Annotated in this window: 44 protein-coding genes and 1 pseudogene (1 of these 45 running past the window's edge); 26 read left to right on the top strand and 19 right to left on the bottom strand. The window is 71.1% G+C overall.

All coding sequences use genetic code 11. The annotated features are described in order from the left end of the window. The 11 genes from argB to GPY60_RS17015 all read left to right on the top strand — a co-directional run. Positions 1–445, top strand: the 3' portion of a protein-coding gene (argB, locus tag GPY60_RS17065; RefSeq protein ID WP_156688870.1) for an acetylglutamate kinase. It extends 443 nt beyond the left edge of the window; 445 of the gene's 888 nt are visible here — the last part of the coding sequence; the start codon falls outside the window, past its left edge; it ends in the stop codon at positions 443–445. After that, positions 442–1626: an acetylornithine transaminase gene (locus GPY60_RS17060; RefSeq protein WP_156688869.1), complete on the top strand. Its 1185-nt coding sequence runs from the start codon at positions 442–444 to the stop codon at positions 1624–1626. The genes argB and GPY60_RS17060 overlap by 4 nt, the downstream gene beginning before the upstream one ends. Then, positions 1623–2549, top strand: a complete 927-nt coding sequence (gene argF / locus GPY60_RS17055; RefSeq protein ID WP_156688868.1) for an ornithine carbamoyltransferase — start codon at positions 1623–1625, stop codon at positions 2547–2549. Before GPY60_RS17060 ends, argF begins: the two co-directional genes overlap by 4 nt. Next, on the top strand, positions 2546–3040 hold the full coding sequence (locus GPY60_RS17050) for an arginine repressor (RefSeq protein WP_156688878.1): 495 nt from the start codon (positions 2546–2548) through the stop codon (positions 3038–3040). The genes argF and GPY60_RS17050 overlap by 4 nt, the downstream gene beginning before the upstream one ends. A 16-nt stretch (positions 3041–3056) precedes the next feature. Then, positions 3057–4256 carry an argininosuccinate synthase gene (locus tag GPY60_RS17045; protein ID WP_156688867.1) on the top strand — a complete coding sequence of 400 codons (1200 nt, stop codon included), beginning with the start codon at positions 3057–3059 and terminating at the stop codon, positions 4254–4256. 82 nt (positions 4257–4338) lie between these two features. Beyond that, positions 4339–5748 carry an argininosuccinate lyase gene (gene argH, locus GPY60_RS17040; RefSeq protein WP_156688866.1) on the top strand — a complete coding sequence of 470 codons (1410 nt, stop codon included), beginning with the start codon at positions 4339–4341 and terminating at the stop codon, positions 5746–5748. A 100-nt stretch (positions 5749–5848) separates the two neighbouring features. Continuing rightward, a complete protein-coding gene (locus GPY60_RS17035) occupies positions 5849–6910 on the top strand; it encodes a type III polyketide synthase (RefSeq protein ID WP_156688865.1) in 1062 nt (353 codons plus the stop codon). A gap of 31 nt (positions 6911–6941) precedes the next feature. Then, positions 6942–13319: a type I polyketide synthase gene (locus tag GPY60_RS17030; protein ID WP_156688864.1), complete on the top strand. Its 6378-nt coding sequence runs from the start codon at positions 6942–6944 to the stop codon at positions 13317–13319. A gap of 1 nt (position 13320) precedes the next feature. Further along, entirely contained in the window at positions 13321–19626 is a 6306-nt protein-coding gene (locus tag GPY60_RS17025; protein ID WP_156688863.1) for a type I polyketide synthase, read from the top strand. After that, a complete protein-coding gene (locus GPY60_RS17020; protein ID WP_156688862.1) occupies positions 19623–22583 on the top strand; it encodes a type I polyketide synthase in 2961 nt (986 codons plus the stop codon). The genes GPY60_RS17025 and GPY60_RS17020 overlap by 4 nt, the downstream gene beginning before the upstream one ends. Before the next feature lie 142 nt (positions 22584–22725). Beyond that, the gene (locus GPY60_RS17015) at positions 22726–23787 is read left to right on the top strand and encodes a type III polyketide synthase (protein ID WP_156688861.1); all 1062 of its coding nucleotides are present in this window, start codon (positions 22726–22728) and stop codon (positions 23785–23787) included. Here the strand turns inward: GPY60_RS17015 and GPY60_RS17010 are convergent. From GPY60_RS17010 to GPY60_RS16965, 10 genes are all read right to left on the bottom strand, one after another. After that, positions 23770–25053, bottom strand: a complete 1284-nt coding sequence (locus GPY60_RS17010; RefSeq protein WP_156688877.1) for a cytochrome P450 — start codon at positions 25051–25053, stop codon at positions 23770–23772. The genes GPY60_RS17015 and GPY60_RS17010 overlap by 18 nt on opposite strands. Before the next feature lie 8 nt (positions 25054–25061). Further along, on the bottom strand, positions 25062–25817 hold the full coding sequence (locus GPY60_RS17005) for an SGNH/GDSL hydrolase family protein (RefSeq protein ID WP_156688860.1): 756 nt from the start codon (positions 25815–25817) through the stop codon (positions 25062–25064). A 5-nt stretch (positions 25818–25822) separates the two neighbouring features. After that, positions 25823–27595, bottom strand: coding sequence for an ABC-F family ATP-binding cassette domain-containing protein (locus GPY60_RS17000; protein ID WP_156688859.1), 1773 nt, complete (start codon positions 27593–27595; stop codon positions 25823–25825). A gap of 19 nt (positions 27596–27614) precedes the next feature. Further along, positions 27615–28331 (bottom strand): PAS and ANTAR domain-containing protein, encoded by a 717-nt coding sequence (locus GPY60_RS16995; protein WP_197283706.1) that lies wholly within the window; start codon positions 28329–28331, stop codon positions 27615–27617. Positions 28332–28478: 147 nt separating this feature from the next. Then, positions 28479–29597 (bottom strand): enolase C-terminal domain-like protein, encoded by a 1119-nt coding sequence (locus tag GPY60_RS16990; RefSeq protein WP_156688858.1) that lies wholly within the window; start codon positions 29595–29597, stop codon positions 28479–28481. A gap of 11 nt (positions 29598–29608) precedes the next feature. Further along, on the bottom strand, positions 29609–30622 hold the full coding sequence (locus GPY60_RS16985) for an SDR family oxidoreductase (RefSeq protein ID WP_156688857.1): 1014 nt from the start codon (positions 30620–30622) through the stop codon (positions 29609–29611). Positions 30623–30624: 2 nt separating this feature from the next. Continuing rightward, positions 30625–32433, bottom strand: a complete 1809-nt coding sequence (locus tag GPY60_RS16980) for a glycoside hydrolase family 15 protein (RefSeq protein ID WP_231639696.1) — start codon at positions 32431–32433, stop codon at positions 30625–30627. Continuing rightward, complete coding sequence (locus GPY60_RS16975) at positions 32426–34138, bottom strand: GMC family oxidoreductase (protein ID WP_156688856.1); 1713 nt, start codon at positions 34136–34138, stop codon at positions 32426–32428. The genes GPY60_RS16980 and GPY60_RS16975 overlap by 8 nt, the downstream gene beginning before the upstream one ends. Next, positions 34138–34881 carry a gluconate 2-dehydrogenase subunit 3 family protein gene (locus GPY60_RS16970; RefSeq protein ID WP_156688855.1) on the bottom strand — a complete coding sequence of 248 codons (744 nt, stop codon included), beginning with the start codon at positions 34879–34881 and terminating at the stop codon, positions 34138–34140. Before GPY60_RS16970 ends, GPY60_RS16975 begins: the two co-directional genes overlap by 1 nt. 17 nt (positions 34882–34898) lie before the next feature. After that, positions 34899–35369: a hypothetical protein gene (locus GPY60_RS16965; protein WP_156688854.1), complete on the bottom strand. Its 471-nt coding sequence runs from the start codon at positions 35367–35369 to the stop codon at positions 34899–34901. 407 nt (positions 35370–35776) lie between these two features. Here GPY60_RS16965 and GPY60_RS16960 point away from each other — a divergent pair, with 407 nt between their 5' ends. Further along, entirely contained in the window at positions 35777–37234 is a 1458-nt protein-coding gene (locus GPY60_RS16960; protein WP_156688853.1) for an HNH endonuclease signature motif containing protein, read from the top strand. 57 nt (positions 37235–37291) lie between these two features. Here the strand turns inward: GPY60_RS16960 and GPY60_RS27750 are convergent. Continuing rightward, positions 37292–37440: pseudogene (locus tag GPY60_RS27750) on the bottom strand (adenylate/guanylate cyclase domain-containing protein); the annotation flags it as partial. A gap of 107 nt (positions 37441–37547) precedes the next feature. Between GPY60_RS27750 and GPY60_RS16955 the strand changes: the two are divergent. The 3 genes from GPY60_RS16955 (at position 37548) to GPY60_RS16945 (ending at position 41284) form a co-directional block, all read left to right on the top strand. Beyond that, entirely contained in the window at positions 37548–37937 is a 390-nt protein-coding gene (locus GPY60_RS16955; RefSeq protein ID WP_156688852.1) for a hypothetical protein, read from the top strand. A gap of 166 nt (positions 37938–38103) precedes the next feature. Beyond that, on the top strand, positions 38104–41079 hold the full coding sequence (locus GPY60_RS16950) for an acyl-CoA synthetase (protein WP_156688851.1): 2976 nt from the start codon (positions 38104–38106) through the stop codon (positions 41077–41079). Continuing rightward, complete coding sequence (locus tag GPY60_RS16945) at positions 41072–41284, top strand: Trm112 family protein (protein ID WP_156688850.1); 213 nt, start codon at positions 41072–41074, stop codon at positions 41282–41284. The genes GPY60_RS16950 and GPY60_RS16945 overlap by 8 nt, the downstream gene beginning before the upstream one ends. On the opposite strand, the gene GPY60_RS16940 is transcribed toward GPY60_RS16945, so the two are convergent. The 4 genes from GPY60_RS16940 to GPY60_RS16925 all read right to left on the bottom strand — a co-directional run bounded on the left by GPY60_RS16940 (position 41250) and on the right by GPY60_RS16925 (position 44742). Continuing rightward, a complete protein-coding gene (locus GPY60_RS16940) occupies positions 41250–41873 on the bottom strand; it encodes a TetR/AcrR family transcriptional regulator (protein WP_156688849.1) in 624 nt (207 codons plus the stop codon). The two genes, GPY60_RS16945 and GPY60_RS16940, sit on opposite strands and share 35 nt — an antisense overlap. Positions 41874–41875: 2 nt before the next feature. Then, entirely contained in the window at positions 41876–42703 is an 828-nt protein-coding gene (locus GPY60_RS16935) for an ABC transporter permease (protein WP_197283705.1), read from the bottom strand. Further along, positions 42637–43401 (bottom strand): ABC transporter ATP-binding protein, encoded by a 765-nt coding sequence (locus GPY60_RS16930; protein WP_156688848.1) that lies wholly within the window; start codon positions 43399–43401, stop codon positions 42637–42639. Before GPY60_RS16930 ends, GPY60_RS16935 begins: the two co-directional genes overlap by 67 nt. 66 nt (positions 43402–43467) lie before the next feature. Further along, entirely contained in the window at positions 43468–44742 is a 1275-nt protein-coding gene (locus tag GPY60_RS16925; RefSeq protein ID WP_156688847.1) for an ammonium transporter, read from the bottom strand. A gap of 42 nt (positions 44743–44784) precedes the next feature. On the opposite strand from GPY60_RS16925, the gene GPY60_RS16920 reads away from it, so the two are divergent. After that, positions 44785–45396 carry a DNA-3-methyladenine glycosylase gene (locus GPY60_RS16920; RefSeq protein ID WP_156688846.1) on the top strand — a complete coding sequence of 204 codons (612 nt, stop codon included), beginning with the start codon at positions 44785–44787 and terminating at the stop codon, positions 45394–45396. Here the strand turns inward: GPY60_RS16920 and GPY60_RS16915 are convergent. Next, complete coding sequence (locus tag GPY60_RS16915) at positions 45393–46271, bottom strand: bile acid:sodium symporter family protein (protein WP_156688845.1); 879 nt, start codon at positions 46269–46271, stop codon at positions 45393–45395. The two genes, GPY60_RS16920 and GPY60_RS16915, sit on opposite strands and share 4 nt — an antisense overlap. Before the next feature lie 128 nt (positions 46272–46399). Between GPY60_RS16915 and tyrS the strand changes: the two genes are divergently transcribed. Together tyrS and GPY60_RS16905 are read left to right on the top strand one after the other, a co-directional pair. After that, positions 46400–47680 carry a tyrosine--tRNA ligase gene (gene tyrS, locus GPY60_RS16910; protein WP_156688844.1) on the top strand — a complete coding sequence of 427 codons (1281 nt, stop codon included), beginning with the start codon at positions 46400–46402 and terminating at the stop codon, positions 47678–47680. Positions 47681–47751: 71 nt separating this feature from the next. Beyond that, positions 47752–48102, top strand: a complete 351-nt coding sequence (locus GPY60_RS16905) for a DUF732 domain-containing protein (protein WP_156688843.1) — start codon at positions 47752–47754, stop codon at positions 48100–48102. Between the two features lie 15 nt (positions 48103–48117). Here GPY60_RS16905 and GPY60_RS16900 read toward each other — a convergent pair whose 3' ends face one another. Genes GPY60_RS16900 through GPY60_RS16890 form a run of 3 tightly spaced genes read right to left on the bottom strand, consistent with a single transcriptional unit; the run spans position 48118 to position 50167 of the window. Beyond that, on the bottom strand, positions 48118–48519 hold the full coding sequence (locus GPY60_RS16900; RefSeq protein ID WP_156688842.1) for a PaaI family thioesterase: 402 nt from the start codon (positions 48517–48519) through the stop codon (positions 48118–48120). Positions 48520–48548: 29 nt separating this feature from the next. Further along, entirely contained in the window at positions 48549–49220 is a 672-nt protein-coding gene (locus GPY60_RS16895) for a maleylpyruvate isomerase family mycothiol-dependent enzyme (protein WP_156688841.1), read from the bottom strand. Beyond that, a complete protein-coding gene (locus tag GPY60_RS16890) occupies positions 49217–50167 on the bottom strand; it encodes an LLM class flavin-dependent oxidoreductase (protein ID WP_156688840.1) in 951 nt (316 codons plus the stop codon). The genes GPY60_RS16895 and GPY60_RS16890 overlap by 4 nt, the downstream gene beginning before the upstream one ends. Positions 50168–50251: 84 nt before the next feature. Between GPY60_RS16890 and GPY60_RS16885 the strand changes: the two genes are divergently transcribed. From GPY60_RS16885 to recN, 8 genes are all read left to right on the top strand, one after another. Continuing rightward, complete coding sequence (locus GPY60_RS16885) at positions 50252–51040, top strand: helix-turn-helix domain-containing protein (RefSeq protein ID WP_156688839.1); 789 nt, start codon at positions 50252–50254, stop codon at positions 51038–51040. 171 nt (positions 51041–51211) lie between these two features. Beyond that, a complete protein-coding gene (locus GPY60_RS16880) occupies positions 51212–51937 on the top strand; it encodes an SDR family NAD(P)-dependent oxidoreductase (protein WP_156688838.1) in 726 nt (241 codons plus the stop codon). 87 nt (positions 51938–52024) lie between these two features. Then, complete coding sequence (locus tag GPY60_RS16875) at positions 52025–52831, top strand: tetratricopeptide repeat protein (RefSeq protein WP_156688837.1); 807 nt, start codon at positions 52025–52027, stop codon at positions 52829–52831. Between the two features lies 1 nt (position 52832). Then, positions 52833–53837, top strand: a complete 1005-nt coding sequence (locus GPY60_RS16870; RefSeq protein WP_156688836.1) for an HAD-IIA family hydrolase — start codon at positions 52833–52835, stop codon at positions 53835–53837. A gap of 12 nt (positions 53838–53849) precedes the next feature. After that, positions 53850–54035, top strand: a complete 186-nt coding sequence (locus GPY60_RS16865; RefSeq protein ID WP_156688835.1) for a hypothetical protein — start codon at positions 53850–53852, stop codon at positions 54033–54035. Between the two features lie 8 nt (positions 54036–54043). Next, positions 54044–54853, top strand: a complete 810-nt coding sequence (locus GPY60_RS16860) for a TlyA family RNA methyltransferase (protein ID WP_156688834.1) — start codon at positions 54044–54046, stop codon at positions 54851–54853. Further along, positions 54850–55767: an NAD kinase gene (locus tag GPY60_RS16855; RefSeq protein WP_156688833.1), complete on the top strand. Its 918-nt coding sequence runs from the start codon at positions 54850–54852 to the stop codon at positions 55765–55767. The genes GPY60_RS16860 and GPY60_RS16855 overlap by 4 nt, the downstream gene beginning before the upstream one ends. A gap of 25 nt (positions 55768–55792) precedes the next feature. Further along, positions 55793–57532, top strand: coding sequence for a DNA repair protein RecN (gene recN, locus GPY60_RS16850; RefSeq protein WP_156688832.1), 1740 nt, complete (start codon positions 55793–55795; stop codon positions 57530–57532). Positions 57533–57671 lie beyond the last annotated feature (139 nt).

Raw genomic sequence — 57671 nt, 5'->3', positions numbered from 1 at the left:
CGCGACCGACATCGGGCTGGTGGGGGACGTCGAGCATGTGAACACCGCTGCCGTCCTCGACCTCATTGCGGCGCGGCGCATTCCGGTCGTCTCGACGCTCGCGCCTGACCCCGAGGGTGTGGTGCACAACATCAACGCCGACACCGCCGCCGCGGCGCTGGCCGAGGCCCTGCACGCCGAGAAACTTCTGATGCTCACCGACGTCGAAGGCCTGTACACGAATTGGCCGAGCCGTGACTCGCTGGTCAGCGAGATCGACACCGCCACACTGTCGCAACTGCTGCCGACGCTGGAGGCGGGCATGATCCCGAAGGTGGAGGCCTGCCTGCGGGCGGTAACCGGTGGGGTGCCCAGCGCGCACGTCATCGACGGACGGGTCAAACACTGTGTGCTGGTGGAGCTTTTCACCAACGCCGGCACCGGCACGAAGGTGGTGAGCGGGTGAACAACACGGACTCACTCAAACGGCGGTGGGAAGCCGTGATGATGAACAACTACGGCACCCCGCCGGTGGCGCTGGCCAGCGGCGACGGCGCCGTCGTCACCGACGTGGACGGCAACACCTATCTGGACCTGCTCGGGGGCATCGCGGTCAACGTGCTCGGGCACCGCCATCCCGCGGTGATCGAGGCCGTCACGCACCAGATGGCGACGCTGGGCCACACCTCGAATCTGTATGCGACGGAACCGGGCATCGCGCTGGCCGAAGAACTCGTCGCCCTGCTGGCGGCGGACGCGCCGGCGCGGGTGTTCTTCTGCAACTCCGGCGCCGAGGCCAACGAGGTGGCGTTCAAGTTGTCGAGGCTCACCGGCCGCACGAAACTTGTTGCCGCACAGGGCGCTTTCCACGGCCGCACGATGGGATCGCTGGCGCTCACCGGCCAGCCGAGCAAGCAGGCGCCGTTCGAGCCGCTGCCCGGCGACGTGACGCACGTGCCGTACGGCGACGTCGAGGCGCTGGCCGCCGCGGTTGGGGATGACACCGCCGCGGTGTTCCTCGAGCCGATCATGGGCGAGGGCGGTGTGGTGGTCCCGCCCGAGGGATACCTCGCCGCCGCGCGCGACATCACCGCCCGGCACGGCGCCCTGCTGGTGCTGGACGAGGTTCAGACCGGAATGGGCCGCACCGGAGCCTTTTTCGCTCATCAGCATCACGGCGTCACCCCCGACGTCGTCACCATGGCCAAGGGGCTGGGCGGCGGATTGCCCATCGGGGCCTGCCTGGCAATCGGGCCGGCCGCCGACCTGATGACCCCCGGCCTGCACGGCAGCACGTTCGGTGGCAATCCCATCTGCGCGGCCGCGGCGCTCGCGGTGCTGCGGGTGATCGCGGCCGAGGATCTGGTCCGGCACGCCGAAGTGTTGGGCAAATCGCTGCGCCACGGGATCGAGGCGCTCGACCATCCCCTGATCGACCACGTGCGCGGTCGCGGGTTGCTGTGGGGGGTGGTCCTGCGCGCGCCCCGGGCCAAGGAGGCCGAGGCCGCCGCCCGCGACGCAGGGTTCCTCATCAACGCCGCGGCGCCCGACGTCATCCGGTTGGCGCCGCCGCTGATCGTCACCGAGGCACAGATCGAGGGGTTCATCGACGCGCTGCCGGCGGTGCTGGACGGGGCCGCCGCATGACGCGCCATCTCCTGCGCGACGACGACCTGTCGCCCGACGAACAGGCCGAAATCCTGCAGCTGGCGGCCGTATTGAAAAAGGACCCCTTCAGCTGCCGGCCCCTCGATGGACCCCGCGGTGTCGCGGTCATCTTCGACAAGAACTCCACCCGCACCAGGTTCTCGTTCGAACTGGGCATCGCACAACTCGGCGGGCACGCCGTCGTCGTCGACGGCCGCACCACCCAACTGGGCCGCGACGAGACGCTGGAGGACACCGCGCGGGTGTTGTCCCGCTACGTCGACGCCATCGTCTGGCGCACCTTCGGTCAGGACCGGCTCGAGGCGATGGCGTCGGCGGCGACGGTGCCGGTGGTCAATGCCCTGTCCGACGACTTCCACCCCTGCCAGGTGCTCGCCGACCTACAGACCATCGCCGAACGCAAAGGGGCACTGACGGGATTGCGGCTCGCCTATCTCGGCGACGGCGCCAACAACATGGCCCATTCCTTGATGCTCGGCGGGGTCACCGCAGGCATGCACGTGACGGTCGCGGCCCCGGACGGGTTCGCGCCCGACCCTGCACTGGTCGCCGCGGCCCGGCGGCGCGCGGAGACCACCGGCGCCTCGATCACCGTCACGGCCGGCGCCACCACGGCCGCCACAGGCGCCGACGTCCTGGTCACCGACACGTGGACGTCCATGGGCCAGGAGGACGACGGGCTCGACCGGGTCGGGCCGTTCCGCCCCTTCCAGGTCAACGCCGAGCTGCTGGCGGTTGCCGCTCCCGATGCCGTTGTGCTGCATTGCCTTCCGGCCCACCGCGGATACGAGATCACCGACGAGGTGATGGACGGACCGGCGAGCGCGGTGTGGGACGAGGCCGAGAACCGGCTGCACGCCCAAAAGGCGCTGCTGGTGTGGCTTTTGGAGCGATCCCGATGACCCGCTCGAAGGCCGCGGCCGAGATCACCCGCGCCGGGCGTCAGGACCGCATCGTGGCCATCCTGTCGTCGGCGTCGATCAGCAGCCAGAGCGAACTGGCCGCGCGGCTGGCCGACGAGGGCATCGAGGTCACCCAGGCCACGCTGTCGCGGGACCTCGAGGAACTGGGCGCGGTGAAGCTGCGCGGCGCCGACGGCGGCGTCGGCGTCTACGTCGTCCCCGAGGACGGCAGCCCCGTGCGCGGGGTGTCCGGCGGCACGGCGCGGCTGTCCCGCCTGCTGGGTGAGCTCCTGGTGTCCGCCGACGCGAGCGCCAACCTGGCGGTGTTGCGCACCCCGCCGGGCGGCGCCAACTACTTGGCCAGCGCGATCGACCGCGCGGCGCTACCGTACGTCGTCGGCACGATCGCCGGCGACGACACGGTGTTCGTGGCCGCGCGTGACCCGATGACCGGCGCCGAGCTGGCCCACACCCTCGAAAGCCTCAGCTAGTTAAGGAGATTGGTTCATGTCAGAACGCGTCATCCTGGCGTATTCCGGCGGTCTGGACACCTCGGTGGCGATCAGCTGGATCGGCAAGGAGACCGGCCGGGAGGTTGTGGCCGTGGCGATCGACCTCGGTCAGGGCGGGGAGGACATGGAGGTCGTCCGCCAGCGCGCCCTCGACTGCGGGGCCGTGGAGGCCGTGGTGGTCGACGCGCGCGACGAGTTCGCGGCCGATTATTGCCTGCCGACCATCCAGAACAACGCGCTCTACATGGACCGCTATCCGCTGGTGTCGGCGATCAGCCGGCCGCTGATCGCCAAGCACCTGGTCGCGGCCGCGCGCGAGCACGGCGGCACCATCGTCGCGCACGGCTGCACCGGCAAGGGCAACGACCAGGTTCGCTTCGAGGTCGGATTCGCTTCGTTGGCACCGGATTTGGAGGTGCTGGCGCCGGTTCGTGACTACGCCTGGACGCGGGAGAAGGCCATCGCGTTCGCCGAGGAGAACGGCATCCCGATCAACGTGACCAAGCGCTCGCCGTTCTCGATCGACCAGAACGTGTGGGGCCGTGCGGTGGAAACCGGCTTCCTGGAACACCTCTGGAACGCGCCCACCAAGGACGTCTACTCCTACACCGAAGACCCGACGATCAACTGGAGCACCCCCGACGAGGTGATCGTCGGGTTCGAGCGCGGCGTGCCGGTGTCCATCGACGGCACGGCGGTGTCCGTCCTGGCGGCCATCGAGGAGCTCAACCGCCGCGCGGGCGCGCAGGGCGTCGGGCGCCTCGACGTCGTCGAGGACCGGTTGGTGGGCATCAAGAGCCGCGAGATCTACGAGGCGCCGGGCGCCATGGTGCTCATCACCGCGCACACCGAACTCGAACACGTCACCCTCGAGCGCGAGCTGGGCCGGTTCAAGCGCCACACCGATCAGCGCTGGGCCGAGCTGGTGTACGACGGGCTGTGGTTCTCGCCGCTGAAGGTGGCGCTGGAAAGCTTCGTCGCCACCACCCAGGAGCACGTGTCGGGGGAGATCCGCATGGTGCTGCACGGCGGCCACATCGCGGTGAACGGCCGGCGCAGCGCCGAGTCGCTCTACGACTTCAACCTCGCCACCTACGACGAGGGCGACAGCTTCGACCAGTCGGCCGCCAAGGGCTTCGTCTACGTGCACGGGTTGTCGTCGAAGATCGCCTCCCGCCGGGACCAGGCCACATGACCGCGAGCGTGCGTGTTTGCACGACGACACGCCGCAATTCGCGTACATCTGCGCACGCTCACGCCGCCGTGAGCGAGCGCCGATGAGCACCCGCGAGGGCTCGTTGTGGGGCGGGCGGTTCGCCGACGGCCCGTCCGACGCGCTGGCGGCGCTGAGCAAGTCCACCCACTTCGACTGGGTGCTGGCCCCCTACGACATCGTCGCCTCGCGCGCCCACGCCATCATCCTGTTCAAGGCGGGCCTGCTCGACGAGGAGCAGCGCGACGGCCTGCTGGCCGGGCTCGACAGCCTCGCCGCCGACGTCGCCGACGGCAGCTTCACCCCCCTGGTCACCGACGAGGACGTGCACGCCGCGCTGGAGCGCGGGCTCATCGACCGGGTCGGTCCCGACCTCGGCGGCCGGCTGCGGGCCGGGCGCTCCCGCAACGACCAGATCGCCACCCTGTTCCGCATGTGGCTGCGCGACGCGGTCAGGCGCGTCGCGCATGGGGCGCTCGACGTCGTCGACGCCCTCGCCGGCCAGGCCGCCGCGCACCCGACGGCGATCATGCCCGGCAAGACGCACCTGCAGTCCGCCCAGCCGATCCTGCTGGCGCACCACCTGCTCGCCCACGCCCATCCGCTGCTGCGCGACGTCGACCGCATCGTCGACTTCGACCGCCGGGCGGCCGTCTCGCCGTACGGGTCGGGTGCGCTGGCCGGCTCCTCGCTGGGGCTGGACCCGGACGCGATCGCGACGGACCTCGGCTTTGCCGCCGCCGCGGAGAACTCCGTCGACGCCACCGCGGCCCGCGATTTCGCCGCCGAGGCCGCGTTTGTGTTCGCCATGATCGCCGTCGACCTGTCCCGGCTGGCCGAGGACATCATCCTGTGGAGTTCGACGGAATTCGGCTACGTCACGCTGCACGACTCCTGGTCGACCGGCAGCTCGATCATGCCGCAGAAGAAGAACCCCGACATCGCCGAACTGGCCCGCGGCAAAGCCGGCCGCCTGATCGGCAACCTCGCCGGCCTGCTGGCGACCCTGAAGGCCCAGCCGCTGGCCTACAACCGCGACCTGCAGGAAGACAAGGAACCGGTGTTCGACTCGGTTGCCCAGCTCGAGCTGGTGCTACCCGCGATGGCCGGGCTGGTGGCCAGCCTGGCGTTCGACGTCGATCGCATGGCGGCCCTGGCCCCGGCCGGTTACACGCTGGCCACCGACATCGCCGAGTGGCTGGTGCGGCAGGGCGTGCCGTTCCGGACCGCGCATGAGGCCGCCGGAGCCGCCGTCCAGGCCGCGGAGCGGCGCGGCGTGGGGCTCGACGAGCTGACCGACGACGAATTGGCCGCCATCAGCCCGGAGCTCACACCGGCGGTACGGGAGGTGCTGACCATCGAGGGGTCGGTGGCGTCCCGGGACGCCCGGGGCGGCACGGCGCCGATGCGCGTCGCCGAGCAACTCGAAGCGGTGCACGCGGCGCGCGAGCTCCTCAGCAAACGGCTTAAGTGACCTTGGTCTCCATCCCCACCCCTCCCGGGCAGACTAAACTTCCACCAAGCATCCAGGTGAACCCCTCCATCTGGATCTTCGTGACCAAAAGGTGGACCCGATGAGCGTCATCGCGGGAGTATTCGGCGCGTTGCCGCCATACCGCTACTCTCAGCGCGAACTGACCGACTTCTTCCTCAGCATCCCCGGCTTCGACGGATACGAAGACATCGTTCGCCAGCTGCATGCCAGCGCCAAGGTCAACAGCCGTCACCTCGTGCTCCCGCTGGAGCGGTATCCCACCCTCACCGACTTCGGGGTGGCAAATCGGGCGTTCATCGAAAACGCCGTTGACCTGGGCTGCGAAGCCCTGTCCGGAGCGCTCGAGGAGGCCGGGCTGCGGCCTCAGGACCTCGATGTGCTGATCACCACCACGGTCACCGGCCTGGCGGTTCCGTCGCTGGACGCCCGGATCGCCGGGCGCCTGGGGCTGCGCGACGACGTGCGCCGGATGCCCCTGTTCGGCCTGGGCTGCGTGGCCGGGGCCGCCGGCGTGGCGCGCCTGCACGACTACCTGCGGGGGGCGCCGGACGCGGTCGCGGCCCTCGTATCGGTCGAACTGTGTTCCCTGACGTACCCCGGCTACAAGCCGTCGGTGGCCGGCCTTGTCGGCAGCGCCCTGTTCGCCGACGGGGCCGGGGCCGTGGTGGCCGTCGGTGAGCGCCGCGCCGAGCAGCTCGGCGCCCAGGGGCCCACCATCCTCGACTCGCGCAGCCACCTCTACCCGGACTCGCTGCGCACGATGGGCTACGACGTCGGCTCGGCGGGGTTCGAGCTCGTGCTGTCCAAGGACGTCGCCGCCGTGGTGGAGCAGTACCTCTACGACGACGTCACGGGCTTCTTGGGCGCGCACGGCCTGACGACCACCGACATCGGCGCCTGGGTCAGCCATCCCGGCGGCCCCAAGGTGATCGAGGCGATCAACGCCAGCCTCGACCTCTCGCCGCAGGCCCTCGAGCTGACATGGCGCTCCCTGGGCCAGATCGGCAACCTGTCGTCCGCGTCGGTGCTGCACGTGTTGCGCGACACCCTCGCCAAATCGCCGCCCGCCGACAGCCCCGGGCTGATGATCGCGATGGGCCCCGGCTTCTGTTCCGAACTCGTGTTGCTGCGCTGGCACTGATGCGCGGGTATGAACACCACGTCGCACCCCGATGAGCGGCGACCACGATGAGCTCGTCAGGGCGCTGCGCACATCCCTGAAGGAAAACGAGCGGCTCAAGCGGGAGAACCGCGAATACCGCGCGCTGGCCTCGCACGGGCCCGACGAGCCGGTGGCGGTCGTGGGAATGGGGTGCCGCTATCCCGGCGGCGTGCGATCGCCGGAGGACCTCTGGGACATGGTGGCCGAGGGCCGCGATGTGGTGTCCAATTTCCCGGCCGACCGCGGCTGGGACCTGGCGGGGTTGTTCGACCCGGACCCCGACGCGGTGGGGAAGTCCTACGCCCGGTGCGGCGGGTTCGTCGCCGACGCCCCCGACTTCGACGCCGCTTTCTTCGGGATCGCGCCCAGCGAGGCACTCGCGATGGATCCCCAGCAGCGCCTGCTGCTGGAGGTGTCGTGGGAGGCGCTCGAACGGGCCGGGATCGACCCGCTGGGCCTGCGCGGCTCGTCGACGGCGGTGTTCGCCGGGATCTTCCACGGCTCCTACGGCGGCCAGGGTCGCGTGCCGGGGGACCTGGAGCGCTACGGGCTGCGCGGCTCGACCCTGAGCGTGGCCTCGGGCCGGGTCGCCTACACGTTGGGCCTCGAAGGCCCCGCGGTGTCGGTGGACACGGCGTGCTCGTCGTCGCTGGTGGCCATGCATCTGGCCTCGCAGTCGCTGCGCTCGGGGGAGTGCGACCTGGCGCTCGCCGGCGGCGTGACGGTCATGGCCACGCCCGCGATGTTCGTCGAGTTCAGCCGGCAGCGGGCGCTCTCGGCCGACGGTCGCTGCAAGGCGTACGCCGGCGCCGCCGACGGGACCGGCTTCTCCGAGGGCGCGGGCGTTCTGGTGCTCGAGCGGCTGGCCGACGCGCGCCGGCTGGGCCACCCGGTGCTGGCGGTGCTACGGGGGTCCGCGGTCAATCAGGACGGCGCCTCGAACGGCCTCGCGACTCCCAATGGGCCTTCGCAGCAGCGGGTGATCCGGGCCGCGCTCGCCAACGCCCGGCTGACGGCGGCCGAGGTGGATCTGGTCGAGGGGCACGGCACCGGGACCACCCTGGGCGATCCGATCGAGGCGCAGGCGCTGCTGGCGACCTATGGCCAGGACCGGCCGGCCGACAGCCCGCTGTGGCTGGGATCGATCAAGTCGAACATGGGCCACACGTCGGCAGCGGCGGGCGCCGCCGGGGTGATCAAGATGGTGCAGGCGATGCGGCACGCCGTCATGCCCAAGACGCTGCACGTGGATCAGCCCACACCACATGTGGACTGGTCGGCCGGGGCTGTGTCACTGCTGACGTCCGCGCGACCCTGGCAGGCCGAGGGGCGGCCCCGCCGGGCGGCGGTGTCGTCGTTCGGCATCAGCGGCACGAACGCGCACGTGATCGTCGAGGAGCCGCCGTCGGGGCCGGCCGACACCGCGGCGCCCGGCGACGACGTGCCGGTGCCCTGGGTGTTGTCGGCCCGCTCGGCGGACGCGCTGGCCCGACAAGCAGCGCGGCTGCGGGATCATGTTGCGGCGCAACCGGATGTGCGGGCGGTGGACGTCGGCTGGTCCCTGGTCTCGACGCGGTCGCGGTTCGAGCACCGCGCGGTGGTGGTGGGCGACGAGCGTGACGGGGTGCTGGCCGGTCTGGCCGCCATGGCCGCCGGTGAGCCGGCCGCGGGCGTGGTGAGCGGCCGGGCCCGGCCGGCGGGCAAGACGGTGTTCGTGTTTCCCGGCCAGGGTTCGCAGTGGGCCGGCATGGGAGCCGAATTACTCGACGCCTCAACGGTGTTCGCCGACCACATGAACCGCTGCGACAAGGCCCTCACCGACCACGTGCAGTGGTCGCTGATCGACGTCATCCGGCAGGTGCCGGGCGCGCCCGGGCTGGACCGCGTGGACGTGGTGCAGCCCGCGTTGTGGGCGGTCATGGTGTCGCTGGCCGAGATGTGGCGTTCCGTCGGTGTCGTCCCCGACGCGGTGATCGGGCATTCGCAGGGCGAGATCGCGGCGGCGTACGTCGCGGGCGCGTTGTCGCTGGAGGACGCCGCCCGTATCGTCGCCCTGAGAAGCCGGTTGCTGCTGGAGTTGTCGGGCGCGGGTGGCATGGTGTCGCTGGCGTGCGGCCCGGCGCAGGCCGAGGGCTTGGTGGCGCCCTGGGGCGACCGGTTGAACATCGCCGCCGTCAACGGCGTGTCCTCGGTCGTGGTGTCCGGTGCGGTGGACGCGCTCGCGGAATTGGTGCGGCGGTGTGAGGCCGACGGCGTCCGCGCCCGGGTGATCGACGTGGACTACGCGTCGCACTCGGCCCAGGTCGACGTGATCCGCGAATCATTGGCCGAGGCCATCAACGGCGTTGCGCCCCAATCGTCCTCGGTGGCCTTCTATTCCACCGTCACGGGTGACGTGATGGACACCGCGGGGCTGACCGCGGACTACTGGTACCGCAGCATCCGGCAGACCGTGCAGTTCGAACGCGCCGTGCGCAGCGCGTGCGCGGCCGGGCACCGGGTGTTCGTCGAGTGCAGTCCCCACCCGATCCTGAACGCCGGCATCGAGGAGGTGTGGGCGGACGGCGGGTCAGGCGGCGAGGTCACCGTCATCCCGTCGCTGGGTCGCGACGACGGCGGCCTCCAACGGTTCTGGCTGTCCGCCGGGCAGGCCTTCGTTGCGGGCGTGGGCGTCGACTGGCGGGCCGCCCTTGCCGGCGCGGGCGGGCGACGGGTGGATCTGCCGACGTATCCCTTCGCGCGGCAACGGTTTTGGCTGCCAGGTGGATACGTCGGATCCGGTGACGCGACGAGCATGGGTGTGCTGCCGGTCGAGCATGGGCTGCTGAGCGCGATGCTGCCTCGGCCGGAATCGGGCGGGGTGGTGCTGACGGGCCGTCTGTCGACCGCGACGCAGCCGTGGCTGGCGGACCACGCGGTCGCCGGGACGGTGCTGCTGCCCGGGGCGGCGTTCGTGGAGATGGTCATCCGCGCCGCCGACGAGGTCGGGTGCCGGGCGATCGACGAGTTGACGCTGTCGGCTCCGCTCGTGGTGCCCGACAGCGGCGGCGTCGCGGTCCAGGTGGTGGTCGGCGCCGTCGACAACGCCGGGCAGCGCGACGTCTGGGTGTATTCCGCACAGTCGCAAACCGATTCCGACTGGGTGCTGAACGCCCAGGGCCGGCTGAGCCCGCACTCGGTGGCCCCGGCAGCGGAGCTGTCGGCGTGGCCGCCCGCCGGGGCCTCGGCGATCGACCTGGCCGGGGCCTATGGGCGGCTGGCCGAGCGTGGCTACGAGTACGGCCCGGCGTTCCGGGGCCTGGGCGCGCTCTGGCGGCGTGGGGACGAGCTCTTCGCGGAGGTCGCCGTGCCGGATGACCATGGCGGGCCCGCGGCCGGATTCGGCATGCATCCCGTCCTGCTGGACGCGGCCCTGCACGCGTTCGGGGTCGCCGGCGGGCCGGCGGACACCCTGCTGCCCTTCGCATGGCAGCAGGTGTCGCTGCATGCCGCCGGTGCCTCGCGGGCGCGGGTCCGGATCGCCCCGGCCGGGGAGGGAGCGCTGACGCTCGAGCTGGCCGGTCCGTCCGGCCTGCCCATCCTCACGGTCGGGTCGCTCACGATGCGCCCCCTGTCGCCCGAGCCGCTGTCCGAGGGCCTGCTGGAGATGGTGTGGTCGCCGATCGCGTTGCCGGACAACGGCCTTGACGACGGGGTGGTCGTGTGGGACGCGCACACCAGCGGTTCGGACGTGGTGCGGTCGGCGCACGCGGCCGTCACCGAGGCGCTGGAGACGCTGCAGTCCTGGCTCGGCGGCGAGGGGGCCGGGATTCTGGTGGTGCAGACCCGCGGCGCGGTCGCGGTCGCCGGGGAGGCGGTCACCGACCCGGCCGGCGCGGCCGTCTGGGGATTGGTGCGGTCCGCGCAGGCCGAGCACCCTGGCCGCGTGGTCCTGGTCGATACGGACGGCTCGGTGGAGGTCGGGTCCCTAACGTGTTGCGGCGAACCACAATTGGCGGTCCGGGGCGGCGCCGTGTACGCCGCGCGGCTGAAGCCGGCGGCGACCAAGCCGGTCCTGAGCCTGCCGGCGGGAGGATGGCGGCTGGACGCCGGCAACGCCGGCACGCTGGAAGACCTGGTCGTGACGCCCTGCCCGCCGGCCGGGTTAGGCGCCGGGCAGGTCCGCGTGGCGGTGTCGGCGGTCGGCGTGAATTTCCGGGACGTCTTGGTGGCGCTGGGGATGTACCCCGGCGGCGGTCACCTGGGTGCCGAGGGCGCGGGAGTGGTCGTCGAGGTGGGCCCGGGCGTGGACGGCCTGAAGGTCGGCGACCCGGTGATGGGCCTGCTCGGCGTGGTGGGCTCCGAAGCGATTGTGGACGAGCGGTTGGTGGTCGCGGTGCCGGCGGGGTGGTCGCTCGCGCGCGCCGTCGGCGTGCCGGTGGTGTTCCTGACCGCGCTGTACGGGCTGTCCGGATTGGCCGGCGTGCGCGCCGGCGAGCGGGTGCTGGTGCACGCCGCCACCGGCGGCGTGGGTATGGCGGCGGTGCAGTTGCTGCGGCATTGGGGCGCGGAGGTGTTCGCGACGGCCAGCCGCGGCAAGTGGGACACGTTGCGCGCGATGGGCTTTGACGACGACCACATCGCCGACTCGCGGACGCCCGAGTTCGAGCACAAGTTCTTAGCGGTCACCGGCGGGGCTGGGGTCGATGTGGTGCTCAACTCGTTGGCCGGGGAACTCACCGATGCGTCGTTGCGGCTGCTGCCCCGGGGTGGGCGATTCATCGAGATGGGCAAGACCGACCCGCGCGACCCGGACCTGGTCGCCCGGCAGCATCCCGGCGTGCGCTACCGCGCGTTCGACCTCATCGAGGTGGACCCCGACGGCATCGCGGGCATGTTGGGCGAGCTGGTCGGCCTGTTCACCACGGGCGCGTTGGAACCGTTGCCGTACAAGGCGTTCGACGTGCGGTGCGCCTCGGCCGCATATCGGTATGTCAGTTCCGCGCGGCATGTCGGCAAGAACGTGCTGACCATTCCCGACGGTCCCGGCGAGCTGCTCAGCGGCTGCGGCGGCGGCCTGGCCGGGGGCAGCGTCGTCATCATCGGCGGCACGGGCATGGCCGGCTCGGCGCTGGCGCGCCATCTCGTCGACCGGTACGGGGTGGCCCATGTCGTGCTGGTCAGCCGCGCCGGCGGCGCCGGCGGCGGGGCCGCGGACCTGGTGAGGGTCCTCGAGGAGGCCGGGGCGAGCGTGTCGGTAAGGGCCTGCGACGTCGGCGACCGGGCCGCGGTCGCGGCGATGCTGGATCGGATTCCGGTCGAATACCCGCTGCGGGCGGTGATCCACGCCGCCGGGATCCTCGACGACGGGCTGATCGCGTCCCTGACCCCGGCGCGGGTGGACGCCGTCTTGCGGGCGAAGGTAGACGGGGCGTGGAATCTCCACGAACTGACCCAGGACCGGGACCTCGCCGCGTTCGTGGTGTTTTCGTCGATGGCCGGGGTGATGGGCACCCCGGGGCAGGGCAATTACGCGGCGGCCAACGCGTTCCTGGACGGCCTCGTCGCCTACCGGCGTGCCCACGGGCTGCCCGGCCTGTCGCTGGCGTGGGGCCTGTGGGAGCAGGCGTCGGCGATGACCGCTCACCTCGGCGACCGCGACAAGGCCCGGATGAGCCGGCTGGGATTGGCCCCGCTCTCGACCGAGCAGGCGCTGCAGGCGTTCGACGCGGCCATGCTGGTGGACCACCCCGTGCTGGTGGCCGCGCGCCTGGACCGGGCCGCGCTGTCCGAGCACGCGGACGAGCTGCCGCCGCTGCTGCGTGACATGGCCGCCCGCCGGGCCCGGCGCGTGATCGCCGCGGCCGACGCCCCCGCGACGACGACGGGGCTGACCGCGCGCCTCAAGGAGATGACCGCCGACGCGCGGCAGCGCACGCTGGTCGACCTGGTCTGCGGCAGCGCGGCCGCCGTCCTGGGGGTGCCTAACGCCTCCGACATCGGCGCCGACCGGTCGTTCCAGGAGCTCGGTTTCGACTCGCTCACCGCCGTCGAGCTGCGCAACCGCCTGAAAACCGCGACCGGCCTGACGCTTTCGCCGACGTTGATCTTCGACCACCCCACGCCCGCGGCCCTGGCGACCCATCTCGATACGGAACTGGCCGACACGGTCGACGGACCGGGACCGATGGCGCGTTTCGACGCGATCACCCGCGACCTGCAGGCTCTCCTCACCCAAGCCGACTGGGACGCCCAAGACACCGCGATGTTGAGCGCTCGCCTGCAGAACCTGCTCGCCGCCGTGGCGCCCGCCGAAAACTCCGCAAACTCCGACGACATCGACGACGACCTGCGCGGCGCCAGCGAGAGCGAACTCTTCGCGATCCTCGACGAGGAACTCGGGCGCTGACATGGCAGGAACCGAGAAGCACGTCGACTACCTCAAGCGCCTCACCGCGGATTTGCGGCGCGCGCGGCGACGGGTGTCGGAACTGGAAGGCAAGCTGTCCGAACCGGTCGCGGTGGTCGGCATGGCCTGCCGCTATGCGGGCGGGGTGGATTCGCCGGAGAAGCTGTGGGAGCTGGTGGCCGAGGGCCGCGACGCGGTGTCGGACTTTCCGGCCGACCGCGGCTGGGACATCGACGCGCTGTACGACCCGGACCCCGACGCCGCGGGCAAGACGTACACCCGCCGGGGCAGCTTCCTGGCCGACGCGGCCGACTTCGACGCCGGCTTCTTCGGCATCGGGCCCAGCGAGGCGCTCGCCATGGACCCGCAGCAGCGGGTGATGCTGGAAATCTCGTGGGAAGCCTTGGAGCGGGCGGGGATCGACCCGCTGAGCTTGCGTGGCTCCGCGACGGGCGTGTTCGCCGGCGTCATCCACGCCGGCTACGGCGGCGAGGTCAAGGGCGAACTCGAGGGGTACGGGCTCACCGGGTCGACGCTCAGCGTGGCGTCGGGCCGGGTGTCCTACGTGCTGGGGCTGGAAGGCCCCGCCGTGTCGGTGGACACGGCCTGCTCCTCGTCGCTGGTGGCGATGCACCTGGCGGCGCAGTCGCTGCGCTCCGGGGAGACCGACCTCGCCCTGGCCGGCGGCGTGACGGTCATGGCCACCCCCGCGGCGTTCGTCGAGTTCAGCCGGCAGCGGGCGCTGGCGGCCGACGGCCGGTGCAAGGTGTATGCCGCTGCGGCGGACGGCACCTCGTGGTCGGAAGGCGCCGGCGTGCTGGTGCTCGAGCGGCTTGCCGACGCCCGGCGACTGGGGCATCCCGTGCTGGCGGTGCTGCGCGGGTCCGCGGTGAACCAGGACGGCGCCTCCAACGGATTGACGGCGCCCAACGGGCCGTCCCAGCAACGGGTGATCCGCGCCGCGTTGGCCAGCGCCGGGCTGACCGCGGCCGACGTCGACGTGGTCGAGGGTCACGGGACCGGAACGACCCTGGGCGATCCGATCGAGGCCCAGGCCCTGCTCGCGACGTACGGGCAGAACCGGCCACCGGAACGCCCGCTGTGGCTGGGTTCGATCAAGTCGAACATCGGCCACACGTCGGCCGGGGCGGGCGTGGCCGGTGTCATCAAGATGGTGCAGGCGATCAGCCACGGCGTGATGCCGAAGACCCTGCACGTGGATGCGCCCACGCCGCACGTGAATTGGGACGCCGGCGCGGTGTCGTTGCTGACCGAGTCGCGGCCCTGGCCGGCGGACGGCGGGCCGAGGCGCGCGGGCGTGTCGTCGTTCGGCATCAGCGGGACCAACGCGCACGTCATCGTGGAGGAGGCCCCCGCCGAAGCGGAAGACGTTGCGCCGCAACGTGATGACGGACCACCGGTGGTTCCGTGGGTGCTGTCGGCCCGGTCCGCCGAGGCCTTGTCCGGGCAGGCGCGGCGGTTGCTGGCGCACCTCGAGGCGCACCCCGACGCGGACGCGGTCGGCGTCGCGTGGTCGCTGGCGACCACCCGGTCGGTGTTCGACTACCGTGCGGTGCTCGTGCCGGCCGACCGTGACGAGCTGACGACCGGACTGGCGGCGTTGTCGTCCGGCGAGACCGGCGCCGGCACGGTCGGGCGCCGGTCGGCCGAGAAGACGGTGTTCGCGTTTCCCGGGCAGGGGTCCCAGGCCCTCGGCATGGGAGCCGAACTCTACCAACGCTTTCCGGTATTCGCCCAGGCCCTCGACGAGGCCGCCGAGGCGGTGGACGCCCACCTGACGTTGCCGCTGCGCAAGGTGATGTGGGGCACTGACGAGGAACTGCTGCAGAGCACCGAATTCGCCCAGCCGGCGTTGTTCGCCGTGGAGGTCGCGCTGGCCGCGCTGTGGCAATCGTGGGGTGTGGTGCCCGACGTCGTGATGGGCCATTCGGTCGGGGAGATTGCGGCGGCGCATGTGGCGGGCGTGCTGTCACTGGCCGACGCGGCGTCCCTCGTCGCCGCCCGGGGCCGCTTGATGGCGCAGCTGCCCGACGGTGGCGTGATGGTCGCCGTGGCCGCCAGCGAGTCGGAGGCGATCCCGCTGCTCACCGACGGGGTGGCGATCGCGGCGGTCAACGGCCCCAACGCCACAGTGCTGTCCGGGGATCGGGCCGCGGTCGGTGAGGTGGTGGACCGGCTGGTGGCGTCCGGGCGGCGGGTGCACCGCCTGTCGGTTTCCCACGCCTTCCATTCACCGCTGATGGAGCCGATGATCGACGAGTTCTCGGCTGTGGTGGCCGGCATCGCGGCCAACGAGCCGCGAATCTCATTGATCTCCAACGTCTCCGGCCGGGTTGCCGAGCCCGGGTACGGGTCGGCCGACTACTGGGTCGAGCATGTGCGTCGCGCTGTGCGGTTCCTCGACGGTGTCCGAGTGGCCGAGTCGCTGGGGGCCGGGCGGTTCGTCGAGGTCGGTCCGGGCGCGGCATTGACGGCCGCGATGGATCAGTCGCTGACCGGCGAACGGGCGGAGCCGGTGGTCACCCTGGCGAAGGGGCGCCCGGAGGTCGCATCGGTCCTGGCCGCGGCGGGGCGGGTGTTCGCCGCCGGCGTCGACGTGAATTGGGCGGCGACGTTCGACGGGCTGGATGCCCGCCGCGTGGACCTGCCGACGTACGCCTTTCAGCGACGCCGGTTCTGGCTGCCCGCCGAGGCGGTGGGGCTTCGGGACGTGAGCGGCGTCGGCCTGGTGGGCGCCGACCATGGCCTGCTGGGCGCGGTGGTGGAGCGGCCCGATTCGGGCGGCGTGGTGCTGACGGGCCGGTTGTCGACGGTCACCCAGCCGTGGCTGGCCGATCACGCCGTCGCCGGGACGGTGCTGTTTCCGGGCGCCGGATTCGTGGAGCTGGTGCTCCGGGCGGCCGACGAGGTCGGCTGCCGGGTCATCGAGGAACTGACCCTGTCGGCCCCGCTGATCCTGCCGGCCGCCGGCGGGGTTTCGGTTCAGGTCGTCGTGGGTGACGCCGGCGACGGTGGGGCCCGTGCGGTGCACGTGTATTCGCGCTCAGCCGAGGCGGATTCGTGGCTCCAGCACGCCGAGGGCGAGCTGCGTCCCGGGCCGGAGCAGCCCGGCGCCGACCTGTCGGTGTGGCCGCCCGCCGGCGCCGTGGCGGTCGACGTGACCGGCGCCTATGACGGGCTCGCGGACCGCGGTTACGGGTATGGCCCGGCTTTCCGGGGTTTGCGGGCCGTATGGAACCGGGGGAGCGACGTCTTCGCCGAGGTCGAGGTGTCGCAGGACGCCGGTGTGACGCCCGGCGGTTTCGGCATCCATCCGGTGGTCCTGGATGCGGCACTGCACGCGCTCGGGGTGGCCGACGCGCAGGCTCCGGCGGTTCTCCCGTTCTCCTGGCAGGGCGTGTGCCTGCACGCGGCCGGGGCGTCGAGGGTCCGGGTGCGGCTGGCGCCGGCCGGTGCGGGCGCGGTGTCGGTCGAGATCACCGATGCGGCGGGATTACCGGTGCTGTCGGTGCGTGAGCTGGTGACGCGCCCCGTGTCGGTCGAGCAGCTGGCGGCGGCCGTGGGTCCTTCCGGCGCCGGCGGCCTGTTCGAAGTTGCCTGGGCTCCGGTCACGTTGCCCGACAACGGGAGTCGCGACGCGCCGGCGGTGTGGGAGTCACCCCGGGAGGTCGGCGTCGCCGCCGCGGTGCACGAGGCCTTGGCCACCGTGCAGTCCCGGCTGGACGGCGGCGCCACCGAACCGCTGGTGGTGCTCACCCGCGGGGCGGTGGGTTTGGCCGGCGAAGACGTCACCGATCTGGCCGGTGCCGCGGTCTGGGGTTTGGTGCGCTCCGCGCAGGCCGAGCATCCGGGTCGGCTGACATTGATCGATTCCGACGGGTCGCTCGATGCCGGCGCGGTGAGTGCCTGCGGTGAGCCGCAATTGGTGGTGCGTGAGGGCGTCGCCTACCGAAACCGGTTGCGGCCGTTGAGCGAGCCGCCGCCACTGGCGTTGCCCGAACCGGGGTCGGTGTGGCGGCTGACCGCGGGCAGCGAGGGCACCCTGGAGGATCTGGTGGTCCAGCCGTGCCCGAGCGCCGAGGTGGGTGCCGGTCAGGTGCGGGTCGCGGTGTCGGCGGTCGGCGTGAACTTCCGCGATGTGTTGGTGGCGCTGGGCATGTACCCCGGGGCCGCCGATTTGGGCGCGGAAGGCGCCGGGCTCGTCACCGAGGTCGGACCGGGCGTGACCGGCCTGTCCGTCGGTGACGCGGTGATGGGCATCCTCGGCCTGGCCGGGTCCGAGGCGGTGGTCGACCAGCGCCTCGTGGTACGCGTGCCGCGCGACTGGTCGCCGACGGAGGCGGCGGGTGTTCCCGTCGTCTTCCTGACCGCGCTGTACGGGCTGTCGGATTTGGCGGGGGTGCGCGCCGGTGAGCGGGTGCTGGTGCACGCGGCCGCGGGCGGCGTGGGTATGGCGGCGGTGCAGTTGCTGCGGCATTGGGGCGCGGAGGTGTTCGCCACGGCAAGCCGCGGCAAGTGGGACACGTTGCGCGCGATGGGGTTTGACGACGATCACCTCGCCGACTCGCGGACGCTGGATTTCGAGCGGCAGTTTCTGGCGGTCACCGGCGGGGCCGGGGTCGATGTGGTGCTCAACTCGTTGGCCGGGGAGTTCACCGATGCGTCGTTGCGGTTGTTGACCCGGGGCGGGCGCTTCATCGAGATGGGCAAGACCGACCTGCGCGACCCGGAACTGGTCGCGCAGGAGCATCCGGGTGTGCGCTACCGGGCGTTCGACCTCATGGAGGCCGGCCCGGATCGCCTCGCCGGCATGCTGGCGGAACTGATGGGGCTGTTCGCCTCGGGCGTGCTGAAACCGCTGCCCGTCAAGGCTTTCGACGTGCGCCGCGCCGCGGAGGCCTACCGGTTCGTGAGCCAGGCCCGTCACATCGGCAAGGTGGTGCTGACCCTGCCCGACGGACCCGGCGGGCTGGCCGGGGGAACGTCGTTGATTACGGGCGGAACCGGCATGGCCGGTTCCGCGCTGGCCCGTCACCTGGTCGCGCGGCACCGCGTGCCCCACGTGATGCTCGTGAGCCGCACCGGCGAGGAAGGCGCCGCGGACCTCGTCGCCGAGCTTCGGGCATCCGGCGCGCTGGTAACCGCGGTCGCCTGCGATGTCGGCGACCCTGACGCGGTGTCCGCGCTGCTGGCGCGGGTGCCCGAGCGGTATCCGCTGCGCGGCGTTTTCCACGCCGCCGGCGTGATCGACGACGGGCTGATCGCGTCGTTGACGCCCGGCCGGGTGGACGCGGTCCTGCGCGCGAAGGCCGACGGGGCATGGAATCTGCACGAGGCGACCCGGTCGGCGAATCTGTCGGCGTTCGTGATGTTTTCGTCGATGGCCGGCATCGTCGGCGCGCCGGGGCAGGGCAATTACGCGGCGGCCAACAGCTTCCTCGACGCTCTCGCCGCCCATCGGCGGGCCCGGGGCCTGCCCGGCTTGTCGGTGGCCTGGGGTCTGTGGGAGGAGGCCAGCGCCATGACGCGCCACCTCGACGAGAGGGACCGCGCCCGCATGTCGCGCGTCGGGCTCGCCCCCCTGGCCACCGCGCGCGCGCTGGCACTGCTCGACGACGCGATGGCGGCCGATCAGCCCGTGCTGGTGGCGGCCCGGCTGGACACCAGGGCGCTGGGCGACGGCGACGAACTGCCGCCGATACTGCGGGACGTGGCCGCCCGGCGGGTGCGGCGGGTCATCGCCGACAATGCCACCGCGGCGTCGACGTCGGGTCTGCTCGCGCGCTTGCAGGGGCTCACCCCGGACGAGCGGCGCCGCGAACTCGTCGATGTGGTGTGCGGCAACGCGGCCACGGTCCTGGGCCACGGTGACATCGACGCCGAGCAGCCTTTCGCGGATCTGGGATTCGACTCGCTGACTGCGGTCGAGCTGCGCAACCGCCTCAAAGCCGCGACGGGCCTTACCCTTTCGCCGACGGCGATCTTCGATCACCCGACCCCCGCCGCGCTGGCCGGGCACATCGACTCCCAGCTCGCCGCCGCGCCCGTCGCGCCCGCGCCCGACCGCACCGCCCGCTTCGACGACATCGCCCGCGAACTGCAAACGCTGATCGACCAACCCGGCTGGGACGCGAACGACAGGACCCGCATGACCGCCCGCATCCGGGCTTTGCTCACCGCCCTGATGCCCCCGATCGAGGACGCGCCGCCCGAGGATTACGACGACCTCGCCACCGCCACCGAGAGCCAGCTGTTCGCCCTTCTCGATGAAGAAGTCGGGCCTTGACGCCGCATGGCCTACGACCGGACGACGTGGCGATCATCGGGCTGGCGTGCCGGTTCCCGGCCTCCGCCGGACCCAGCGAGTTCTGGCGGCTGATCCGCGGGGGGCTGGAAGCGACTCGGCTGCCCACCGACGCCGCCGATTTCGACGCCGAGTTCTTCAACGTGTCGCCGCGCGAGGCCCGCGCGATGGACCCCCGGCAGCGACTGGCCCTCGAATTGGCCTGGGAACTCTTCGAGGCCGCGTTCGTCGTCCCGGAAACGCAACGCGGACAACCCGTTGCCGTCTACCTCGGGGCCATGACCGACGATTACGCCCTGCTCACGCTTCGCGGTGCGGCCGACAGCCTCGACCATTACTCGTTCACCGGCATCAGCCGGTCGATGATCGCGAACAAGATCTCGTACGCGTTGGGGCTGCGCGGCCCCAGCGTTGCCGTCGATTCGGGGCAGTCCTCGGCATTGGCCGCGGTGCACATGGCGTGCGCCAGTCTCCGCACGGGCGAAGCTCCGCTGGCGGTCGCCGGCGGCGTGCACCTGAACCTGGCTGCCGAAACAGCCGATCTGGAAAGCGAATTCGGTGCGACGTCGCGCTCGGGCCACACCTATGCGTTCGACGAACGCGCCGACGGCTACGTGCGCAGCCAGGGCGGGGGGCTGGTGCTGCTCAAGCCGCTGCGGTCCGCCCTCGAAGACGGCGACCGCATCCGCGCGGTCATCCGCGGCAGCGCCGTCGGCAACGCCGGCCACAGCGCCGGCGGCCAGACGACGCCCTCGGCTTCCGCGCAAGCCGACGTCATCCGCCGCGCCCTGTCCGCCGCCGGACTGGGGGTCGGCGACATCGACTATGTCGAGGCCCACGGCACCGGGACCCCGGTCGGCGACCGGGCGGAGGCGCTGGCGCTCGGCGAGGTGTTCGGCGGCCGTGGCGGACCTCGCGTGCGCGTCGGGTCGGTGAAGACCAACATCGGCCACGCGGGAGGCGCGGCGGGAATCGCGGGTCTGATCAAGACCGTCCTCGCCCTCGAGAACGGCGAACTGCCGGCCAGCCTCAACTTCGCCCGCCCCGCGCTGGACTTGCCGTCGCTGGGGCTGGACGTGAACGATGCGGTGACACCCTGGCCCGCGGGCGACACCCCGCGGCGCGCCGGGGTGTCGTCGTTCGGCATGGGCGGAACGAACGCGCACGTGATCGTCGAGGAGCCGCCGGCGGCGACGGAAACGACTGGCGGCGCGCCAGACTCGGGGCCGGTGGCCTGGGTGCTCACCGGCCGGTCCGATCGGGCGCTCGGTGATCAGGCCGCGCGGTTGGCGCGGCACCTGGCCGACGCCGACGACGCCGACGACGCCGGCGACGTGGCGTGGTCGCTGGCCACGACACGAACACTGTTCGAGCATCGGGCGGTGCTGGTGGGCGCCGACCGGAACGCGCTGCGCGCGGGCCTGACCGCCTTGGCATCCGGGCAGGCGGGCGCGGACACCGCGGACGTCGCGGACGTCGCCGCCACTGTCGTTGGCCGGGTCCGCCCGATCACCAAGACCGCGTTCGTCTTTCCCGGCCAGGGCGCGCAGTGGCGCGGGATGGGCGCCCAGCTGTATCGCCGGTTTCCCGTGTTCGCGGCGGCGTTCGACGCGGCCGCCCGCGCGCTGAACCGGCATCTGCGGCTGCCGATCGACGAGGCGATGTGGCGCAGCGAAAGCGCCCTGGACAACACGGAATTCGCACAGCCCGCGCTGTTCGCCCTCGAGGTGGCGCTGGCCGAAACGCTGCGGCAGTTCGGCGTGATTCCCGATGTGGTGTTGGGTCATTCCGTCGGCGAGATCACCGCGGCGCACGTCGCGGGTGTGCTGTCGCTCGACGACGCGGCCCGGCTGGTGGCGGCGCGAGGCCGGCTGATGTCCCGATTGCCCGGGGGCGGCGCCATGGTGGCCGTGGCCGCCGAGGAGGCCGAGGTGGCCGCGCTGCTGACCGATGGCGTCAGCATTGCGGCGGTCAATAGCCCCAACGCCGTGGTGATCTCGGGCGCCGAGGCGCTGGTGGGCGCTGTCGCGGACGCGCTGGCGAGGCGGGGCAGGCGCACCCACCGGCTGGCCGTCTCGCACGCGTTCCACTCGCCGTTGATGGAACCCGTGATCGATGAGTTCGCGGCCGTCGCCGAAACGATGTCCATTGCCGAGCCGCGAATCAGTTTGATCGACAACGTTTCCGGCCGCGAGGCCGGACCGGGGTACGGGTCCGCCCGGCACTGGGTGGAGCACGTGCGCGCGCCCGTGCGGTTCGTCGACGGGGTGCGCGCGGCCGAGGCGGGCGGCGCCGACGTGTTCGTCGAGGTCGGTCCCTCCGGCGGCCTGGTGGCGGCCATCGACCAGGCCCTGCAATCCCAGCAATCGGTCGCCGTGGTCACGATGCCGAAGGACCGGCCGGAGGTCGACTCCCTGCTGACCGCCGCGGGCCGGCTCTTCGCCATCGGCGCGGACATCGACTGGGGCGCAATCCTCAACCGGGGCCGCCGGATCACGCTGCCGACCTACGCCTTTGCGCGTCAACGATATTGGCTCGACTCCGCGCCGGACCCCGCGATGCAAAGCGAACCCGGACTGGCCGAGCGCCTGCGCGGGCTGCCGCCGAGCGAGTGGCGCCGCCGGCTGGTCGAGTTGGTGTGCGCGCAGGTGGCGGCGGTGCTGGGCCACCCGGAGGGCCATACCGTCGATCCCGAAAGGGCTTTCGAGGATCTCGGGCTGGACTCGCTGAGCGGGGTGGAACTGCGCAACCGGCTGAGCTCCGACACCGGTATTGCCTTGCCCCGGACGCTGGTGTTCGACTATCCGACGCCGGCGGCGGTGGCCGACCACCTCGCCGGCCGCGCGTCGACCGAGACGGTCAGCGACGAGGTCATCGACTCGATGAGCCCCGACGCGCTGATCGCGTTGGCGCTCAAAACGGACGATGACGCTGAATGACGAAATCCACACGGGGAAGCCAAATCTGACACGTGTTGAATAAGGCTGCATTTTTGCATGTCGTTAGGCGAGCGCATAAACTTCGACGATCGGGGGGTGTGCAATTCGGGGACAAGAGTTGTAGCACCGAAGAGGTAGGCATATGAGTGTTGTTGCCGGTGTGTTCGGTGCGTTCCCACCGCACCGTTACAGCCAGAGCGAAATCACCGACCAATTCGTCGAATTCCCCGGTCTGAAAGAGCACGAGCAGATCGTCCGGCGCCTGCACGCCGCCGCCAAGGTGAACAGCCGCCACTTCGTCCTGCCGCTCGAGCGTTACGCCTCGCTCACAGACTTCAGCGATGCCAACGAGATCTTCATCGAGCAGGCCGTCGACCTCGGCTGCGAGGCCCTGCTCGGCGCGCTCGACGAGGCCGGCCTGCGGCCGGAGAACGTCGACATGATCGCGACGACGACGGTCACCGGCGTCGCCGTCCCGTCGCTGGACGCCAGGATCGTCGGAAGGCTCGGCTTGCGGCCCGACGTGCGCCGAGTGCCGCTGTTCGGGCTCGCCGCCGCGGCCGGGGCCGCCGGGGTGGCCCGCCTGCACGACTACCTGCGCGGTGCGCCGAATGGTGTCGCGGTCCTCGTTGCGGTCGAGCTGTGCTCGCTGACCTACCCGGCGGTCAAGCCGACGGTGTCGGGCCTCGTGGGAAGCGCCTTGTTCGGGGACGGTGCCGCGGCGGTCGTGGCGGTCGGGGACCGCCGCGCCGAGGAGCTTCGCCCCACCGGACCCGACGTCCTCGACTCCCGCAGCCGCCTCTACCCGGACTCGCTGCACATCATGGGCATGAACGTGGGTGCCTCGGGGTTGCAGCTCGTGCTGTCCCCAGAGCTCACCGACGTCATCGAGCGCCACCTCGCCGGTGACGTCACCGGGTTCCTCGCCGCACACGGGCTGACCAAGGACGACATCGGCGCGTGGGTGAGCCATCCGGGCAGTCCCAAGGAGATCAACGCGATCAGCAACACTCTCGATCTGCCGCCGGACGCGCTCGACCTGACCTGGCGCTCGCTGGGCGAGATCGGCAACCTGTCCTCGGCGTCGGTGCTGCACATCCTGCGCGACACCATCGCCAAGCGTCCGCCCAGCGGGAGCCCCGGCCTGATGCTGGCGATGGGACCGGGATTCTCTTCGGAGCTCGTGCTACTGCGCTGGCGTTGAGCCGGCGACCTCGACGGTCAGCCCGGGTTTGGGGCGCAGCGCGGCGACGTTGGCGGCGCGGATGCGCTGAGGCGGCAACCGCAACGTGGTCCGCGCGAGCAGCCGGGCCAACATGACGGTCATCTCGGTGGTGGCCATGACCGACCCGATACACCGGTGCAGCCCGCCGCTGAACGGGATGAACTCGTGCGGGGCGGGCTTCCGGTACCCGGGTGCCTCGGGGTCCCAGCGCCGCGGGCGGAATGCGGTCGGTTCCGGCCACAGCTCGGGCAGCCGGTGGGTGACGTAGGGGCTGAAGATGAGCAGCCGGCCTGCCCGGATGCGGCGCCCGTCGAACGACAGGTCGCGCATCACCCGGCGGGCCGAGATGACGCCGGGCGGATACAACCGCAGCGTCTCGTGGACGACGCCGTTCATGTACGTCAGCGCCGGCAGGTCACCCGCGGCGGGCGGGCGCCCACCGAGCACGCGGCGCACCTCGTCGGCGGCGGTGTCCCAGGCCCCGGGGTACGAGAGCAGCGAGTGGACCGCCCACGCCAGCGCGCCGCTGGTTGTCTCGTAGCCCGCGGTGATCAGCGAGACGACCTCGTCTCGGATCTCGTTGTCGCTCAGGGCGTAACCCTCGTCGCCGCGGCCCTCGATGAGCATGGTCAGCATGTGGTCGTCTTGCCGCGGGGCGCGTCGAGCCTCGTCGATCGCGGCGTCGACCACCTCGTCGATGCGCCTGCGGGCGGCCGTCGCCCGCCGCCAGCCGGGGGAGCGGACCCGCCGCTCGAGCGCCACCACCTGCGGGAGCCGGTGCGTCAGGTCCAGCAGCGGCTGCAACTGCTCGCCGAGGAAGTCGGAATGCGCGGCGAGGCGTGGGCCGAACAGGCTCTCGGCGGTGCTGCACCGCACCGCCGAGCGGCACTCCTGGTAGACGTCCAGCCGATCGCCGGGCCGCCACCCGTCGATCACGCCGTCGATGGTGGACACCATCGTGGCGACATAGTCCTGGATCTGCCGGTGGCGCAGCCCCGGAGCCACGACGCTGCGGCGGCGCCGGTGATCGTCGCCGTCGCTGACGATCAGCGCGGTGGGGCCGTCGGCGATGGCCAGGTTCTGAAACGTCTCGCGCCAGCTGAACGCGTCGGCGTTGGCGAACACGAACTTGTTCGCCTCGGGCCCCAGCAGGTAGGTGTAGCCGTGCCGCCCCAGGCCGGAATCGATGACGGGGCCGCGCCGCCGATGCAACGCGAGCAAGGCCTCGCCGGGCGGGTATCGCACCGGCCCGCTCACGGCGCACCCGGGGCGTCGAGCACCCGCTGCACCGCGTCGGTCAGGATGCGGCCGCCCCGGGTGTTGAGGTGCACGCCGTCGATGTGGAACTCCCACCCGTTCGCCCGGGAGATCTCGTCGAAGCCGCGCCGCATGATCATCTCCCGCACAAGGTAATCACGGTAGAACGCGGGAAACGAGAACCGGGTGAACGGCTTGGCCGTTTTCGCGCGCACCAGTTCGCCGCGGAACGCCTCGTAGAAGTCGACGTACTGCGTGCCCTCCCGAGCGGCCACCTCGCGCACGACCCGGCAGTACTCGGCGCACAGGGCGTTCAGCCGCGCCTGGACGGGATGGTTCGACGCCGGGTCTTCGCCCACCGGCGCAAACGAACACAGGGCGATCCGGGCGCCGGTCTCGAGCCGTAGCCGCCGGGTGATGAGCTCGAGGTTGCGCCGGAATCCGTCGACCGTCGGCTCCTCCGGCAGGCCCTTCCACACCCGGACGACGCGCCGGAAGTTTCCGAAGACGGTCGCGAGGACGTCGTTGGTGCCGATCAGCACGATCACCCGGTCGGGACGGGCGGCGGCGACGCGGCTCAGCCGCCGGGCGACGTGGAACGACAGGTCGCCGCCGACGCCCAGGTTGACGAAGCGGAAGGCGCCGTTGCCCGGCCGGCTCTCCAGCTCCCGGATCCAGGGATACGTTCCCTTGGCCGCGGTCGTGCTCGAGCCCACACACGCCACCGTCTCGACCCTGCCCGGACGCACCATCGGAATTATTCGAGCGTCTCCGACAGCTCCAGCCAGCGGCTCTCCGTCGCGGCGACCTCGTCCTCGAGCGCGCGCAACTCCCGGGTGAGCCGGGCGAGCCCGACGTGGTCCGACTGGTCGTGCCCGGCGAGTTCGTGGTGCTTGGCCTCGATCCGCTCGGCCAGCCGGCCCAGCTGGCGGTCGACAGCGGACAGCTCCTTCTCGGCGGCGCGCCGCTGCGCCCCGGACATTCCCGCTGGCTCGACCGGGGCGGCGGGGGACGCCACCTCGTCCACCCGGTCCCCGGCCAGCCGCAGGTATTCGTCGACGCCGCCGGGCAGGTGCCGCAACCGGCCGTCGATGATGGCGTACTGCTGATCGGTCACCCGCTCGAGGAGGTAGCGGTCGTGGGAGACGACGATCAGGGTGCCCGCCCAGGAGTCGAGCAGGTCCTCCATCGCGGTCAGGGTGTCGGTGTCGACGTCGTTGGTCGGCTCGTCGAGCAGGAGCACGTTGGGCTCGTCGAGCAGGGTGAGCATCAGCTGCAGGCGCCGTCGCTGGCCGCCGGAGAGCTCGCCGACCCGCGCCGAGAGCTGGCCGCGCCCGAACCCCAGGCGCTCGAGCAGCTGGGCCGGCGTCACCTCCCGCCCCTCGACCTCGTAGCCGCCGCGCAGGCCGCCCACCACGTCGGCGATCCGGTCGGAGGCCAGCGCCGCCAGGCGCTCGCCCTGCTGGTCGAGCACGGCCAGCCGCACGGTCTTGCCGCGCTTGACGCGCCCGCTGTCCGGGGCGACCGTGCCCGCGATCAACCCGAGCAGCGTCGACTTGCCCGCGCCGTTGGCGCCGACGATGCCGGTGCGCTCGCCCGGCGCGATCCGCCATTCGACGTCGCGCAGCACCGGCCGGCCGCCAAAGGAGACCGACACGTCGAGCAGGTCGACGACGTCCTTCCCCAGCCGCGCGCCGGCCAGCTTGGCCAGTTCGACGGTGTTGCGCAGCGGCGGCACGTCGGCGATCAGCTCGTTGGCGGCCTCGATCCGAAACTTGGGCTTGGACGTCCGCGCCGGCGCGCCGCGGCGCAACCAGGCCAGCTCCTTGCGCATCAGGTTCTGCCGCTTGGCCTCGGCGGCGGCGGCCATCCTGTCGCGCTCGACGCGCTGCAGCACATAGGCCGCGTACCCACCATCGAACGGCTCGACGATCCCGTCGTGCACCTCCCACGTGGTGGTGGAGACCTCGTCGAGAAACCAGCGGTCGTGGGTCACGAGCAGCAGCCCGCCGGTGTTGCGCGCCCAGCGTTGCTTCAGGTGTCCGGCCAGCCAGGTGATGCCCTCGATGTCGAGGTGGTTGGTGGGCTCGTCGAGGGCGAGGACGTCCCACTCGCCGATCAGCAGCCGCGCCAGCTGCACCCGCCGGCGCTGACCGCCGCTCAGCGTGGAAATCGTCGCGGCCCAGTCGATGTCGGACACCAGGCCGCCGACCACGTCGCGGATTCCGGCGTCGCCGGCCCACTGGTGTTCGGGCCGGTCACCGACGAGCGTCCAGCCCACGGTGCGATCCGGCTCGAGGTTGTCGGCCTGGCTCAGCGCGCCGACCCGCACCCCGCTGCGCCTCGTGACCCGGCCGGCGTTCGGCCGCACCTGTCCGGTCAGCACGCCCAGGAGGCTGGACTTGCCGTCCCCGTTTCGCCCCACGATGCCGACCCGCGCGCCGTCGTTGACCCCGAGCGTGACGGACTCGAAGACCACCTGCGTCGGATATTCGAGGTGGACGGCCTCGGCCCCCAGTAGGTGCGCCACGGGCCCGAGGCTACCGGCGCTACTCCAGGGTGAGCAGCGCCTGGTCGACGTGGCTCTGCGTCTCCGGCGACGCCTTGCCGACGACCGCGTCCAGGAAACGGCCGGCCAGGTCCCGCAGCTTGAGGTTGGACTCCTGCGACCGCCACACCAGGATGTCGAACGCCCGTTGATCGGTGATCCCGTAGGCCGCCATGAGGACGCCCTTGGCCTGCTCGATGCGGGCGCGGGCGTCCGCGACCGCCGAGAGGACGTTGGTGATGTCGGTGCTCAGGGAGTCGGTGACGTCCACGTAGAAGCCGGAGGTGCCGATCAGCGCGCCGTCCTCGTCGACCATCCGGTCGCCCGCCACGACCAGGCAGCGGGTGTGCCCGGAGGTGTCGACGATGCGGTGCCGGCTGCTGAACGGCCTGCCGTTGTGGACGTGGTCCAGCACGGCCACGACGCGCTCGCGGTCTTCGGGGTGCTTGTGCCGCAGCAGGAGTTCCGTCGTCGGTTCGACGGCCCCAGGCTCGTAGCCGTGCATCCGCGCGACCGCATCCGACCACTCCCAGCGCTGCTCGTCGGCGTAGAACCGGAACCGGCCCACGGTCTGCGGGTGGCCAAGTCCCAGCACCATGTCGACCGCATCGAGCCCGTGGTCCTCGACCGCCGCGGACATGAACTCGTCGCACGCCGGCGCGTCGCCGTTGGACGCCGGGGTGTCGCGTACGGTTTCGTCTTCGAAGTTCACGGTCATCGCCCGTCGCCTCTCTCGCCGACCTAACAATTACCCATGCGGATTGTTTCCAATACCCATTGTTCCGCGTCATCGCGCGTCGCGCACGTGCGCAGAGCGAAATCGAGCATGAACTCCGGTAGTGGTCACGCTCGGCGTATTGCCTTGTCAGGCCACGCGGAAACCTGCCGCGTCACTCTCCTTGAGATCCAGCCCCAGCCCGGGCCGCTGCGGGTCGGGCCGCAGCGCGCCCCTCTCGGGCGAGAGGGCGCCGTCGAACAGCATGTGCTCGATGCGGTGGTGGTCGTGGAAGTACTCCAGGTGCCGCAGGTTGGGCACGGCGGCGGCGACGTGGGCGTGCAGGTTGGGGGCGCAGTGCCCGGAGACGTCGACGTTGCGCGCGGCGGCGACGGCCGCTGCCCGTACCCAGTCGGTGATGCCGCCACACCGGGTCACGTCGATCTGGAGGCAATCCACGGCGTCGGCGGCCAGCATCCGGTTGAAGTAGGCGAGGTCGTAGCCGTATTCACCGGCCGTGACGTCGGGGCTCACCTGATCGCGCACCTCGCGCAGACCGGCGAGGTCGTCTGAAGAGACCGGCTCCTCGAACCAGGTGACGTCCTGCTCGGCCATCGCGTGGGCCATGCGGATCGCCTGCTTGCGGCGATAGCCGCCGTTGGCGTCGACATACAGCTCGGTGTCCGGCCCGATCACCTTGCGCGCCAGGGCAATCCGGGCAAGGTCGCGGCGCTCGTCGGAGCCCCACGACTCGCCGATCTTGATCTTGACGCGCGGGATCCGCCACTCGCCGACCCAGCGTTCCAGCTGCGCGCGGGTCTGGCGGTCGTCGTAGGTGGTGAAGCCGCCGCTGCCGTAGATCGGCACGTCGGCGCGGGCCTGGCCGAGCAGTCGGCACACCGGGAGCCCCAGCAGCCTGCCCTTGAGATCCCACAGCGCGGTGTCGACCGCCGAGATCGCGCACGACGCCAGGCCCGGGCGCCCGTTGTTGCGCATGGCGATCACCATCGCCTGCCAGGAGCCGGTGATGTCCAGCGCGCCGCGCCCGGAGACGGCGCTGGCGAGCGGTCCGGTGACCAGGTCGCGGCAGGCGCCGCTGGCGTAGGTGTAGCCGATGCCGCGCAGGCCGCCGGCGACCACCTCGGCGAGCACCAGGGTGGTCGACGACCAGGACAGGGTGCCGTCGGCTTCCGGCGCGTCCGTGGGGATTTCGTACGTCCGCGCGGTCACCTCGTCGATGCGCGCGTCGACGTCGATGGTGGTCGACATTGCCCGCCCCCTCAGCGCGCTCGCCGCAGGGCCCCGCGCGCGGCCAGCAGCGCACTTAGGCCGAGGCCCAGGGCGCCGGAACCGCTCACGACCGGATGCTGGGAGGCCCACAGCTGCGGGCTGTGCGCGTGCGACTTGTCGTCGAACCCGCCGTGCGCGCCGTGGTCGGTGCCGGGCTCGTCGTCGACGGGGTGCCAAAGGTTCTGCGGCTGTTGGCCGTTGACGCGCTGGTCGGTCTGCTGCGAGTCGTACCCGGTGCGGCCGAGGTAGCGGTCGAGCAGCGGTGCGACGAACTTCTGGCCGATCAGGGTCACCGCGGTGCTGTCGCCCACCCAGTACTGCTTGCGCCCCGGGTGGTCGGCCGCGTAGACGACGCCGCGGGCGGCCACCTCCGGCTGGTAGATCGGCGGGACGGGCTGGGGGTGCCGCGGCAGCCGGGACAACACCCAGGAGAACTGCGGAGTGTTGACCGCGGGCATCTGCACCACCGTGATCCGCACGTTCGAGCCCTCGTGCAGCAGCTCGCAGCGCACCGACTCGGTGAACCCGTTGATGGCGTGCTTGGCGCCGCAGTACGCCGACTGCAGCGGGATCGACCGCTGGCTCAGCGCCGAGCCCACCTGCACGACGGTCCCGCGGTCGCGCGGCTTCATCTTCGCCAGCGCCGCCATAGTGCCGTGGACGTAGCCGAGGTAGCTCACGTCGGTGACCCGCTTGAACTCCTCGGCGGTGATCTCGCTGAACGGCGCGAAGACCGACGTGAAGGCCACGTTGACCCAGACGTCGATGGGGCCGAACGAGGCCTCGGCCTCGTCGGCGGCCGACGCGACGCCCTGGTAGTCGGCCACGTCCGTCGGGATGGCCAGCGCCTTGCCGCCGCCGTCCTCGACGTCGTTGGCCGCGCCCTGCAGTCCGGCGGCGCCGCGGGCCAGGAGCGTGACGTTCGCGCCGCGCTTGCCGAACAGTTGCGCGGTGGCGCGGCCGATGCCCGCGCTCGCTCCGGTGATCACCACGTGCTGTGTCATCGCTAACTGCCTTTCCTTGATTCGGGGTGACTCGCGTCGTCGACCAGGGTTGCCGCGCACTCGAGCAGCAGTGCGTGCGCGAACGCTTGGGGGAGATTCCCGCGAAGCTGACGCTGGTTGATGTCGTATTCCTCGCTGAATAAGCCGGGGGGCCCACAGGCGGCGCGGTTGCGCTCGAACCAACGCATCGCGCAATGCAGGTGGCCCTGCTGGTGCTCGGCGAGCGCCATCATGAACCCGCACAACACGAACGCGCCCTCGGCGTCACCGAGGTCCCGCTCGTCGTGGCGGAAGCGGTACACGAAGCCGTCGTCGGTGAGCTGGAGCCGCACCGCCTCGATGGTGGCCTGGGTGCGGGGATCCACGGCGGTCAGCGCGCCGCGCACGGGGGCCAGCACCAGCGAGGCGTCGACCGTGTCCAGCTCGGGGCTGCGCTGCCAGTAACCATGGCGCGGATGAAGGCTGGTCGCGGAGGTCTCGGCCAGGATCGCGTCGGCCAACGGCGCGCAGGTCGCGACCTCGGGACCGCTGCCCGCCAGCTCCGCGATCTTGCGGAGCCCCGCCACGCAGGCCAGCCGCGACTGCGTCCAGTGCCCGTTCCCGACCTCCCAGATGCCGGCCTCGGGCTCCCGCCACCGTTTCTCGATGGCCGCGATGGCCGCCTGGACGGCGCGCCAGCCGTCGCCCTCGAGCCGGTCGGCGCGTCCGGCGGCGGCGAACAGTTGGAGCGCCTCGCCGAAGATGTCGAGTTGAAACTGCTGATTGACCCAGTTGCCGATCTTGTCGTTGCCGCCGGGGTAGCCGGGCAGATCAAGGCGTTGCTCGCCCGGCACAGGGCCGCCGGTGACGGTGTAGGCGGGCTTGAGGTTCGGCCCGTCCTCGAGCAACCTTGCGCCGACGAACGTGACCGCCCGGTCGAGCAGTTCGGTCTCGCCGGCGGAGGCGGCGGCGATCCCGGCGTACGCCTGGTCGCGGATCCACGCGTAGCGGTAGTCGTAGTTCTGATTCGTGTGCGCGCGCTCGGGCAGGCTCATGGTGGCGGCGGCGACCATGCCGCCGGAGGCGCTGGTCAACCCGCGGAGCACCGCGTACGCGTGCCGCCCGTCGCGCGGCGCGATGCTGAAGTCGAGTTCCGGCATGCTGCGGTGCCAGGCATCCCTCGTGGCATCCCAGGTGATGTCGGGGTCGGGTGGCCGGTCGGGCAGCGGGCGCTCGGAGAGCTCCAGCACCAGGTCGTGGTACTCACCCTCGCCGACGGTGATATCGCACGTGAGCACTTGGCCCGGGCCGTGCGCCGACCGCACTGGCCGCGCGTCCGGGGCGCCCGTCCACCGCCAGTGCAGCGGTCCGGAATCCCCGGTCCATATCCCGTCGCGCAACTTCGGCCGGCTCATGCCGTAGCGCCCGAAGCCCGCTCGCGGTTCCAGCATCACCCGAAGGCGCGCGCCACCGCGGCAACCGGTGATCCGCCGCAGCAGCACCACGCAGTCGGGATCTCCGGGAAAGGCCAGCGCCTCCCGGCATTCCACGACGCCTTCGTGGGTCACCCACCGGCTGTGCCAGATCAACGTTCGTGGCTCGTAGAAACCGCCCCAGACGTGTCGCGCCTCGACGGGGGTGATCGCATAGATCCCGCCGCCGCCAATCAGCGTGGAGAAGACAGCGTCGGAATCCCAGCGGGGCGCGCACATCCAGGTCACCTCGCCCTGCGGCCCGATCAGCGCGCCGCGTTCGCCGTCGGCGAGCAGGGCGTACTCGCGCAGCACCCGCGGCGGGTAGGCCGCCACGACGTCGATCGTGTCCTCAGCCACGGGCACCCGCCGTCGACCTTTGCACGCGTGCGTCGCCGGGCGCGTCGGCGCGAATCTTCCCGGTCGCCAGCCTCTCGGCCAGGCGGGAGGCCAGCGCCATGATCGTCAGCGCCGGGTTGGCCGAGCCCTGCGTCGGGCACACCGAGCCGTCGGTGAGGAACAGGTTGGGCACCCCCCACACGCGGTGGTCGGCGTCGACCACGGAGTTGTCCGGGCGGGTGCCCATCCGCGCCCCGCCGATCAGGTGGGCGAACCGCTGGATCGTCAGCACGTCCTGGGCGCCCGCCGCGTGCAGGATGTCCTTGATCACCTTGCTGGAGTAGGCCATGTTGGCCTTGTCGTTGTCGCACAGGCTGTAGTCGAACCGGGCCACCGGGATGCCGTACGGGTCTTGCTCGTCGGCGAGGGTGACCCGGTTGTCCGGCAGCGGCAGCAGCTCGTTGAGCACGCCGACGGTGGCCCAGTGGTTGTAGTCGCGCATGTACTCGCGAAGAGCGCGGCCCCAATGTCCCTCGGCCAGAACGTGTTCGGCCCACCCAATCGGCAGCGGTGAGACGGTCTGGATGGAAAAGCCCCGGGCGAACCCGCGCGAGGGGTCGGTCTCGTAGAACTGCTCGGACGACACCTCCGGGGGAGGCGCCTTGTACATCCGGACCTCCTCGGACCAGCGGCCCGCGGACTGGGTGGCGCCCTGCACCATGACGTACCGGCCGACCTGATCGTCGTTGTTGCCCAGCCCGTTCGGGAAGCGGCCGGCGGCCGAGTTCAGCAGCAGGCGCGGCGTTTCGATGGAGTAGCCGGCGATCGCCACCGCCCGGGCCCGTTGCAGCCGTTCGGTGCCGCCGGCCTCGTCGTAATAGACGACGCCGCGGGCCCGCCCGGCCTCGTCGAGCTCGACGCGGGCCGCCATGCAGTTGGCCCGGATCTCCACGTCGTGGGCGAGCGCGTCCGGCAGGTGCGTGACGTACGGGCTGGCCTTGGCGTTGACCTTGCAGCCCTGCAGGCAGTAGCCGCGGTAGATGCAGTGCGGTCGGTTGCCGAAGGTGCCGTTGACGATGCCGACCGGACCCACCCGCATGTCGATGCCGAGGTCCAGCGCGCCCCGCCACAACTTCGCCGCCGCGCCCGAGATCGGGTGTGGGGAATAGGGATAGCGGTGCGGGTAGCCCCATGGCCAGTCCTGTCCGGCCACCGGCAGCTCGGCCTCCACCCGCTCGTAGTGCGGGCGGATGTCGTCGTAGCCGATCGGCCAGTCCGCCCCGACCCCGTCGAGGGTGTAGGTCTGGAAATCGCTGGGGTGGAACCGCGGACAGTAGCCGGCGTAGTGCACCATCGAACCGCCCACGCCACGCCCGGAGTTGTTCTTGCCCATCTCGATCGGGTCGTCGCCACCGATGATGCGTTTCTGCGTCCAGTACAGCGCGTGCGATCCGGCCTCGTCGGACACCCAGTCCTCGTCGGGATGCCAGAACGGTCCCGCCTCGAGGATGACGATGCGCCACCCGGCGCGCGCAAGCCGTTGCGCGAGCACCGAACCGCCGGCACCGGCGCCGACGATCACCAGGTCGACTTCGTCGTCGTCCCGGTAGCGGCGCATCGTCTTTTCCCCCGGCAGGTCGCGCGAATGCACGTCCAGCAGGAAGCGGGAGTCGTTGTCGGCGGGGCCGATAGCCCCCTTGAGCAGGCCGCGCCAGAACTTGCCCATCAGAGCTCACCGCTTTCCACGACCCGCACGGGATCCTCGTGGGTGGCGCCCCGCTTCTCGTACGGTTCGCGCACCGCGGCCGGGCCGGTGGCGCCGCCGAGGCGCATGAACCCCCGCGGGTAGGCCGGGCCGCCGAAGCCGATCTCGTTCCACGCCCACGGGTGGGAGTAGAAGCCCGACAACACCATTCGCATGCAGACCGACCACGCGCGTTTGACATTGAGGCGCTGCCACGTGCCGCCCTCCAGCTCGCCCTTCGAGAACCGGTCGACGATCGCCTCGCGCGTCTCCGGTTCGGCGGCCACGAACGAGGCCGCGCCGCGCTTGGCGGCCGTCTCGTCGAGGGCCCGCAGCACCAGCCGCCAGGTGTCGCGGTCGTCGGGCATGTCGGCGTATTGATAGCCGTCGAGGCGGCCGGCGGCCAGCTTCTCGTCGACGGACTCGGCCACCGGCACCCGCGGCTCGCGGTCCTGCGCCAGCACGGTATCGCAGAACGCGCGCAGCGTCGGTTCCTCGTCGGCGGTGAAGAACCGCAGTGGCGCAGGCGGTTCCAGCCGCGACAGCACGACCTTCCTGGTCGCCTCGTCCCAGGTGTCAGCGGTCTCGAGGACGTCGTAGTCGGGGTAGCGCCCGATCATCTGCGGGGTGGTGCCGCGGCGCTGCCTGGGAAGCCACGATGGGTGCGGAGGCTTGCCGCCCTTGCGGAGGTTGGGTAGGTGGTCGGGGAGTGAGGTGTCGGCCATCTCGAATGTCCCCCGCGTCACCGTTCGCGGCGCAGGACGGCGGCCAGCAACCCCATCGCCCCGACGATGCACATCAATCCGGGCGCCACGATCGGCGGCCCCATCGGGACGTTGTAGGACGCGTTCTTCCAGCCGCCCGGCTTGCGGGCAACGCCGCGGGCGTGCAGGTACTCACCCAGCAGCCCGTTGGCGGTGTAGACGCCGGCGGTGATGGGCAGCCAGACCTTGGCCCACCGCCGCGAGAACGCCCCGCCGATCCCGGCGACGACCACGGGCGGGGTCACCACGATCGGGCTCCACATCCACTTGTTGCCGAAGCTGGCCTTGTAGTGCTCGAAGTAGATCTCGCCGGTGGTGATGGCGGCGGCGAAGGCCGTCAGCGCCGACAGCGAGCGTTCGAAGCGCCCGTGGGAGACGTTGTAGAGCGCCCGGTCGACCAGGTCCGCGGCCTCGCTCGCGCGGCGTCCGCCGTTGTGTAGCAACAACATCTGATTGTCCTCTCTCTGCCGTCTTCCGACGGTCAATGGCCGGGCTTGTATCGGATGGCGAGATCCCGGGGCCGGGAAGGCCCTCGGATGCGAGAAGAACGGTTCACAGCAGAGCCACCACCTCACAAAGTGGGTGAAACACCGCTCCGGCGGCCAGCATTCGACGCGGCCGCGCAGAGTATTGGGAAAGCGCCAGCTGGGTGTTTCAACCGAGGTGGTCACGACGAGGTTGTCGCGGCCAGTGCGCATTGCTTACGTACCCGGTGGGGCCGCGGTTAAACCGCCGAACTTCGTGCGGCCGTTTCATTCCGCCCAGCGGGCGAACAGGAATGCCGACCTCGAATCGCGAGCGGTTGGGGTCAAGCCGAGGCTGAAATTTGTCGTAGGCTCGTGCGAAAATCGAATCTATGTTCGAAGAACGTCCGCGGGATGAAGCGGTCCCGACGCCGACCGCCCTCCTTGGTGAGATCGGGGCGGCGGCGCGCGCGGAGAATCAGGCCGCCGCCCGGCAGTTGGCCAAGATCGGGGAGTTGTTCGCTCATCGGCACGCGCAGGGTGCGGCCGACGAGGAGTGGGTGGTCGACACGATGGAGGCGGTGGCCGCCGAGGTGGGCGCGGCGTTGCGGGTCTCGCCGGCGCTGGCCCTGTCGCGGCTGCATCACGCGCGGGCGTTCCGCGAGCGCCTGCCCTTGGTAAGCCAGGTGTTTGCGGCCGGGGACATCGACTTTCGGTTCTTTGCCACCATCGTCCATCGCACGGATTTGATCGACGACGCCGATGTGCTCGCCCAGGTCGATGCGCAGTTGGCGGCCGGGGTGGCGCGGTGGCCGTCGATGACACGCTCGCGGCTGGCCGGGCAGGTGGACCGGATCGTCGCGCGCCTGGATGCCGATGCGGTGCGCCGCCGCCGCGAGGCGCGTACAGATCGGCGCATCGAGATCGACGACACCGAGGGCGGCATGGCCCTGATCCGGGGCAGCCTGGTCAGCCCGGATGCCCACGCCCTGGATGCGCGGTTGGATGCGCTGGCGGCCACGGTGTGCCCGCTCGATCCGCGGACCCGTGAGCAGCGCCGCGCCGACGCGTTGGGGGCGTTGGCGGTCGGCGCGGACCGGTTGGGGTGTCGCTGTGGGCGCGATGATTGCGCAGCCGGGGGGCGGCGCCCGGCGTCGCCGGTGGTGATTCATGTGCTCGCCGAGCAGGCCACCGTGGCCGGCCGGGGCGATGCCCCGGGCTCAGAGCTCAGCGCGGACGGGTTGATCACCGCCGAACTGCTCGCCGAACTGACCGCCTCAGCCAAGCTGGTCCCGCTGGTGCACCCGGGTCTGGACGCCGCCGCGGAGACCGGCTACACCCCGTCCAAGGCGTTGGCCGATTTCGTGCGGTGCCGCGACCTGACGTGCCGGGCCCCGGGGTGTGACCGCCCGGCGGTGCACTGCGACATCGACCACACCATCCCTTACGGCCAGGGCGGTGCGACGCACGCTTCGAACGTGAAATGCCTTTGCCGGCTTCATCATTTGTTGAAAACGTTCTGCGGGTGGCAAGACGAGCAGCTCCCTGATGGGACGGTGATCTGGAGGCTGCCCGGCGGGCGTATCTATGTCACCACCCCGGGTAGTGCTTTGTTGTTTCCCTCCCTGTGCGCACCGACCGGGCCCGCGCCGACCTTTCCGCCGCGCAACGAGCCCTGCGCCGAGCGCACCGCGATGATGCCCACCCGCAACCGAACCCGCGCTCAGGACCGCGCCTCGCGCATCGCCACCGAACGCAAACACAACCGCGACGCCCGCCTTGCCCGAAATGCGAAAGCTCGCAGTGAGTTTGGACCTGCCCCGCCCGATGGTGACCCGCCACCGTTCTAGGCAGAGCCGACGGCGAGCAGCCGCCACTCGCCGGGGACGCCCTTGAGCTGGCGAGTGCCGCACCTCGATACCCAGCGAACGCACCCCCTCGCGAATTGCCATGACGCAGCGGATCGCTCGCTGCGGTCCGTCGAATGTCGCCAGGAACCGTCACCCAAGGTTTTCACCTCCCGTTCCCGGAACGGGGCCAGCTGCGACCGTACAACCGGGGACGCACTCCAGCACATCTTTGGGATCGGTAGCTCATCGCCGACGAAACGCTTATGCCAGTCGGCCACAACCTCACGGCCCAAGGACAGCGAAAGGAACCTCCATGCACACCACCCCGACCCTGAAGAAGATCATCGCCGGGGCGTTGCTTTCCGGCGGGCTCGCGGTGGGCGCCCTCGGCATCGCGACCGGAACCGCCGCCGCTAATCCCCTTCCCGCGCCGATCCCCATGGACAGCCCCGACTGGGGCCCGGCACACCACTGGTGCCCGGGCGAGCCGCTGCCGGCAACCGGCAACCATGTCACCGACCCGTTCCGCGGTTGGGACATGTCGAGGTGCCACACGTACTACTACCTCTACTCCGGCATGGGCAACGTCTCGAGCATGATCTGGGACGGCGACAACCCGCCGCCGAAGCCCCCGCCGCCGCCGGCCCTGATTACCCGGGACAACTGCCAGCAGATTCTCGGCATGTTCTGCCCGCACGCCTGACCGGGACGGGGGTGGTGCGCGAGCGCATCACCCCCGCACTGCATGCGCGGGGCCGGCGCCGCACGCGTCGCGAACGAGCCCACTCACCGGCAAACCGCCTGGCCAGAACCACCGCGTTCCCCGATGTGCCATGATGACCAAGCTGTAAACGAGTCAGGGAGCAGCGGTGGATCTGAATTTGTCGGTGGTGACGCGACCTGTCGAGCGGCTGATCGCTACGGCGCAGAACGGCCTGGAGGTCTTGCGGCTGGGGGGCTTGGAAACGGGGAGTGTCCCGTCGCCGTCCCAGATCGTCGAGAGCGTGCCGATGTACAAGCTCCGGCGGTACTTCCCGCCGGACAGCCGGCCGGGGCAGCGCAAGGTGGGGCCGCCGGTCTTGATGGTGCACCCGATGATGATGTCGGCGGACATGTGGGACGTCACCCGCGACGAGGGGGCGGTCGGCATCCTGCACGCCAATGGGCTCGACCCGTGGGTCATCGACTTCGGTTCCCCCGACAAGGTCGAGGGCGGCATGCAGCGCAACCTCGCCGATCACATCGTCGCGCTCAGCCAGGCCATCGACACCGTCAAGAACACCACCGGCAGCGACGTGCACCTCGTCGGGTACTCGCAGGGCGGGATGTGGTGCTACCAGGTCGCCGCCTACCGGCGATCCAAGAACCTCGCCAGCATCGTCGCGTTCGGCTCGCCGGTCGACACCCTGGCCGCCCTGCCGATGGGCATCCCGGCGAACTTCGCCGCCCCGGCCGCCGGCTTTATGGCCGACCACGTCTTCAACCGGCTCGACATCCCGAGCTGGATGGCGCGCACCGGCTTCCAACTGCTGGACCCGCTCAAGACCGCCAAGGCCCGGGTGGATTTCGTGCGCCAGCTCCACGACCGCGAAGCGCTGCTGCCCCGCGAGCAGCAGCGCCGGTTCCTCGAGCGCGAGGGCTGGATCGCCTGGTCCGGCCCGGCGGTTTCCGAACTGCTGAGGCAGTTCATCGCGCACAACCGCATGATGACCGGCGGTTTCGTCATCAACGGCCAGCTGGTGACGCTCACCGACATCACCTGCCCGGTGCTGGCGTTCGTCGGCGAGGTCGACGACATCGGCCAGCCGGCGTCCGTGCGTGGGATCCGGCGGGCGGCGCCCGACGCGGAGGTATACGAAAAAGACATTCGCACAGGGCATTTCGGGCTTGTCGTCGGCTCGAAGGCCGCGCAGCAGAGCTGGCCCACCGTCGCGGAGTGGGTGAAGTGGCTGTCCACCGGCGGCGACAAGCCGGCCGGCATCGACCTGATGGCCGACCAGCCGGCCGAGCACACCGACAGCGGCGTCGCGCTGAGCTCCCGGCTGCTGCACGGAATCGGCGAGGTCTCCGGCGGTGTGCTGGGGCTGATGCGCGGCACCGCGGACGCGATGGTCGCGGCCAACAAGTCCATGCGCACGCTGGCCGTCGAGACGGCGCGGACCCTGCCGCGGTTGGTCCGCCTGGGCCAGATCAACGACCACACGCGGATCTCGCTGGGCCGCATCATCGAGGAGCAGGCGCACGACGCCCCGCAGGGCGAGTTCCTGCTGTTCGACGGGCGGGTGCACACCTACGAGGCCGTCAACCGCCGCATCAACAACGTGGTCCGGGGGCTCATCGACGTCGGGGTGCGGCAGGGCGACCGCGTCGGCGTCCTGATGGAGACCCGGCCTAGCGCGCTGGTTGCCATCGCCGCCCTGTCCCGCCTGGGTGCCATCGCCGTGGTGATGAAGCCGGACGCCGACCTGGTCGCGTCGGTCCGGCTCGGGGGAGTGACCGAGATCCTCACCGACCCCACCAACCTCGACGCCGCCCGCGACCTGCCCGTGCAGACGCTGGTGCTGGGCGGCGGGGAGGCGCGCAACCTGCACCTGCCCGACGACACCGACGTCATCGACATGGAGAAGATCGACCCCGACGCGGTCGAGCTGCCCGCCTGGTACCGGCCCAATCCCGGGCTGGCCCGCGACCTGGCGTTCATCGCCTTTACCTCGGCCGGCGGCGAGCTGGTGGCCAAGCAGATCACCAATTACCGCTGGGCGGTGTCGGCCTTCGGGACCGCCTCGACGGCCGCCCTGGACCGCCGCGACACCGTGTACTGCCTGACGCCGCTGCACCACGAGTCGGCGCTTCTGGTCAGCCTGGGCGGCTCGGTCGTCGGCGGCACCCGTATCGCGTTGTCGCGCGGCCTCGACCGCGACCGGTTCGTGCGAGAGGTCCGCCAGTACGGCGTCACCGTCGTTTCCTACACCTGGTCGATGCTGCGCGAGGTCGTCGACGATCCCGCCTTCGTGCTGCACGGCAACCACCCGATCCGCCTCTTCATCGGCTCCGGCATGCCGACCGGGCTGTGGGCGCGGGTGGTCGACGCGTTCGCGCCGGCCCGCGTCGTCGAGTTCTTCGCCACCGCCGACGGGCAGGCGGTGCTGGCCAACGTGTCCGGCGCGAAGATCGGCAGCAAGGGCCGCCCGCTGCCCGGCGCCGGCCGCATCGAGCTGGGCGCCTACGACCCCGAGCACGACCGGATCCTGGAGAACGAACGCGGCTTCGTTCAGGTCGCCGAAACCAACCAGGTCGGCGTCCTGCTCGCCGCGTCCAACGGCCCCATCGATCCGACGGCGTCGGTGAAGCGGGGCGTCTTCGCCGCGGGCGACACCTGGATCTCCACCGAGTACCTGTTCCGCCGCGACAGCGACGGCGACTTCTGGCTGATGGGGCGGCGCGGGGCGGTGATCCGCACCGCGCGCGGGCTGGTCTACGCGGAGCCCGTCACCGACGCGCTGGGCTGCATCAACGGCGTCGACCTCGCGGTGACGTACAACGTGCCCGTCGGCGACGGACAGCTGGCGGTGTCGGCGGTGACGCTGCTGCCGGGGGCCAGCATCACGGCCGCCGACCTCACCGAGGCCGTCGCCAACATTCCCGTCGGGCTGGGCCCCGACCTCGTGCACGTGTGCCCGGACATGACGTTCAGCGCGACCTACCGCCCGACGGTCAGCGCCCTGCGCGCCGCCGGGATTCCCAAGGCGGGCAAGCAGGCGTGGTACTTCGACGCGGACAGCGGGGAGTTCCGCAAGTTGACGCCCGGGGCACGCACTGGGTTGAGTGGGCGTGGTGATGGTTGACGATTCACTGCTGAGCATTCTCGTGTGCCCGGCCGACCGGGGCCCACTGCTGCTCGTCGACGACGTGCTCTACAACCCGCGGCTGCGGCGTGCGTACCGCATCGAGGACGGCATCCCGGTGTTGCTGATCGACGAGGCCCGCGACGTCGACGACGACGAGCACGCGCGGCTCACGGAACGAGGCCGTCCGGCAGATCCCCGGTGAGGTAGCGCTGCAGGTTCGGCGCGATCATGTCGGCGATGCGCTCGGGCGGCAGCGACGCGAACGGCTCCAGTTCCAGGATGTAGCGGGCCATCACCACGCCCACCAACTGCGACGCGACGAACTGGATGCGGATGACGCCGCTGCCCGGCGGGTCGTCGACGCGCGTACCGACTTCGACCGCGATGACGTCCTGGATGAACGACCGGAACAGGTTGACCTCCGAGCCGGCGATCACCGATCGCAGTGCGGCGATGAAGCCCGCGCCCTTCTCGGAGTCCCACAGCGGCAACAACTTTGACGGAATCGTGTGGCCCAGTTGCTCGACGGGCACCTCGCGCAGCGGAACGATGATCTCCATCGGGTCGATCGGGATGTGGACCGCCGCGGCGAACAGCCGCTCCTTGGTGCCGAAGTAGTGGTGCACCAATGCCGAGTCCACACCGGCCGCCGCGGCCACCGCCCGCACCGACGTGTTGGCGATCCCGTTGCGCGCGAACAACTCCCGCGCGCTGGTCAGGATTCGGTCCCGGGTGTCGGAGGTCCCGGCCGGCCGCCCGGGCCTTCTGCGCCCGGTCTTGGTTTCCGTCACGTTTACGGCGTCCGCCGTCGCAGCGTCGCCGCCGCCAGGCACAGCGCCGCGAATGCGAAACCCATGACGACAAGGATGTCACGCACGGCGACGTCGGTGAGCTCGGGATGGGCGCCCACCTGCTGCAGCGCCTCCAGCGCGTAGCTGGCCGGCAGGACATCGCTGATCAACAGCAGCCAGTGCGCCATCATCGCCCGAGGCACGATGATGCCGGCCAGCAGCAACTGGGGCACCATCACCAGCGGGATGAATTGCACGGCCTGAAACTCGGTGCGCGCGAACGCGCTACACAGCAGACCCAGCCCGACGCCGAGGACGGCGTTGACGATCGCGATGACGAACACCCACAGCGGATCGCCCGCGGTGTCGAAGCCCAGCAGCCAGAACGACACGGCGCACGCCACGCTCGCTTGCGCCGCGGCGGCAACCGAGAAGGCGGTGCCGTACGCGATCAGTAGGTCGAGGCGGCGCAGAGGAGTGGTCAGGATGCGCTCCAAGGTGCCCGACGCGCGTTCCCGCTGCATGGTGATCGAGGTGATGATGAACATCACGAAGAGCGGGAACAGGCCCAGCAGGATCAGGCACGCGTTGTTGAACGGCGTCGGGGTGCCCGGGCGGTGTGGCGCGTCTTCGAACATGAAGTACATCAGCGTGATCACCAGGACCGGCACGACCAGGATGAGCGCGATGCTGCGGCGGTCGGCGGCCAGCTGGCGCAGGATCCGCGTCGTGGTGGCCGCGAACGGCTTGAGGGAGGCGCCGCCTAACCGGCTTTTTGCGTGGTGCTGCGCCTGATGATGGACAGGAACGCGTCCTCCAGTGACGTGCATCCGGTGTCCTCTCGTAGTCGGGACGGGGTGGTGTGCGCGACCAGTGCGCCGTCGCGCATGAGCAGCAGGTCGCCGCAGTGGTCGGCCTCGTCCATGACGTGGCTGGAGACGAGGAGGGTGGTACCGCCGCGGGCGAGATCGGTGAACTGCTCCCACAGATCGACCCGCAGCACCGGGTCCAGTCCGACGGTGGGCTCGTCGAGCACGAGCAGTTCGGGCCGGCAGACCAGCGCGCAGGCCAGCGACACCCGGGTGCGCTGGCCGCCGGAAAGGTTGCCGCAGTAAGCGGTTCGGTGGTCGGTCAGGCCGACCCCGTCGATCGCGACGTCGGCGGCGCGGCTGTCGAAGCCGTACAGCGAGGCGAAGTAGCGGACGTTGTCGATGATGCGCAGGTCGTTGTAGATCGTCGGGTCCTGCGGCATGTAGCTCACGCGGCGGCGCAGGGCGGGGCTGCCCGCCGGGCGGCCGAGCACGGTCACCGTGCCCGACGTCACGATCTGGGTGCCGACGATGCAGCGCATCAGGGTCGTCTTCCCGCAGCCCGACGGGCCGAGGATGCCGGTGATGGTGCCCTGCGCGATATGCACCGAAAAGTCGTGCAGCGCAGGCCGTTTGCCGCGCATGACGCGCAAGTGCTCAATCTGAACGGCCGGGAAGTGGCCCTTGGCGAGTAATTCATCACTAGATGAACTCATCATGTGATGAATATCCGCCCGGATGGGCGAGTTGTCAAGGGGGCGTCGCGAGATGCGCGGTGGGCGAGGCTACTCGGGAGTGCCCGGTCCCGGCCGGCGCAGCGGCAGGTGGCCCTGCACGCCCTCGGCGTAGGCCGTCTCGGCGTGCTGGGTGAAGTCGACGCCGGTGGTCTCGTCTTCGGCGCTGACCCGGAAGCCCATGACCCGGTCGATGACCTTCGCGATGAGGTAGGACACCGTGAACGCGTACAGCGCGACGACCACGATCGCCAATGACTGCTTGCCCAGCTGGCCGAACCCGCCGCCGTAGAACAGCCCCCGCGGGCCCGACGTCATGACCGCCGTCGCGAGCAGCCCGATCAACGACACCCCGACGACGCCGCCGACGAAGTGCACACCGACCACGTCGAGCGAATCGTCATAGTTGAGGCGGAACTTCACCGCCACCGCGAACGAGCAGACGATGCCGGCCGCGAGGCCGACGACCGCGGCGCCCAGCGTGTTGACGGTTCCGCACGACGGCGTGATCGCCACCAGTCCGGCCACCACCCCGGACGCCGCGCCGAACGTGGTCGGCCTGCCGTCGCGGATCTGTTCGACCGACAGCCAGCCGAGCATGCCGAGACACCCGGCGACGAGGGTGTTGAGGAAGATGGCCGCGGCGGTGCCGTTGGCGGCCATCGCGGAGCCGGCATTGAACCCGAACCAGCCGAACCACAGCAGCCCGACACCGAGCAGGACGAGCGGCAGGTTGTGCGGGCGCATGGCGTCCTTCTTGAACCCGATTCGCGGTCCCAGCACGAGCGCCAGCGCCAGCGCCGACGAGCCCGAGACGATCTCGACCACCAGACCGCCCGCGTAGTCGAGCACGCCCAGCTTGGCCAGCCAGCCGCCGGCTCCCCACACCCAGTGGGCCACCACCGAATACACGGCGATGCCCCACACCGGGACGAACACCATCCAGGCGGCGAACTTTGCCCGGTCGGCGATCGCGCCGCTCACCAGGGCGGCGGTGATGATCGCAAAGGTCAACTGGAACGTGGCGTACAGCAGTTCGGGGACGGCGCCGTGGCGGGAGTCGGGGGTGATGCCGAGCATCCCGATGTGCGCGAGGTTGCCGATGAACCCGCCCGCCCCGTCCTCGGAGAACGCCAGCGTGTAGCCGACGAGCAGCCACGCCACCGTGACCAGCGGGATCGAGATGAAGCTCATCATGATCATGTTGAGCACGCCGGTGGTGCGGACCATGCCGCCGTAGAAGATGGCCAGGCCCGGTGTCATCAGCAGCACGAGCGCCGTGCTGGCCAGCAGCCACGCCGTGGCGGCGGGGTCGATCCCTTGCATCGTGTGAGCTCCTCGAAGACGGTGCCGGTAGGTTACCGAAGCGTGACGGCGGGCAGGCTGCTGGTCGACCCGGTCGAGGCCGCGCGCCGACTGCTCGGTGCCACCCTCGTCGGACGGGGTGTGCGTGCGGTCGTCGTCGAGGTCGAGGCCTACGGCGGGGTCCCCGACGGGCCCTGGCCGGACGCCGCCGCCCACTCCTACCGCGGACCGTCCGGCCGCAACGCCGTCATGTTCGGCCCGCCCGGCCGCCTCTACACCTATCGCAGCCACGGCATCCACGTGTGCGCCAACGTCTCGTGCGGACCCGACGGCACCGCCGCGGCGGTGCTGCTGCGCGCCGCCGCCCTCGAGGACGGCACGGACGTCGCGCGGGCCCGTCGCGGCGAACTGGTGCGCACCGCGGCGCTCGCGCGCGGTCCCGGCAACCTGTGCTCGGCGCTGGGAATCACGATGGACGACAACGGCCTCGACCTGTTCGACCCCGACAGCCCGGTGACCGTGCAACTGCGCAAGCCCCTGACCGCCGTCTACGGTCCGCGGGTCGGGGTCAGCCAGGCCGCCGACCGGCCGTGGCGGCTGTGGCTGGCCGGGCGCCAGGAAGTCTCGGCCTACCGGCGCAGCCCACGCGCTCCCGCCCCTGGGATGAGTGACTAGACGGCGGCGGGGGAGACGGCGCGGAAGGCCGGGTCGACCCGTCGGGCCAGGAGAACGAACGCCACGGCCAGCAGTGGCGCGACGGCGCTGTATACCGCTGCCGGCGTGGCCATTACGGCGCTGTTCAGCAGCTGGGGGCTCAACGCAATGCCCATGGCCACGACGGCGTTGTGCATGCCGACCTCCAGGCTGACCGCAACGGCCTGCCGCGGGGCCAGCCGCATCAGGCGGGGCGCCAGGTAGCCGACGGTCAGGCTCACCGCGCAGAAGGCGACGACGGCCCCGGTCAAAAGTCCGATGTTGTGCCACAGCGTCGTTCGTCCCCCGGCGATGGCCGCGACGATGGCGAGCGCCAGCAGCGCGACCGCGGCGATTCGGACCGGCTTCTGCAGTCGCCTGGCCAGCGCGGGGAATCGGTGACGGATGGCAACCCCGATCGCGATGGGCACCAGGACAAGGCCGATCACCGCCCCGAACTTGTCCAGCTGCAGCGGGAGGAACCGCCCCTGGCCCAGAAACCACGTCATGGATACCGCCAGAATCGCGGGCAGGGCCACGATCGACAGGACGGCGTTGATTGCGGTCATGGTGAGGTTAAGGGCCAGGTCCCCGTTGAACAGGTGGCTGAGCAGGTTCGACATCGTCCCGCCGGGCGTCGCCGACATCAGCATGAGCCCGACCGCCAGATGCGGTTCGAGGTGGAAGCCCTCGGCGATCAGCAGGCACAGGGCGGGCAGCAACAGCGACTGGCAGGCAAGCGCGACGGCCAGTGGTTTGCGCAGCGTGGCGGCCCGCTTGAAGTCATCGATCGTGAGCGTCAGCCCGAGAGCGAGCATGATGACGGCGACGACCAGCGGCCAGTATCGGTTGTCCATGACGCTCCGCGTTGTTGGGTGCGCGTACGGGGAAGTCGATGGCGCGACGATGCGCCACCTAGTTAGCTTGCCTTACAGAGCGGCGCGCGGGCGAATCGTGGCGGTGCGAGCGACTAGAGTCGTGCGCGATGTCTTCCGGGATCCTCGACGAACTCGGCTGGCGCGGTTTGATCGCGCAGTCCACCGACCTCGACGCGCTCGCCGCCGACGCCCGGCGCGAGCCGCTGACCGTGTATGCCGGCTTCGACCCGACCGCGCCCAGCCTGCACGCCGGCCATCTGGTGCCCCTGCTGGCGCTGCGGCGGTTCCAACGGGCGGGCCACCGGCCCATCGTGCTCGCCGGCGGCGCCACAGGCATGATCGGCGACCCGCGCGACGTCGGCGAACGCGGCCTCAACGAGGCCGACACCGTCGCCGAGTGGACCGAGAAGATCCGCGGACAGCTGGAGCGCTTCGTCGACTTCGACACCTCAGAAACCGGCGCGCTCGTCGTCAACAACCTCGACTGGACCGCGCCGCTGTCGGCGATCGAGTTCCTGCGCGACATCGGCAAGCACTTCTCGGTCAACGTGATGCTGGACCGCGACACCATCCGGCGCCGCCTCGAAGGCGAGGGCATCTCCTATACGGAGTTCAGCTACATGCTCTTGCAGGCCAACGACTACGTCGAACTGCACCGCCGCTACGGCTGCACGCTGCAGATCGGCGGCTCGGACCAGTGGGGCAACATCATCGCGGGCGTCCGCCTGGTGCGGCAGAAGCTGGGCGCGTCGGTGCACGCGCTGACGGTCCCGCTCGTGACCGCCGCGGACGGCACCAAGTTCGGCAAGTCCACCGGCGGCGGCAGCCTGTGGCTCGACCCCGAGATGACCACCCCGTACGCCTGGTACCAGTACTTCGTGAACACCGCCGACGCCGACGTGATCCGCTACCTGCGCTGGTTCACTTTCCTGTCCGCCGACGAGCTGGCCGAGCTGGAGCAGGCCACGGTCGAGCGCCCGCAGCAACGGGCCGCGCAGCGGCGCCTCGCCCACGAACTGACCGTGCTGGTCCACGGCGAAGCGGCCACCGAAGCCGTCGAGCACGCCAGCCGGGCGCTGTTCGGGCAGGGCGAACTCGATCGGCTGGACGAGGCCACGCTGTCCGCCGCGTTGCGCGAGACCCCGGTCGCCGAGCTCAAGCCCGGCGAGCCGGACGGGATCGTCGACCTGCTGGTCGCGACGGGCCTTTCCGAGAGCCGGAAGGCGGCGCGCCGCACCATCGGCGAGGGCGGCGTCTCGGTCAACAACACCCGCATCGAGAGCGAGGAGTGGGCGCCGCAGCCCGGGGACTTCCTGCACGGGCGGTGGCTCGTGCTGCGCCGCGGCAAGCGCAACATCGCCGGAGTGCAACGGGTCGACGGGCCTTAATACGCAAAGCGTTGCCACGCCGTGTCTCCGCCGTGTCGAGGACGTGATCCTCACCGACCACCGTTGTCACGATGCTTCCGACGTTGACCGCGCTCCGGATCCTGGGCGTCACCGCGGGCATGGCCGGCCTGACGGCCGCGCTGCCCGCCCCCGCCCACGCGGACCTGATGGGCGACGCCTTCCTCAGGGCGTTGACGAACGCGGGCGTCCCGGTCGCCGAGCCCGGCACCGCCACGGCCCTCGGGCAGTCGGTCTGCCCCGACGTCGTGCGGCCGGGCGGCACGTTCGACTCGGCCGTCGCCGCCGCGGCCGACGCCTCCGGGATGTCGCAGGAGGCGGCGGGCGTGTTCAGCATCATCGCGATCGCCACCTACTGCCCGGCGCTGCTGGCGCCGTTGCTGTCGAACCGGCTCCCCGGCTGACGCGCGGCAACCTTCTTACGGGCCCAATACGGCCTGGGTCTGGGTGACTTGAGCGACTCGTTTGCCGCGATCATCGGTCAAGTTCGTCTGCACGACGATGGTGCTGCGGCCGACGTGCAAGGGATTGCATGTAGCGGTCACGACGCCGCCGCGTACCGCGCGGAAGAAGTTGGTCTTCGACTCGATGGTGGAGGTGCCCGCGCCCTCCGGCAGGTTGGCGACTGCGCATATGGCGCCCACGGTGTCGGCGAAGGCCATGAGCGCTCCGCCGTGCAGAATGCCGCCGGTGGTGCACAGATGCTCGGCCCACGCCATCGTGGCAGTCACCTGTTCGGCGGTCACCTCCCCAACGCCGATCCGCAAAGTCTCGGCGAACGGGAGGGAGGGAAGGTCGGTGGCGTGATGGGAAGTGTTCATGGTGCCAGCTTTCAGTGTCACGGCGGGGTTCAGCGGAAGATGTTGATCGTGTCGGGTAGGCGCAGGCGCGCCGGATCGGACCGGCCGGTGGCGGCGAGCAGCAAATCGTGCGGCGCCATGCCGGTTCTCTCGCCGAAGCCTTCGGCGGGGACGGTCAGCAGCTTCGCGATCGCTGGTTCGGCGGCCGCGGTTTCGTCGCGGAGCAATGCGCCGAGGACGAAGTCGAGGCTGGCGTGCAGGCCCGGGCCGGGATCGAAGGGCAGGCCCAGGGCGGCGCGGATGTCGTCGCCGTGCACGTAGGCGTCCTGCAGCAGCGCGTGCATGCCCTGGCCAATCGTGAGCCCGGGTGCGGGGCTGGGCGCTGACCAGAGCGCGTCGTCGAACACCGTCATCAGCCCTGACACCGAATCCATCGCGCTGCGCAACGATGCCGCGAGCGCGGTGGGGGATTCGCCGCGCAGGGCCGCGGCCTGGTCATCGGGCGTGCGACTGCCGATCGTGCCGCCGACCACGTCCATTGCCTGTCCCACCACGTGGCCGGCGACGTCGCGCACTTGCCAGCCGGCGCAGCGCGTTCGGCGGGTCCACTCCAAAGCATCCAATGCGCCAATGAGTTCGGCGAATGAGCCGTATTGGTTCAGAAGACCCGCCATGGTCTGATCGCGATCCGGGCCCGGGCGCACGGCCGACGTCGCGGTCATCGCAGCGCCTCCTTGACGGCCCGCAGCCGGTGCAGCTGCTCGACGAACCCGTCGGGACCGAGAACACCCGGGCGGCAGACCAGGTGGCGAGCTCCGGCCTCGATGAAACTCGCGAGCCGCGCGGCGACGGCGTCGGGTGTCCCCGCGGCGAAGGTCTGGATCTGCTCGACGATGTCGATGCCGAATCCATATGTGGCGGTGGCGAAGTGGTCCAGCGCGGCCCGGCCGCCGTCGGCATCTTCCGTGATGAGCACGGTGACGAACAAGCCTGGCGTGACGGCGTCGGCACCGCGGCCGGAGCCCTCGGCGGCGGCGCGCACCTCGCGCAGACCCGACCGATAACTTTCCGGGGCGGGTGGATACGGGAGCCACCCGTCGTACATCCGGCCGGTTCGTGCCCGAGCGCCGGGGGTGTCGCCGGCCAGCCATACTGGCGGGCCGGCGGCGTTGTATGGCCTGATGCCGGCGGGGATATCGTCAAGATGCAACACGGACCCGTGAAACGAGCTGGGATCCTTGGTGTTCCAGAGTTGGCGCCACAGTGCGACGGTATCGTCGAGCCGCGCGAACCGTCGCGCCCACGGTACCCCGGAGGCGGCGTATTCCACCTCTGACAATCCCGGAAATCCGGCGCCGACCGCCACGGCCAATCGCCCCTGCGACAGTTGGTCGATGGAGGCCAGAACCTGCGCGGTCTGCACCGGTCGGCGTAGCACGGTTTGCAGGGCGGCGGTCCCCAGGGTGATCTGGTCGGTGACCGCGGCGGCTGCCGACAAGAATGTCAGTGCTTCGATGCGGGGCCGCACCAGCGAGTCGTTCGCCCACACCGAGTCGAAGCCCAGATCCTCGATCGTGCGGGCGAAGTCGACAAGCCGGCGCAGGTCGGCACCGGCCCAGTGCTCGGCAGCCAGGGGCGGCATGACACCGAGGTGGATCGTCTCAGTCATACCGCGATCGTGTCGCCCGCACGGGTGGGCGGCAATTCCCTGCAAGGAATAGCGCCCAGCGTCGGGGATGGGTTGACTGTATTCATGTCCGTTGCCATGCAGGCCGACTTCGGCGCCGCGCTGCGCGAATGGCGCAATCGGCGCCGGCTCAGCCAGGTTGACCTCGCCAACGACGCCGGCACCACGCAGCGACACCTGAGTTTTCTCGAGCAGGGCCGGTCGGCGCCCGGCCGCGACATCGTGAGCCGGCTGGCCGACTCGCTCGAGCTGACGCCGCGGCAGCGCAACGCGCTGCTGACGGCGGCGGGGTTCGCGCCCGCGCATCCGGAGTCACCGCCGGACGCGCCGCTGCTGCAACCCGTGCGCGAAGCCTTGCAGCATGTCCTCGACGGCCATTTGCCATATCCGGCAATGGTCATGGACGGCTTCGGTGAGCTGGTCGCCGCCAACAGCGCGTTGGGGTTGCTGACCGACGGGGTGGCCGGGTGGCTGCTGGAGGCGCCGGTCAACGTGCTGCGCGTCGCGCTGCATCCCGACGGCATGGCGGCGCGCATCGTCAATCTCGATGACTGGCGGCGCCACATCCTGCACGGCTTGCGCGACCGTGGCCCGCACCCGCGCATCGAGGCGCTGATCGAGGAACTCGAGGGATACGGAGTGCCGGCACCCGGCGCCGGGCCCGTCGAATCCGTGGGCTTCGCGGTGCCGTTACACCTGCGCTGTCCCGACGGTGACGTGCGGCTGGTCGCAACGATCGCGACGTTCGTCACGGCGCTCGACGTCAACGTGTCGGAGCTGCGCCTGGAAGCGTTCTTGCCCGCCGACTCGCAGACCGCCGCGATTCTCGCCCGCCGCCACGCCGGCGTGCGTTGATTGTTCATTCGGGCAGCGATAGGGGTCATGGCCAGGTGAGGCCGCCGGTGACGGTGCGGACGTAGAGCCCGGCAGCGTGGCCGTGAACTGGGCGCCCAACGGGCGCTTAATTTCGCGGCGTTGCCGTCTCTACACCTTCGACAGCTATCGATTTACCGCTGAGGAGGAATGATGACGATTGCCGACAAGACCGTTCTGATCACGGGGGCCAACCGAGGAATCGGACAGGCGCTGGTCGACGAAGCTTTGACGAGAGGCGCGCGACGGGTCTACGCCGCGATGCGCCGGCCCGTGGCGCACCCCGATGAGCGCGTCACGCCCCTGCTCCTCGACGTCACCGACGCCGCACAGATTCGCGCCGCCGTCGAACGAGTGGGATCTCTGGACATCCTCATCAACAACGCCGGCGTGGCGCTCTACGACGACCTGAGCGACCGCTCCGTGCTCGAAAAGCACCTCGCCGTCAACCTGTTCGGCACGTACGACGTCGCTTCCGCATTCCTGCCCCTGCTGGCTCGCTCCAGAGGAGCCATCGTCAACAACCTCTCCGTCAACGCCTTGGCCCCGTTGCCGCTCATCCCGGCCTACTCGATCTCCAAGGCGGCCGCGTTCAACCTCACGCAATCGCTGCGCGCACTGCTCGCCGGTCGAGGCGTTCGCGTACATGCCGTACTGACCGGCCCGGTGGACACCGACATGACGGCAGGCCTTGACATCCCGAAGTCCGCACCGGGTTCGGTGGCGCGAGCCATCTTCGACGGAGTCGAGCACGGGGCGGACGACATCTTCCCCGACCCGATGTCCGAGTCGGTGGCGCACACGTGGCGCACCGGGGCGGCCAAGGCGATCGAGCGCCAGTACGCGGGGGTCCTTCATGCGCAGCCGGTCGGGAAGTGACCGGCGGAATCATCGTCGACTAGCCGGAACGGCCCTTGGCCGATGACGCCGTCCACCGGGTCCATGCGAGCCCGTATCCTCGGCAGCGTGGTCGACGACAGGCAGGGGCGCGGCGGTGAACGACGGCCGCGGCCGGGCTCCGGCAAGTGGTCGGGACCCGGGCGCGCCCGCTCGGCTCCGCCGAGGGGCGGCGGTAACGGCCAGCGCGCTCAGCACGAGGCGCCCAATCCGCCCAATGCGCCGGCGATCCCGCCCGACGTGGAGGCCCGACAACTGGCGCCCGAGATTCGTCGGGAGCTCAGCACCCTGGACCGCGCCACGGCCGACGCAGTGGCGCGCCACCTGGTCGCCGCCGGCGATCTGCTCGACGAGGATCCCGAGGCCGCCCTGGACCACGCCCGCGCGGCTCGGGCCCGTTCCAGCAGGATCGCCGCCGTGCGGGAGGCGGTCGGAATCGCCGCCTACCGCTGCGGCGACTGGGCGCAGGCGCTGGCCGAGCTGAGGGCCGCCCGCAGGATGGGCAGCAAGTCGTCGCTGCTCGCGCTGATCGCGGATTGCGAACGCGGCCTTGGCCGTCCGGAACGCGCGATCGAGCTGGCCCGCGGGCCCGAGGCGGCCCAGCTGGAGGGCGACGACGCCGACGAGTTGCGTATCGTGGCCGCGGGCGCTCGCGCCGACCTCGGCCAACTCGAGCAGGCCCTGACCGTGCTCTCCACGCCGCAGCTGGACCCCGGCCGCACGGGCGTGACGGCGGCCCGGCTGTTCTACGCCTACGCCGACACGCTGCTGGCGCTCGGCCGCAAAGACGAAGCGCTGCAATGGTTTCTGCACTCGGCGGCCGCCGACGTGGACGGCGTCACCGATGCCGAGGACCGCGTGAGCGAGCTGGCGTGACGTGAAAAGCCTTGCGCAGCAATACGACTGCCTGCTGATCGACCTCGACGGCACGGTGTTTCGCGGCGCCCGCCCGACGCACGACGCGGTGCGGTCGCTGGACGAGGTGGGCAGCCGCAAGCTCTTCGTCACCAACAACGCCTCCCGCAGCGCGGAGGAGGTCGCGGCGCACCTGCGCGACCTCGGCTTCACCGCGTCCGGCGACGACGTCGTCACCAGCGCCCAGAGCGCGGCGCACCTGCTGGCCTCGTTGATCCCGGCCGGCTCGCGGGTGCTCATCGTCGGCACCCAGGCGCTGGCCAACGAGGTCGCCGCCGTCGGGTTGCGGCCGGTGCGCCGGTTCGACGAGGAGCCCGTCGCGGTCGTGCAGGGCCTGTCCACGACCATCGCCTGGCCGGACCTCGCGGAGGCCGCGCTGGCCATCCGGTCCGGCGCGCTGTGGGTGGCGGCCAACATCGACCCCACGCTGCCCACCGAGCGCGGCCTGCTGCCGGGCAACGGCTCCATGGTGGCCGCGCTGCGTGCCGCCACCGGCGCCGAGCCCAAGGTCGCAGGGAAGCCCGCCCCGCAGCTACTGAACGACGCGGTCGCCCGCGGCGATTTCCGCGCGCCCCTGGTGGTCGGCGACCGGTTGGACACCGACATCGAGGGCGCAAACGCCGCCAAGCTGCCCAGCCTGATGGTGCTCACCGGGGTCAGCACCGCCCGGGAGGCCGTCTACGCCGAACCGGTCCACCGGCCCACGTACATCGGCGAGGACCTGCGCTCGCTGCACCGCAACGGTGACCAGCTGGCGGTCGGGCCGCAGCCGGACTGGCGCGTCGAGGTCGACGGCGAGGCGGTGAAGGTGGGCGCCAACGGCGCGGAGGGAGCCGGCAGTGGGGACGGGCTGTCGATCGTTCGCGCCGTCGCCGGTGCGGTGTGGAATTCCGACGGGCGGCCGTCGCGCATCGAGGCCGCCGACGACCGGGCCCGCGACGCCCTGCGGCGCTGGTCCCTGGACTAGCGTAGGAGCGCAATGACTATCGATCCCGATCAGCTTCGCGCTGACATCGACGCCCTGGTCGCCCAGCTGCCGGACCTCGCGAACCCGCAGAGTGCCGAGGACGGGCCGTCGCTCGCCGACCTCGAGGAGATCGCGCGGCGCCTGTCGGAGGCGCACGACATGCTGCTGCGCGCGCTGGAGTCGGCGGAGAAGGGCTGAGTGCGCGCATGGCACGCCGCGCCCGCATCGACGCCGAGCTGGTTCGGCGCGGGCTCGCCCGCTCTCGCCAGCAGGCCGCGGAGCTGATCGGCGCCGGCAAGGTGCGCATCGACGGCATGCCCGCGGTGAAGCCGGGCACCGCCGTCGCCGCGACCGCGGCCCTGACCGTCGCCGCCGAGGCGGAACGAGGATGGGTGTCACGCGGCGCGCACAAGCTCATCGGCGCGTTGGACGCGTTCGAAATCCCGGTCGCCGGCCGTCGCTGCCTCGACGCCGGCGCGTCGACCGGCGGCTTCACCGAGGTCCTGCTGGACCGGGGTGCCGCCGAGGTGGTGGCCGCCGACGTCGGCTATGGCCAGCTGGCCTGGTCGCTGCGCAGCGACCCGCGGGTGGTCGTCGTCGAGCGGACCAACGCCCGCCACCTGACGCCCGAGGCGATCGGCGGCAAAGTCGACCTGATCGTGGCCGACCTGTCGTTCATCTCGCTGACGACCGTGCTGCCCGCGCTGATTGGATGCGCTTGGCCCGCCGCGGATATCGTGCCCATGGTGAAGCCGCAGTTCGAGGTGGGCAAGGGCCAGGTGGGCGCCGGCGGCGTGGTCCGCGACGACGGGCTGCGCGCCGGGGCGGTGCTGAGCGTGGCGCGGTGCGCGCGGGACCTGGGCTGGCACACCGTGGGCGTCACCCCCAGCCCGCTGCCGGGGCCGTCGGGCAATGTCGAATACTTCCTGTGGTTGCGCGCCGAGACGGATCGGGGGCTGTCGGATGAGGGGCTGGAGGACGCGGTGCGTCGTGCGGTAGTGGAGGGCCCCTCATGACCCGCACCGTGTTGATGGTGGTGCACACCGGCCGCGACGAGGTCGCCGAGACCGCGCGCCGGGTGCAGAAAGTATTGGGCGACAACGGAATCGGGCTGCGGGTGCTCTCCGCCGAGGCGGTCGACCGAGGCCCGCTGCACGTGTCGCCCGGTGACATGCGGGACATGGGCGTCGAGATCGACGTGGTGGACGCCGACCCAATGGCCGCCGAAGGCTGTGAGCTCGTGCTGGTGCTCGGCGGTGACGGCACCTTCCTGCGGGCGGCCGAATTGGCCCGCAACGTCGGCATTCCGGTGCTGGGCGTCAACCTCGGCCGCATCGGCTTCCTGGCCGAGGCCGAGGCCGAGGCTATCGACCGGGTGATGGAGCACGTGGTCTCCCGGGACTACCGGGTGGAGGACCGCCTGACGCTCGACGTGTCGGTCCACCAGGGTGGCAAGGTGATCCGGCACGGCTGGGCGCTCAACGAGGCCAGCCTGGAGAAGGGCCCGCGCCTCGGCGTGCTGGGCGTGGTCGTGGAGATCGAGGGCCGGCCGGTGTCGTCGTTCGGTTGCGACGGGGTGCTGGTGTCGACGCCCACCGGGTCCACCGCGTACGCCTTCTCCGCGGGCGGTCCGGTGCTGTGGCCCGATCTCGAGGCGATCCTGGTGGTGCCCAACAACGCTCACGCGTTGTTCAGCCGGCCCATGGTCACCAGCCCCGAGGCGACCATCGCGATCGAGATCGAGGGCGACGGGCACGACGCCCTGGTGTTCTGTGACGGCCGCCGCGAGATGCTGATCCCGGCGGGCGGCCGGCTCGAGGTGAAGCGTTGCGGCACATCGGTGAAATGGGCGCGCCTGGACAGCGCCCCGTTCACCGACCGCCTCGTGCGCAAGTTCCGGTTGCCGGTGACCGGGTGGCGCGGGAAGTAACGGCGCTGCCGACGGTGCTCACTGCATGCTGACCGAGATCCGCATCGAATCACTCGGCGCGATCAGCGCCGCGGTGGGGGAGTTCGGCCGTGGCCTCACCGTGCTCACCGGCGAGACCGGCACCGGCAAGACCATGGTGGTGACGGGGCTGCACCTGCTCGGCGGCGCGCGCGCCGACGCCACCCGGGTGCGGTCGGGCGCCGACCGCGCCGTCGTCGAAGGCCGTTTCACCACAACCGATCTCGACGACGCCACGTCGGCGCGTCTGGACGGGATGCTGGACGCGTCCGGGGCCGAGCGCGACGAGGACGGCAGCGTCATCGCGTTGCGGTCGGTCAGTCGCGAGGGCCCCTCCCGCGCCTACCTCGGCGGCCGCAGCGTGCCCGCGAAATCGCTGGGGGACTTCACCACCGAGCTGCTCACGCTGCACGGGCAGAACGACCAGCTGCGGTTGATGCGGCCCGAGGAGCAGCGCGGCGCGCTGGACCGGTTCGCCGGCACGGGCCCGGCGCTGGAGCGCTACCGCAAGCTGCGCGACGCGTGGCTGTCGGCGCGCGGCGACCTCGTCGACCGCCGCAACCGTACCCGCGAGCTGGCCCAGGAGGCCGACCGGCTCAAGTTCGCGCTCAACGAGATTGACACCGTCGACCCCCAGCCCGGCGAGGACGACGCGCTGGTGGCCGACATCGTGCGGCTCTCGGAACTGGACACGCTGCGTGAGGTCGCGGCCACGGCGCGCGAGGCGCTGTCGGCCGAGGACGGCGTCGGTGCTGCCGAGTGCGTCGGGCGGGCCCGGGCGGCGCTGGAGTCGACGGACGACGCCGCCCTGCGGTCCCTGGCCGCGCAACTCGACGAGACTTTGACCGTCATCGTCGAGGCGGCGCGTGAACTCGGCGGTTTCCTCGACGAACTGCCGACCGACGCCAGCGCGCTGGAGTCGAAGCTCGCCCGCCAGGCCGAACTGCGGAGCCTGACCCGCAAGTACGCCGCGGACATCGACGGGGTGCTGCGCTGGGCCGGCGAGTCTCGGCAACGGCTGGCACAACTCGACGTGTCCGAGGAGACACTCACCGCACTGGAGCGCCGCGTCGACGAGTTGGCCGCCGAATTGACCGAAGCGGCAACCGATCTCGGCAAAGCCCGCCGAAAGGCCGCCAAGCGGTTGGCCAAGGAGGTCACCGCGGAGCTGTCCGGCCTGGCGATGGCCGACGCCGAGTTCACCATCGACGTCGCCGCCGACCCCGCGGCCGACCGGGACGACCCGGCCGCCCTGGCGCTGCCGTCGGGCGAGCTCGTCCGCGCCGGCGCGGACGGGATCGACCAGGTCGAGTTCGGCTTCGCCGCGCACCGGGGGATGACGGTGCTGCCGCTGGCCAAGAGCGCGTCCGGGGGCGAGCTGTCGCGGGTGATGCTGGCCCTGGAGGTGGTGCTGGCGGCCTCGGCGGCCGGCACCACGATGGTGTTTGACGAGGTGGATGCCGGCGTCGGTGGCCGCGCGGCGGTGCAGATCGGACGGCGGCTGGCGCGGCTGGCCCGCACGCACCAGGTCATCGTGGTGACGCACCTGCCGCAGGTCGCCGCGTACGCCGACGTGCATCTCGTCGTGCACAGCGTCGGACCTAGGGGAACCAGCGTGGTCCGGCGGGTCACCGACGACGACCGCGTCGCCGAGCTCGCGCGAATGCTGGCCGGCCTCGGCGACTCCGACACCGGCCGCGCCCATGCCCGCGAGCTGCTCGACGCGGCCCAGAGCGACAAGATCTAGGCTCGCGTTCCCCGCGAGCGTGCGTTGCTCCTATGTCAAGGAGCAGGTTTAGGCAGCTGTTTGCAGTGCGGGGTGGGGGTGGTGGTCGGCTCGCAGTCGGGTGAAGACGACGCGCGCCAGGCGGCGTTTGAGGCAGCGC

This window comes from Mycobacterium sp. Marseille-P9652 (assembly GCF_902652685.1).
Lineage (GTDB): Bacteria > Actinomycetota > Actinomycetes > Mycobacteriales > Mycobacteriaceae > Mycobacterium.
This window is presented reverse-complemented; position numbering and strand designations above follow the sequence as displayed.

What these genes read in the sequence shown, in the direction of transcription:
- GPY60_RS16935 (WP_197283705.1), bottom strand. Translation starts at nt 42,703, where the DNA reads ATGCACGTCACTGGAGGACGCGTTCCTGTCCATCATCAGGCGCAGCAC.
- GPY60_RS16890 (WP_156688840.1), bottom strand. Translation starts at nt 50,167, where the DNA reads ATGACTGAGACGATCCACCTCGGTGTCATGCCGCCCCTGGCTGCCGAG.
- recN (WP_156688832.1), top strand. Translation starts at nt 55,793, where the DNA reads ATGCTGACCGAGATCCGCATCGAATCACTCGGCGCGATCAGCGCCGCG.
- GPY60_RS16945 (WP_156688850.1), top strand. Translation starts at nt 41,072, where the DNA reads ATGGTTGACGATTCACTGCTGAGCATTCTCGTGTGCCCGGCCGACCGG.
- GPY60_RS16865 (WP_156688835.1), top strand. Translation starts at nt 53,850, where the DNA reads ATGACTATCGATCCCGATCAGCTTCGCGCTGACATCGACGCCCTGGTC.
- GPY60_RS16955 (WP_156688852.1), top strand. Translation starts at nt 37,548, where the DNA reads ATGCACACCACCCCGACCCTGAAGAAGATCATCGCCGGGGCGTTGCTT.
- argF (WP_156688868.1), top strand. Translation starts at nt 1,623, where the DNA reads ATGACGCGCCATCTCCTGCGCGACGACGACCTGTCGCCCGACGAACAG.
- GPY60_RS16860 (WP_156688834.1), top strand. Translation starts at nt 54,044, where the DNA reads ATGGCACGCCGCGCCCGCATCGACGCCGAGCTGGTTCGGCGCGGGCTC.
- GPY60_RS17050 (WP_156688878.1), top strand. Translation starts at nt 2,546, where the DNA reads ATGACCCGCTCGAAGGCCGCGGCCGAGATCACCCGCGCCGGGCGTCAG.
- GPY60_RS17030 (WP_156688864.1), top strand. Translation starts at nt 6,942, where the DNA reads ATGAGCGGCGACCACGATGAGCTCGTCAGGGCGCTGCGCACATCCCTG.
- GPY60_RS16855 (WP_156688833.1), top strand. Translation starts at nt 54,850, where the DNA reads ATGACCCGCACCGTGTTGATGGTGGTGCACACCGGCCGCGACGAGGTC.
- GPY60_RS17005 (WP_156688860.1), bottom strand. Translation starts at nt 25,817, where the DNA reads ATGGTGCGTCCGGGCAGGGTCGAGACGGTGGCGTGTGTGGGCTCGAGC.
- GPY60_RS16880 (WP_156688838.1), top strand. Translation starts at nt 51,212, where the DNA reads ATGACGATTGCCGACAAGACCGTTCTGATCACGGGGGCCAACCGAGGA.
- argH (WP_156688866.1), top strand. Translation starts at nt 4,339, where the DNA reads ATGAGCACCCGCGAGGGCTCGTTGTGGGGCGGGCGGTTCGCCGACGGC.
- GPY60_RS16885 (WP_156688839.1), top strand. Translation starts at nt 50,252, where the DNA reads ATGTCCGTTGCCATGCAGGCCGACTTCGGCGCCGCGCTGCGCGAATGG.
- GPY60_RS16975 (WP_156688856.1), bottom strand. Translation starts at nt 34,138, where the DNA reads ATGGGCAAGTTCTGGCGCGGCCTGCTCAAGGGGGCTATCGGCCCCGCC.
- GPY60_RS16915 (WP_156688845.1), bottom strand. Translation starts at nt 46,271, where the DNA reads ATGGACAACCGATACTGGCCGCTGGTCGTCGCCGTCATCATGCTCGCT.
- GPY60_RS16895 (WP_156688841.1), bottom strand. Translation starts at nt 49,220, where the DNA reads ATGACCGCGACGTCGGCCGTGCGCCCGGGCCCGGATCGCGATCAGACC.
- GPY60_RS17035 (WP_156688865.1), top strand. Translation starts at nt 5,849, where the DNA reads ATGAGCGTCATCGCGGGAGTATTCGGCGCGTTGCCGCCATACCGCTAC.
- GPY60_RS16965 (WP_156688854.1), bottom strand. Translation starts at nt 35,369, where the DNA reads ATGTTGTTGCTACACAACGGCGGACGCCGCGCGAGCGAGGCCGCGGAC.
- GPY60_RS16995 (WP_197283706.1), bottom strand. Translation starts at nt 28,331, where the DNA reads ATGACCGTGAACTTCGAAGACGAAACCGTACGCGACACCCCGGCGTCC.
- tyrS (WP_156688844.1), top strand. Translation starts at nt 46,400, where the DNA reads ATGTCTTCCGGGATCCTCGACGAACTCGGCTGGCGCGGTTTGATCGCG.
- GPY60_RS16925 (WP_156688847.1), bottom strand. Translation starts at nt 44,742, where the DNA reads ATGCAAGGGATCGACCCCGCCGCCACGGCGTGGCTGCTGGCCAGCACG.
- GPY60_RS16905 (WP_156688843.1), top strand. Translation starts at nt 47,752, where the DNA reads ATGCTTCCGACGTTGACCGCGCTCCGGATCCTGGGCGTCACCGCGGGC.
- GPY60_RS16930 (WP_156688848.1), bottom strand. Translation starts at nt 43,401, where the DNA reads ATGATGAGTTCATCTAGTGATGAATTACTCGCCAAGGGCCACTTCCCG.
- GPY60_RS16960 (WP_156688853.1), top strand. Translation starts at nt 35,777, where the DNA reads ATGTTCGAAGAACGTCCGCGGGATGAAGCGGTCCCGACGCCGACCGCC.
- GPY60_RS16900 (WP_156688842.1), bottom strand. Translation starts at nt 48,519, where the DNA reads ATGAACACTTCCCATCACGCCACCGACCTTCCCTCCCTCCCGTTCGCC.
- GPY60_RS16970 (WP_156688855.1), bottom strand. Translation starts at nt 34,881, where the DNA reads ATGGCCGACACCTCACTCCCCGACCACCTACCCAACCTCCGCAAGGGC.
- GPY60_RS17025 (WP_156688863.1), top strand. Translation starts at nt 13,321, where the DNA reads ATGGCAGGAACCGAGAAGCACGTCGACTACCTCAAGCGCCTCACCGCG.
- GPY60_RS16990 (WP_156688858.1), bottom strand. Translation starts at nt 29,597, where the DNA reads ATGTCGACCACCATCGACGTCGACGCGCGCATCGACGAGGTGACCGCG.
- GPY60_RS17045 (WP_156688867.1), top strand. Translation starts at nt 3,057, where the DNA reads ATGTCAGAACGCGTCATCCTGGCGTATTCCGGCGGTCTGGACACCTCG.
- GPY60_RS17015 (WP_156688861.1), top strand. Translation starts at nt 22,726, where the DNA reads ATGAGTGTTGTTGCCGGTGTGTTCGGTGCGTTCCCACCGCACCGTTAC.
- GPY60_RS16985 (WP_156688857.1), bottom strand. Translation starts at nt 30,622, where the DNA reads ATGACACAGCACGTGGTGATCACCGGAGCGAGCGCGGGCATCGGCCGC.